Source organism: Bacillus sp. CZDM1, assembly GCF_055502545.1.
Genome location: NZ_JBUESO010000001.1, coordinates 1 through 56,804, shown reverse-complemented (window position 1 = coordinate 56,804; position 56,804 = coordinate 1). Strand labels below are relative to the sequence as shown.

61 protein-coding genes, 1 pseudogene and 1 riboswitch (1 of these 63 running past the window's edge) are annotated in these 56,804 nt (G+C 37.4%); of the genes and pseudogenes, 43 read left to right on the top strand and 19 right to left on the bottom strand.

The features are described from left to right. Positions 1–328 carry the 5' portion of a hypothetical protein gene (locus ACY3XC_RS00310; protein ID WP_464866811.1) on the bottom strand. 11 nt of this gene lie to the left of the window's left edge, so only the first 328 of its 339 coding nucleotides appear in the window; the start codon lies at positions 326–328; its stop codon lies off the left edge, out of view. A gap of 147 nt (positions 329–475) precedes the next feature. Between ACY3XC_RS00310 and ACY3XC_RS00305 the strand changes: the two genes are divergently transcribed. After that, positions 476–961, top strand: a complete 486-nt coding sequence (locus ACY3XC_RS00305; RefSeq protein ID WP_464866810.1) for a nitroreductase family protein — start codon at positions 476–478, stop codon at positions 959–961. 50 nt (positions 962–1,011) lie between these two features. On the opposite strand, the gene ACY3XC_RS00300 is transcribed toward ACY3XC_RS00305, so the two are convergent. Further along, positions 1,012–1,989: an NAD(P)H-dependent flavin oxidoreductase gene (locus ACY3XC_RS00300; protein WP_179159078.1), complete on the bottom strand. Its 978-nt coding sequence runs from the start codon at positions 1,987–1,989 to the stop codon at positions 1,012–1,014. Positions 1,990–2,262: 273 nt separating this feature from the next. Between ACY3XC_RS00300 and ACY3XC_RS00295 the strand changes: the two genes are divergently transcribed. After that, positions 2,263–3,237: an acyltransferase family protein gene (locus tag ACY3XC_RS00295; RefSeq protein WP_179159077.1), complete on the top strand. Its 975-nt coding sequence runs from the start codon at positions 2,263–2,265 to the stop codon at positions 3,235–3,237. An 80-nt stretch (positions 3,238–3,317) separates the two neighbouring features. On the opposite strand, the gene ACY3XC_RS00290 is transcribed toward ACY3XC_RS00295, so the two are convergent. The 3 genes from ACY3XC_RS00290 to ACY3XC_RS00280 form a co-directional block, all read right to left on the bottom strand. Further along, entirely contained in the window at positions 3,318–3,845 is a 528-nt protein-coding gene (locus tag ACY3XC_RS00290) for a MerR family transcriptional regulator (RefSeq protein WP_179159076.1), read from the bottom strand. A 54-nt stretch (positions 3,846–3,899) separates the two neighbouring features. Next, entirely contained in the window at positions 3,900–4,772 is an 873-nt protein-coding gene (locus tag ACY3XC_RS00285; protein WP_464866809.1) for a MerR family transcriptional regulator, read from the bottom strand. A gap of 170 nt (positions 4,773–4,942) precedes the next feature. Further along, positions 4,943–5,731: a Cof-type HAD-IIB family hydrolase gene (locus ACY3XC_RS00280; RefSeq protein ID WP_464866807.1), complete on the bottom strand. Its 789-nt coding sequence runs from the start codon at positions 5,729–5,731 to the stop codon at positions 4,943–4,945. 120 nt (positions 5,732–5,851) lie between these two features. Here ACY3XC_RS00280 and ACY3XC_RS00275 point away from each other — a divergent pair, with 120 nt between their 5' ends. The 5 genes from ACY3XC_RS00275 to ACY3XC_RS00255 all read left to right on the top strand — a co-directional run bounded on the left by ACY3XC_RS00275 (position 5,852) and on the right by ACY3XC_RS00255 (position 10,044). Further along, complete coding sequence (locus ACY3XC_RS00275; protein WP_179159073.1) at positions 5,852–6,577, top strand: polysaccharide deacetylase family protein; 726 nt, start codon at positions 5,852–5,854, stop codon at positions 6,575–6,577. Between the two features lie 161 nt (positions 6,578–6,738). Further along, a riboswitch (cyclic di-AMP (ydaO/yuaA leader) is annotated at positions 6,739–6,879 on the top strand. A 105-nt stretch (positions 6,880–6,984) separates the two neighbouring features. Next, positions 6,985–7,380 carry a sporulation protein gene (locus ACY3XC_RS00270; RefSeq protein ID WP_179159072.1) on the top strand — a complete coding sequence of 132 codons (396 nt, stop codon included), beginning with the start codon at positions 6,985–6,987 and terminating at the stop codon, positions 7,378–7,380. A 145-nt stretch (positions 7,381–7,525) separates the two neighbouring features. After that, positions 7,526–7,870, top strand: a complete 345-nt coding sequence (locus ACY3XC_RS00265) for a hypothetical protein (RefSeq protein ID WP_179159287.1) — start codon at positions 7,526–7,528, stop codon at positions 7,868–7,870. A gap of 109 nt (positions 7,871–7,979) precedes the next feature. Further along, positions 7,980–9,482: an aminotransferase class V-fold PLP-dependent enzyme gene (locus ACY3XC_RS00260; protein ID WP_464866805.1), complete on the top strand. Its 1,503-nt coding sequence runs from the start codon at positions 7,980–7,982 to the stop codon at positions 9,480–9,482. A 67-nt stretch (positions 9,483–9,549) separates the two neighbouring features. Beyond that, a complete protein-coding gene (locus ACY3XC_RS00255; RefSeq protein ID WP_179159070.1) occupies positions 9,550–10,044 on the top strand; it encodes a L,D-transpeptidase family protein in 495 nt (164 codons plus the stop codon). A 110-nt stretch (positions 10,045–10,154) separates the two neighbouring features. On the opposite strand, the gene ACY3XC_RS00250 is transcribed toward ACY3XC_RS00255, so the two are convergent. Continuing rightward, positions 10,155–11,195 (bottom strand): choice-of-anchor J domain-containing protein, encoded by a 1,041-nt coding sequence (locus ACY3XC_RS00250; RefSeq protein ID WP_464867442.1) that lies wholly within the window; start codon positions 11,193–11,195, stop codon positions 10,155–10,157. A gap of 134 nt (positions 11,196–11,329) precedes the next feature. Next, a complete protein-coding gene (locus ACY3XC_RS00245) occupies positions 11,330–12,556 on the bottom strand; it encodes an immune inhibitor A domain-containing protein (RefSeq protein ID WP_464866803.1) in 1,227 nt (408 codons plus the stop codon). A 600-nt stretch (positions 12,557–13,156) separates the two neighbouring features. Here ACY3XC_RS00245 and ACY3XC_RS00240 point away from each other — a divergent pair. Then, the gene (locus ACY3XC_RS00240) at positions 13,157–14,035 is read left to right on the top strand and encodes a hypothetical protein (RefSeq protein WP_464866802.1); all 879 of its coding nucleotides are present in this window, start codon (positions 13,157–13,159) and stop codon (positions 14,033–14,035) included. 185 nt (positions 14,036–14,220) lie between these two features. Continuing rightward, entirely contained in the window at positions 14,221–16,548 is a 2,328-nt protein-coding gene (gene helD, locus ACY3XC_RS00235) for an RNA polymerase recycling motor HelD (RefSeq protein WP_464866800.1), read from the top strand. Between the two features lie 37 nt (positions 16,549–16,585). Here the strand turns inward: helD and ACY3XC_RS00230 are convergent, their stop codons facing one another. Continuing rightward, positions 16,586–16,723, bottom strand: coding sequence for a BA3454 family stress response protein (locus tag ACY3XC_RS00230; protein WP_179159065.1), 138 nt, complete (start codon positions 16,721–16,723; stop codon positions 16,586–16,588). An 83-nt stretch (positions 16,724–16,806) separates the two neighbouring features. On the opposite strand from ACY3XC_RS00230, the gene ACY3XC_RS00225 reads away from it, so the two are divergent. Beyond that, a complete protein-coding gene (locus ACY3XC_RS00225) occupies positions 16,807–17,283 on the top strand; it encodes a GNAT family N-acetyltransferase (protein ID WP_464866798.1) in 477 nt (158 codons plus the stop codon). Here the strand turns inward: ACY3XC_RS00225 and ACY3XC_RS00220 are convergent. Further along, a complete protein-coding gene (locus ACY3XC_RS00220) occupies positions 17,280–17,510 on the bottom strand; it encodes a hypothetical protein (protein WP_179159064.1) in 231 nt (76 codons plus the stop codon). The genes ACY3XC_RS00225 and ACY3XC_RS00220 overlap by 4 nt on opposite strands. A gap of 248 nt (positions 17,511–17,758) precedes the next feature. Between ACY3XC_RS00220 and asnS the strand changes: the two genes are divergently transcribed. From asnS to ACY3XC_RS00205, 3 genes are all read left to right on the top strand, one after another. Further along, entirely contained in the window at positions 17,759–19,150 is a 1,392-nt protein-coding gene (gene asnS / locus ACY3XC_RS00215) for an asparagine--tRNA ligase (protein ID WP_464866797.1), read from the top strand. Positions 19,151–19,547: 397 nt separating this feature from the next. Then, positions 19,548–19,769: a helix-turn-helix domain-containing protein gene (locus tag ACY3XC_RS00210; protein WP_179159062.1), complete on the top strand. Its 222-nt coding sequence runs from the start codon at positions 19,548–19,550 to the stop codon at positions 19,767–19,769. Between the two features lie 255 nt (positions 19,770–20,024). Further along, positions 20,025–20,225: a cold-shock protein gene (locus ACY3XC_RS00205; protein WP_095251122.1), complete on the top strand. Its 201-nt coding sequence runs from the start codon at positions 20,025–20,027 to the stop codon at positions 20,223–20,225. Between the two features lie 48 nt (positions 20,226–20,273). Here the strand turns inward: ACY3XC_RS00205 and ACY3XC_RS00200 are convergent, their stop codons facing one another. Further along, the gene (locus ACY3XC_RS00200) at positions 20,274–20,888 is read right to left on the bottom strand and encodes a PH domain-containing protein (RefSeq protein WP_464866795.1); all 615 of its coding nucleotides are present in this window, start codon (positions 20,886–20,888) and stop codon (positions 20,274–20,276) included. Positions 20,889–21,115: 227 nt separating this feature from the next. On the opposite strand from ACY3XC_RS00200, the gene ACY3XC_RS00195 reads away from it, so the two are divergent. Next, positions 21,116–22,084: a DMT family transporter gene (locus ACY3XC_RS00195; RefSeq protein ID WP_464866793.1), complete on the top strand. Its 969-nt coding sequence runs from the start codon at positions 21,116–21,118 to the stop codon at positions 22,082–22,084. 46 nt (positions 22,085–22,130) lie between these two features. On the opposite strand, the gene ACY3XC_RS00190 is transcribed toward ACY3XC_RS00195, so the two are convergent. The 5 genes from ACY3XC_RS00190 to ACY3XC_RS00170 form a co-directional block, all read right to left on the bottom strand. After that, a complete protein-coding gene (locus ACY3XC_RS00190; protein ID WP_464866791.1) occupies positions 22,131–22,991 on the bottom strand; it encodes a DUF421 domain-containing protein in 861 nt (286 codons plus the stop codon). 20 nt (positions 22,992–23,011) lie between these two features. Then, positions 23,012–23,215 (bottom strand): DUF1657 domain-containing protein, encoded by a 204-nt coding sequence (locus ACY3XC_RS00185; protein WP_464866789.1) that lies wholly within the window; start codon positions 23,213–23,215, stop codon positions 23,012–23,014. A gap of 64 nt (positions 23,216–23,279) precedes the next feature. After that, positions 23,280–23,483 carry a DUF1657 domain-containing protein gene (locus ACY3XC_RS00180; protein WP_179159057.1) on the bottom strand — a complete coding sequence of 68 codons (204 nt, stop codon included), beginning with the start codon at positions 23,481–23,483 and terminating at the stop codon, positions 23,280–23,282. A gap of 94 nt (positions 23,484–23,577) precedes the next feature. Beyond that, on the bottom strand, positions 23,578–24,831 hold the full coding sequence (locus ACY3XC_RS00175) for an erythromycin esterase family protein (RefSeq protein ID WP_464866788.1): 1,254 nt from the start codon (positions 24,829–24,831) through the stop codon (positions 23,578–23,580). Positions 24,832–24,934: 103 nt separating this feature from the next. Beyond that, on the bottom strand, positions 24,935–25,717 hold the full coding sequence (locus ACY3XC_RS00170) for a GNAT family N-acetyltransferase (protein WP_464867441.1): 783 nt from the start codon (positions 25,715–25,717) through the stop codon (positions 24,935–24,937). A 1,137-nt stretch (positions 25,718–26,854) separates the two neighbouring features. On the opposite strand from ACY3XC_RS00170, the gene ACY3XC_RS00165 reads away from it, so the two are divergent. Continuing rightward, positions 26,855–27,724 carry a YitT family protein gene (locus ACY3XC_RS00165; protein WP_464867440.1) on the top strand — a complete coding sequence of 290 codons (870 nt, stop codon included), beginning with the start codon at positions 26,855–26,857 and terminating at the stop codon, positions 27,722–27,724. Positions 27,725–27,933: 209 nt separating this feature from the next. Here ACY3XC_RS00165 and ACY3XC_RS00160 read toward each other — a convergent pair whose 3' ends face one another. Continuing rightward, the gene (locus ACY3XC_RS00160; RefSeq protein WP_464866787.1) at positions 27,934–28,185 is read right to left on the bottom strand and encodes a sigma-G-dependent sporulation-specific acid-soluble spore protein CsgA; all 252 of its coding nucleotides are present in this window, start codon (positions 28,183–28,185) and stop codon (positions 27,934–27,936) included. A 148-nt stretch (positions 28,186–28,333) separates the two neighbouring features. Here ACY3XC_RS00160 and pssA point away from each other — a divergent pair, with 148 nt between their 5' ends. Next, on the top strand, positions 28,334–28,825 hold the full coding sequence (pssA, locus tag ACY3XC_RS00155; protein WP_464866785.1) for a CDP-diacylglycerol--serine O-phosphatidyltransferase: 492 nt from the start codon (positions 28,334–28,336) through the stop codon (positions 28,823–28,825). 149 nt (positions 28,826–28,974) lie between these two features. After that, positions 28,975–29,244 (top strand): hypothetical protein, encoded by a 270-nt coding sequence (locus tag ACY3XC_RS00150; protein ID WP_464866784.1) that lies wholly within the window; start codon positions 28,975–28,977, stop codon positions 29,242–29,244. A 28-nt stretch (positions 29,245–29,272) separates the two neighbouring features. Here the strand turns inward: ACY3XC_RS00150 and ACY3XC_RS00145 are convergent, their stop codons facing one another. Continuing rightward, positions 29,273–30,154: a VanW family protein gene (locus tag ACY3XC_RS00145; RefSeq protein WP_464866783.1), complete on the bottom strand. Its 882-nt coding sequence runs from the start codon at positions 30,152–30,154 to the stop codon at positions 29,273–29,275. Positions 30,155–30,370: 216 nt separating this feature from the next. On the opposite strand from ACY3XC_RS00145, the gene ACY3XC_RS00140 reads away from it, so the two are divergent. From ACY3XC_RS00140 to mug, 20 genes and pseudogenes are all read left to right on the top strand, one after another. Next, on the top strand, positions 30,371–30,565 hold the full coding sequence (locus ACY3XC_RS00140; RefSeq protein WP_464866782.1) for a hypothetical protein: 195 nt from the start codon (positions 30,371–30,373) through the stop codon (positions 30,563–30,565). 110 nt (positions 30,566–30,675) lie between these two features. Then, positions 30,676–31,884: an acyl-CoA dehydrogenase gene (locus ACY3XC_RS00135; RefSeq protein ID WP_464866781.1), complete on the top strand. Its 1,209-nt coding sequence runs from the start codon at positions 30,676–30,678 to the stop codon at positions 31,882–31,884. A 96-nt stretch (positions 31,885–31,980) separates the two neighbouring features. Then, positions 31,981–32,733 carry an SDR family NAD(P)-dependent oxidoreductase gene (locus tag ACY3XC_RS00130; protein WP_464866780.1) on the top strand — a complete coding sequence of 251 codons (753 nt, stop codon included), beginning with the start codon at positions 31,981–31,983 and terminating at the stop codon, positions 32,731–32,733. Positions 32,734–32,762: 29 nt separating this feature from the next. Continuing rightward, positions 32,763–34,376 carry a long-chain-fatty-acid--CoA ligase gene (locus tag ACY3XC_RS00125; protein ID WP_464866778.1) on the top strand — a complete coding sequence of 538 codons (1,614 nt, stop codon included), beginning with the start codon at positions 32,763–32,765 and terminating at the stop codon, positions 34,374–34,376. Between the two features lie 96 nt (positions 34,377–34,472). Then, positions 34,473–35,036: a TetR/AcrR family transcriptional regulator gene (locus ACY3XC_RS00120; RefSeq protein WP_464866777.1), complete on the top strand. Its 564-nt coding sequence runs from the start codon at positions 34,473–34,475 to the stop codon at positions 35,034–35,036. A 111-nt stretch (positions 35,037–35,147) separates the two neighbouring features. After that, entirely contained in the window at positions 35,148–36,221 is a 1,074-nt protein-coding gene (locus ACY3XC_RS00115) for a phosphotransferase family protein (RefSeq protein ID WP_464866776.1), read from the top strand. Between the two features lie 178 nt (positions 36,222–36,399). Further along, positions 36,400–37,179 (top strand): enoyl-CoA hydratase/isomerase family protein, encoded by a 780-nt coding sequence (locus ACY3XC_RS00110; RefSeq protein ID WP_464866775.1) that lies wholly within the window; start codon positions 36,400–36,402, stop codon positions 37,177–37,179. 15 nt (positions 37,180–37,194) lie between these two features. Then, on the top strand, positions 37,195–38,169 hold the full coding sequence (locus ACY3XC_RS00105) for a quinone oxidoreductase family protein (protein WP_464866774.1): 975 nt from the start codon (positions 37,195–37,197) through the stop codon (positions 38,167–38,169). A 178-nt stretch (positions 38,170–38,347) separates the two neighbouring features. Continuing rightward, positions 38,348–39,049, top strand: a complete 702-nt coding sequence (locus tag ACY3XC_RS00100) for a response regulator transcription factor (RefSeq protein WP_179159043.1) — start codon at positions 38,348–38,350, stop codon at positions 39,047–39,049. Further along, entirely contained in the window at positions 39,021–40,445 is a 1,425-nt protein-coding gene (locus ACY3XC_RS00095; RefSeq protein WP_179159042.1) for a sensor histidine kinase, read from the top strand. Before ACY3XC_RS00100 ends, ACY3XC_RS00095 begins: the two co-directional genes overlap by 29 nt. Before the next feature lie 166 nt (positions 40,446–40,611). Beyond that, positions 40,612–42,018, top strand: coding sequence for a S1C family serine protease (locus tag ACY3XC_RS00090; RefSeq protein WP_464866773.1), 1,407 nt, complete (start codon positions 40,612–40,614; stop codon positions 42,016–42,018). Between the two features lie 21 nt (positions 42,019–42,039). Further along, on the top strand, positions 42,040–42,933 hold the full coding sequence (locus tag ACY3XC_RS00085; protein WP_464866771.1) for a peptidylprolyl isomerase: 894 nt from the start codon (positions 42,040–42,042) through the stop codon (positions 42,931–42,933). Positions 42,934–42,953: 20 nt separating this feature from the next. Beyond that, the gene (locus tag ACY3XC_RS00080) at positions 42,954–43,370 is read left to right on the top strand and encodes a hypothetical protein (RefSeq protein WP_464866770.1); all 417 of its coding nucleotides are present in this window, start codon (positions 42,954–42,956) and stop codon (positions 43,368–43,370) included. Between the two features lie 73 nt (positions 43,371–43,443). Then, a complete protein-coding gene (locus ACY3XC_RS00075) occupies positions 43,444–43,602 on the top strand; it encodes an RAxF-45 family protein (RefSeq protein ID WP_464866769.1) in 159 nt (52 codons plus the stop codon). Between the two features lie 139 nt (positions 43,603–43,741). Next, positions 43,742–45,625, top strand: a complete 1,884-nt coding sequence (abc-f, locus tag ACY3XC_RS00070; RefSeq protein WP_464866768.1) for a ribosomal protection-like ABC-F family protein — start codon at positions 43,742–43,744, stop codon at positions 45,623–45,625. 90 nt (positions 45,626–45,715) lie between these two features. After that, positions 45,716–46,708, top strand: a complete 993-nt coding sequence (gene mgrA / locus ACY3XC_RS00065) for an L-glyceraldehyde 3-phosphate reductase (RefSeq protein ID WP_464866767.1) — start codon at positions 45,716–45,718, stop codon at positions 46,706–46,708. A gap of 22 nt (positions 46,709–46,730) precedes the next feature. Further along, a pseudogene (locus tag ACY3XC_RS00060) lies at positions 46,731–46,817 on the top strand (cell wall hydrolase); the annotation flags it as partial. A 104-nt stretch (positions 46,818–46,921) separates the two neighbouring features. Next, positions 46,922–48,235, top strand: coding sequence for a Na+/H+ antiporter NhaC family protein (locus ACY3XC_RS00055; protein ID WP_464866766.1), 1,314 nt, complete (start codon positions 46,922–46,924; stop codon positions 48,233–48,235). 85 nt (positions 48,236–48,320) lie between these two features. Further along, the gene (locus ACY3XC_RS00050; protein WP_464866765.1) at positions 48,321–48,896 is read left to right on the top strand and encodes a YitT family protein; all 576 of its coding nucleotides are present in this window, start codon (positions 48,321–48,323) and stop codon (positions 48,894–48,896) included. A 49-nt stretch (positions 48,897–48,945) separates the two neighbouring features. Further along, complete coding sequence (mug, locus tag ACY3XC_RS00045; protein ID WP_464867439.1) at positions 48,946–49,449, top strand: G/U mismatch-specific DNA glycosylase; 504 nt, start codon at positions 48,946–48,948, stop codon at positions 49,447–49,449. Positions 49,450–49,544: 95 nt separating this feature from the next. Here mug and shc read toward each other — a convergent pair whose 3' ends face one another. After that, positions 49,545–51,404 carry a squalene--hopene cyclase gene (gene shc, locus ACY3XC_RS00040; RefSeq protein WP_464867438.1) on the bottom strand — a complete coding sequence of 620 codons (1,860 nt, stop codon included), beginning with the start codon at positions 51,402–51,404 and terminating at the stop codon, positions 49,545–49,547. 82 nt (positions 51,405–51,486) lie between these two features. On the opposite strand from shc, the gene ACY3XC_RS00035 reads away from it, so the two are divergent. The 6 genes from ACY3XC_RS00035 to ACY3XC_RS00010 all read left to right on the top strand — a co-directional run bounded on the left by ACY3XC_RS00035 (position 51,487) and on the right by ACY3XC_RS00010 (position 56,264). Continuing rightward, positions 51,487–52,614, top strand: a complete 1,128-nt coding sequence (locus ACY3XC_RS00035; RefSeq protein WP_464866764.1) for a DUF2515 domain-containing protein — start codon at positions 51,487–51,489, stop codon at positions 52,612–52,614. Next, positions 52,541–52,990 carry a CBO0543 family protein gene (locus ACY3XC_RS00030; protein ID WP_464866763.1) on the top strand — a complete coding sequence of 150 codons (450 nt, stop codon included), beginning with the start codon at positions 52,541–52,543 and terminating at the stop codon, positions 52,988–52,990. Before ACY3XC_RS00035 ends, ACY3XC_RS00030 begins: the two co-directional genes overlap by 74 nt. 245 nt (positions 52,991–53,235) lie before the next feature. Continuing rightward, positions 53,236–53,652, top strand: a complete 417-nt coding sequence (locus tag ACY3XC_RS00025; protein WP_179159280.1) for a peptidylprolyl isomerase — start codon at positions 53,236–53,238, stop codon at positions 53,650–53,652. Between the two features lie 113 nt (positions 53,653–53,765). Next, positions 53,766–54,551: a divergent polysaccharide deacetylase family protein gene (locus tag ACY3XC_RS00020; RefSeq protein WP_464866762.1), complete on the top strand. Its 786-nt coding sequence runs from the start codon at positions 53,766–53,768 to the stop codon at positions 54,549–54,551. A 92-nt stretch (positions 54,552–54,643) separates the two neighbouring features. Further along, a complete protein-coding gene (locus tag ACY3XC_RS00015) occupies positions 54,644–55,399 on the top strand; it encodes an exodeoxyribonuclease III (protein ID WP_464866760.1) in 756 nt (251 codons plus the stop codon). Between the two features lie 94 nt (positions 55,400–55,493). Beyond that, complete coding sequence (locus ACY3XC_RS00010) at positions 55,494–56,264, top strand: class I SAM-dependent methyltransferase (RefSeq protein ID WP_179159030.1); 771 nt, start codon at positions 55,494–55,496, stop codon at positions 56,262–56,264. Positions 56,265–56,314: 50 nt separating this feature from the next. On the opposite strand, the gene ACY3XC_RS00005 is transcribed toward ACY3XC_RS00010, so the two are convergent. Further along, positions 56,315–56,461 carry a hypothetical protein gene (locus ACY3XC_RS00005; protein WP_179159029.1) on the bottom strand — a complete coding sequence of 49 codons (147 nt, stop codon included), beginning with the start codon at positions 56,459–56,461 and terminating at the stop codon, positions 56,315–56,317. Positions 56,462–56,804: the final 343 nt, after the last annotated feature.

Below are 56,804 nucleotides of genomic sequence, written 5' to 3'. Positions count from 1 at the left end.
AAGGGAATGGGAAGAAAAATGGGAATACAAAGACATTGTATGGAAAGCGGCGTCTTCTAAAACGGCGGAACCTGCGTCTTCCGTAACCACCGTACCCGCCATATCTCATGTCATCGGAGTCATCATCGACATCCTCAGGAACGAGCATTGTTACTCCTTCATCATCCATGTCTTGGAGTATACCATTCATTTGAGTGCCATCGTTCATTTGACCAACCACATGATAATTCATATAACGCTGGCATGTATTCATGATATTTCGATAATCGTTATATTCTTGACCCTGATAGCCTGGATTGCCAATAGGTCCATAGTGAAAATTATTCATTATATTCGCCTCCTCGCCCACATATTATTCAGGGCAAAGGAATTAGTGACGGATAAAAATCTGAATCCTTAGGGTGTATTAATATTTTTATAAAAGCAACATAGGATAGATTAATGTGGTTTTTCAACCGTTAGAGGAGGGGATACATTGGATATTCTTGAAGTTATTAAAAGCCGGCGAAATATCAAAAAATTTAAATCCGATTCTGTTCAGCTTGATTTGATATACTCATGGTTAGAGGCAGCGAAAATGGCTCCTAATCACAGAATGACAGAACCCTGGGAGGTATATTTTATCGGTCCTGATACGAGGGCAAAACTTAAACATAAGACGGATTTTGGAAATGCGCCTATACTTATTGCAGTAGTATCTAAACATGGTGCCTCGGCGGTTGAGAAAGAGGAAAACGCCTTGGCAACAGCTTGCTTTGTTCAAAACTTTAATTTAGCGGCATGGTCCGAAGGTGTAGGTACTTTCTGGTCATCTATCGGAATTACTGCAAAAAACCAGGAAATATTAGAAGTTCCTGAAAATTATGACCTAGTTGGTGTATTGGGAATTGGTTATCCTGAAATTATTCCAGAAGCTAAACCAAGAACATCCATCATGAATAAAATAAAAAATTTACCTTAATGAGAAGAGACAACCTCAAAAATGTGGTTGTCTCTTTTTATTTAGCTAATTTATTGTTGAATAGCGTTTTGATATTCTGTGGTTAGATTATCCATGATTTGCTGGACAGGGAGGATTTCCTTGATTTCATCTACCCGTGCACCAGCAAAGACAAGTCCATTTTCCACATCTCCGCCAACAGATACGAGTAAGGAATCGAGTGTACAGAAACGATAAGAGCAATTTTTTAAACAATCATGGCATTTGGCAATTTTTAATTTGTCTGGGCCACTGATTAATTTAGAAAAGTTATTAGAAATTACTCTCCCGTGTAAGCCGACAGTTGTTTTGACTAACAAAGTATCCTCTTTACGAGCATCAACATATTTCTGTTTAAATGCAAGCGGAGCGTCACATTCTTCACTTGCTACAAATCGTGTGCCCATCTGAACCCCAGAAGCCCCCATTGAAAGTGCTTTGGCGATATCTTCACCAGTCATGATACCACCAGCAGCAAGAACAGGAATCGATACAGCTTCGACTACTTCTGGAAGTATGTCAAACATCGGTCTGTCAGTTCCAAGATGTCCGCCAGCCTCAAAGCCTTCAACCACTACCGCTGCAGCACCGAGTCTTTCTGAAATTCTTGCTAATTTGGCTGAAGAAACAATCGAAATAACGGGTATGCCAGCCTGTCTGCCCCAAGCATACATATCTCTTGAAATTCCTGCCCCTGAAATAATAAAATCAACTTTTTCTTCTAGAGCGGCTTTCATTTTTTCTGCAAAATCATTCATTGCAAACAGGACATTTACGCCAATATAACCTGCGTCTTTTACAAGACTTTTTGCTTTTCTAATATGATCACGCATTTCATCCGTAGTAATACCAGTACCTGAGATAATTCCAACTCCTCCAGCATTTGCAACCGCAGAAGCCAGTTTACTTAATGAAATACCAACACCCATTCCTCCTTGAAAAACCGGAACCTTTGGCATGATATGTGCAATTTTTAATTGTGGAAAGTTCAATTTATAACCCCGTTTCATTGTTTAAGAATATAAAACTTACCCTGTATACTATCATGAATCTTTTTTTGTGTATGTGATTTTTATCATCAGGTCCTAAAAGTTGGTTGTAGAATTTATTACCAATAAATAGTTAATTAAGCATAGGACATTTCGATTATTATTTTGAAATTGTAAATTCACTGACATAGAAAGTAATTTATATTCAATCCTTCTGTAATATTACTGAGGTAAAATAGTGTAAATACAATCTGAGAATTTTATTACAATACCTTTTTGTTTTGGAGGGATAGGATGGCTTCGACTACAAGTAGAAGTAAGTATTTTGATAATGCAAAATTTATTTTAATTTTTCTTGTTGTTTTCGGACATATGATTAGCCCTTATAAGGATCAAGATAAGGTTTTATTTACTTTATATACCGTGATTTTTCTATTTCATATGCCAGCATTTATTTTGATTTCCGGATATTTTGCCAAAGGTTTTAAAAATAAAGGGTACTTGCTTAAATCTGTTCAAAAGATCTTGATTCCCTATTTTATTTTTCAGATTATCTATTCTGTGGTTTATTTTTTAGTCGGGAAGGAAAAAACGCTTGAATTTAATCTGTTCCAGCCTCATTGGTCATTGTGGTTTTTACTAAGTTTATTTTTCTGGAATTTACTGCTGTATGTATTTGCGAAATTAAAATGGGTGGGTTTGCTCATCTCGGTTTTATTAGGAATTGCAATTGGTTATTTTGAGGATGCAGGAAGTTTTATGAGTATATCTCGGACGTTTGTTTTCTTTCCATACTTTCTGTTAGGTTTCTTATTAAACGGGGACCATTTAAAACGAATCATTGGGGCAAAGTATGCTGTTCCAGCGGGAGTTATCATTATCATTTTTACGTTTTTATATTTTGGATCAAGTTTTCCTGAAAATGCTGTTCCATGGCTGTTAGGGGACACCTCTTATGAAAACATGGGAGGAATGCAGCTTACGGACGGACTGCTGCGTGCTTGGCAATATGTTTTAACTTTAATTGTAGTTTTTGGCTTCTTGCCATTAATCCCATCGAATCAGTACCGAATAACGAAAATAGGTGAAAGAACACTATATGTTTACTTGTTCCATGGGTTTATCATTAAGTCCATTCAATCTATTTTACCGGATGCCATTTCAGAAAATTATTTATTTTTAATTGTCTTTTCCTTTATGGTTTGTATTGTACTTGGCAGTTATATGATTAAAAAATATACACAGCCCCTTGTTGAATTAAAAATATAAGAGCGGAATGTGTTCTGAACACATTCCGCTCTTTTTTTGTCTAGCATAAGCCCCTATGCAAGGCGCTTATGTTTTTCTAGTTACCCTAAAAACCCAAATAACGAACTAACCAAATTCTTCTTTTTTCTATTTAGCTTTCCATGTTCTAATACTAGAGGTTTTTCAGGGAGGGTGGTTTTCATAATCTCAAAAAGCTGTGATTGTAGGGATTCCACTTTTTTTGTTAAGTCTATGACTTGACTCTGTAATTCTTCTATTTCCCTGCGGTGCTGCAGGAGCTGATAGGAGGCGACAGAATCTGCTTTTGAGTTTACCTTTGCTTCTAATTCGTTAACAATGGTATACAATCTTTCCAGTTCTGCGTTTGGCTCAGGAGCTGCTTTAACAGTTCCTTTCCTAGTTTTCTTTTCCTGAACAGGTGCAATTTCTTGAAGTAAGGTCCCATTTTGAATTTGTGTTTGAATGTTTCTTAGAAGATCAATATCCTCGTTATTAAAATGATAATGTCCCCGTTCATTACGCTCCATTGGCAGTTCAAGCTGTTTTACCCATCGTTGAATGGTACTTGCTGATACCCCTAATAATTTTGCTACTTCACTAGTGTTCATAATGATCCCCTCCACTTGAAAAATTTGACCATAGCAGCAAGTGTCGTGACGATTTTACTCCCAGAACTTCCACCATTTCTTTTCCCGTGCAGCGGCTACATCACGAAAACTTGTTAATAAATCCTGAAAAGCAGCTTCTCTTTGCGTGATTTCATTTCGGAATTGGTCACGTTCTTTCCCGCGATCTTCACGGTCCTTTTCGATAACTTCCGATAAACTCATGATTTCTGTATTTGTAATATCTACGTAGTGAGCAAGTTCCTCCGTAGATTCAGACAATTGCTTTGATAACGTATAAATCTCTTCAGAAGTTTCGTGTGAGGCATTGACAATACTTTTTGATAAATAATGAAGTCTTTCTGTCGTCTGTTCTGCTGATTTTTCAATGTGTTCCGAAAGTCCCTCAATTTCTGCTTTTGTCGAAGCTGACGATTTATAGATGGAATCAGAAATGGACTTCACTGTATAGAATGTACCTTTAGAGATTTCCTTTTTTACTTCTTCTACTACCTCTTTACGGAGAACACTTCGAATTTCATCTTTTACCTCACTTAAGAAGGTTTGCTTATAAGTATCCATGGCATCGAAAAATTGATCGGCATTCTTAATAGCATTTTCCTCATTCGTTATTTCGGGCATGGTTTCTGAAACAATTGGCAAAGAGGAGGAAGGGGGTTCAGAAATCTCGTTTTCTACTGGTTCATCCTTCGTTTGTAAGTTTTGTAGGATCATCTCTGTGCTTAATTTGTTTTCGTACATTTGTTTAATATCCAAGAGTAAATCTAATTCTACCTCCGAATATATTCTAGCGCCTTGTCTGGTCCTGGGTATATCAAGATATTCCTCAAGTTCCTTTTCCCATTTTTTTAATGTAGCTGGCTTAACATTTATTTTTTTGGAAACTTCCTTTAACGTGAAAGTTCTCATAATATTCAAATCCCTTCTATCCAATTTACGGTAAAACATCTATGGATAGTAATTTCTATAAGGTGCACCCCATTTTCCTGCAGGGTGACAAAAGCTATCAAAACAAGACGGATAACACGAAATACCAACAAATTCATGCAAAAAAAGCTGTGCATATGCACAGCTTTCGCTTACTCGATAATCCCTAATGCTTTTAATCCATTATAGATACCTGATTCTGTTACGGAAGTGGTTCTATGTTTAGCATATTGAAAGAGGTCCGGATGGCCATTTCCCATTGCAAATCCTTCACCAACACTCAGAAGCATTTCTTTGTCATTCATTCCATCACCGAATGCAATAGCATTTTCCTTCTTAAATCCAAGGTGCTTCAGGACATATTGAACACCAATGCCTTTATTGACTTGATCTCTAATCACGTCATAACAATGAAGCATACCTTCAAGATTTACTTGTGATAAGTGGATTTGATCTTCATGTTTATATAATGCAGTATCCTTTGTTTTTAAATTGATCAAGGTCATTCCGAGAACTTCATAATCGTTTGATGGTGAATAGGAGTCATTTTTATGTAAGTGAAACTTTTCTATAAATTCTTTTACACCATCTGCTTCTATATCAGAAAATATATTTTGGTCTTTCGTATACAAAACAAGTTCATGTTGATTTTTTTTCGCAATATCAATAAATTGTTTGACACTTTCCTTGTTCATTGGCTCTTGAAATAGGTCTTTACCTTGATAAATGGCAAATGCACCGTTATACCCAATGAGGGAATGGACATTTAACTCTTTCGCAAGTTCCCTGATTTCATGTAAAGGTCTGCCAGTGGCTAAAAAAACCTCAATTCCTTTTTCTTGAACCTGACGAATTGCATTGATCGCAGTATCCTCGATGGTATCATCCGGCTTAATGATGGTTCCATCAATATCTAAAAATAAAACCTTATAATCAGACATTAAACCTCTCCTTAAATTAGGTATATTCTTTCAGTTTATCATGTTTATTTAAGAGATAAAACATACGGACTGAGGAATACTAGGTAAAACTGGCTTGGAAAAAAAGGGAGGCTTTACTGCATGTTAAAACTAGTAGTTCTTCTTCTTCTTCTCATTTGCTTGCCTGACCAAGTTTTTTCACAGCAAAAGGTACCTATCTTAGTTTATCATTCCATTGATAATTATTCCGGTCTAGGGTCCAAAGAGTTATTTGTAACTCCCGAGAATTTCGAAAAGCAAATGATCTATTTGAAAAATCAGGGATATACGTTAGTAACATTCGAACAGTGGAATCAACTTGGTAAAATAAAGAAACCTATTTTTCTAACCTTTGATGATGGGTATAAAAATAATCGTAACGCTTTTGAGATTCTCCAGAGGTTAAAGGATGAAACTTTTAAGCCAAAAGCAACTTTTTTTGTAATATCGGATTTTGTCGGTAATGTAAATCGGTTAAATATTTCAGAATTAAGAATGATGTCGGACTCTGGTGTTATTTCTGTTCAGTCGCATACAGCTACACATCCAGATTTGACAAAGTCAGAAAATCTCCACTATGAATTAAAAGGATCGAAGGAGAAAATAGAAAAGATAACAGGGAAACCTGTCATTGCCCTAGCCTATCCATATGGAAGTTATAATGAACGTACAGCTTCAGAAACGAAAAAGTTTTATTCATTTGGATTGACGACAACACCAGAAATTTATTCGAAAAAGGATATCAAAAACGAGGATTTTTACCTGCCGCGACTGTATGTTAAGTATTCAACCAATTTAAAAGAATTCGCAAAATTAATTACAAAATAAAAAAGGGACAAAGTTGTCAAATATCGATGAAACATGAGCAAACACTAGAGAAATCATTGTTTTTATTTAAAATTGGAGATTAGGCAGTTAATTTAGGCGAATATCACTCTTTACAAGTAATCAGGTTGAGGATAAAATTATCGTCATAATCAATATTAAATTAAATATTTCGGCCAAAACCCATCAAAATGGGTACGGAGGAACCAATTTATTGGGGCTAATTCTACTATTGTAGAAGGGATGAGAATTTCTTTCGCCATCCTACCCGTCAGCTAACTTCGTCGGCTAAAGCGAAGGAGGTCATGGACCGCCAAGTACAGGGGCTTTTTTGTTTTGATTAACACTTTAAGCAGCTTGATTTACTGTTGGTCTTTTATTATGCCTATTTTAGGGAACAGGTGAAGAAAATGACATTAAAAGATTATTTAACAAAGCTAAAGATAGGTTTGCCAAAAACAATGGTCCATTTGGATAAGAAGGTATACGAAGCCGGAAGTGTTATTAACGGTACCATTGAGATAACAGGCGGCCTGTTAAAAAATAAAATAAAAAGATATGATATCGATCTAGTAGGGATTGATTCCCAGGCATTTGTAGAAGAAATAGTAAATAGTCATTCCGTTTTCTGTTCTTTTGAGTGTAGTCCAAACCAGACTGGAAAAATTTCGTTCTTAATCAATGTTCCTGACGATATTAAAAAAAATCAAGAAACTTTTAACTATTCTTTAATCATTAATATTGATTTAGGAAATGCAAACAATATTACGCAAAATGTCCCAATTATGATAGATGCCGTTTCTTAGTATGTATCTATTAAACTAGTTATTTAATGTAAATCGGAACATTATCCTATTTATTGATATAGCATTGTAAACTACTAGAAATTAGGCTGTAAACAATCACCGTTATAATGAAGGTAACATTAGACTTTATTAGGCGGGTGCAATGATGGAAGACACAATGGTTAAATCCTATTTACAGAAATCACTAGAAGAGTGGAAGGATGATATTTCATCAGTCCTTATCGAAATTGATAAAGAATATGAAGAAGTGGCACAAGAGTTAAAGGTATATTCTTACAAATACGGGATTACCAAGCAAGTCATTCAATCAACGGTGAACGAAGAAATTATTGAAAGTATACGACAGAGGTATCATAAACCGTTTGAGGAAAGTTATAACCAATTAAAAGAGTATATAAAAGACCTAGAAGAGAAGCAGCGAGTTTTTCACATGTTTGTTCAAAAAATTGATGAAGTGAATCGTAAGGAATCTGCAAAGAATCCTATTTAATTATAAAGGATAACAGTCTGGTCCAAATGGATCAGGCTTTTTTTGTCGGCAAGTGAAAAAGCTTTGCATATAGTAATTAACACAGATTCTCACAGAGAGGTGTTGAAGCATGATTACTGCAAGGATCGGAAGTAAGTGGTATACACTGCCGGACAATCTTGAGGAATATTTTCAAAAATTTCGGTCTCAGGTTATCGGCAATCATCAGGAATTTGACTCGCCGTACGGAAGAAAACCTATAATATATGCTGATTGGACGGCAAGCGGAAGATTATTTCGACCAATTGAACAAAAGGTTTCAGAGGTATTGGGTCCTTTTATGGCCAATACTCATACGGAATCAAATATTACGAGTTTAATGATGACGGGTATCTATAATCAATCAAAAAAAATCATCAAGGAACATGTAAATGCCAATGATTTCGACGCTGTCATTCTTGATGGATTTGGAATGACATCTGTAATGAACAAATTACAGAGAATAATGGGGGTTCGAGTCCCGGAACAATGGAAAGACAGTATTAAGCTTTCAGAGAAGGATAGGCCAGTTGTTTTCCTCACACATATGGAGCACCATTCTAACCAAACTTCATGGCTTGAGACATTAGCGGATGTTGAGATTATTAGACCTGACTCAGAAGGTCTAGTAGATGTTAATCATTTGGAACAACTTTTGTTACAGTACCGTGACCGAGCGGTTAAGATTGGCTCATTTACAGCATGCTCGAACGTAACGGGAATCCAGACTCCTTATCATAGGATGGCCAAAATCATGCATAAGCACGGAGGTCTTTGCTTTGTGGATTTTGCTGCCTCAGCTCCCTATGTGAAGATGAATATGCACCCAGATGACCCTATGGAAAAACTCGATGCCATTTTCTTTTCTCCGCATAAATTTTTAGGTGGACCCGGTACGAGCGGTGTCTTAATTTTTGATAAAAGAATTTATACAAATAAGGTGCCAGATCATCCAGGAGGGGGGACGGTGACATGGACAAATCCATGGGGTGGACACCAATACATTAACGAAATTGAGCATCGTGAGGATGGAGGAACACCAGGGATCCTTCAGGCAATCCGTACAGCGTTATGTATCAGATTAAAGGAACAAATGGGAATAGAACAAATTTTAGCGAGAGAAAAAGAACAGCTCGAGCTGCTTTTATCTGGATTAGGGAATATTCCTAATCTGCATGTATTAGAGAGTCATCAACGCAATCGAATCGGAATTGTTTCATTTACTATTACGGATATTCATTACAATCTTATTGTACGTTTACTAAATGATCGATATGGATTTCAGGTTCGCGGTGGCTGCTCGTGTGCAGGAACATATGGTCATTATTTATTGGAAATTGACAAACATAAATCGAAGCAAATCGCTGAACAAATTGATCAGGGAGATCTATCTACTAAACCAGGGTGGGTCCGGTTTTCACTGCATCCAATTATGACCAATGCGGAAATTTTATTGTTTGTTGAGGCCATGAAAGAGATAACTAGGAACATTGCTGATTGGAAAAAGGATTATATGTATGACCCAGTCAGTAATGATTATTTCTATAATCAACACATCCGAAAGGATATGGCACCTTTTTTTGATCTAACTTGATATCTTTTATGGTAGGCAACGGTTCAGATATTCCAACATATGTTATAAGAAAAAAAGGTGGGATATCATGATTCATATTGTGAAGCGGGGCGATACCCTTTATCAAATTTCTTTGGATTATCGGGTAAGCCTCGCTAGTCTTTATGCAGCAAATCCCGGGGTCAACTACCAGCAATTATATGTAGGACAAAAAATTCAAATCCCTGGTCTGCCAGACCCCAATACAATTCCCTTTTCGATTCAAATTTCGATTGGAAAAAGAAGACTTTCATTATACCGGAGTGGCAAGCTGGAGAAAATCTATCCGATTGCCGTTGGAAAAATGCTGAGTGCTACCCCAACAGGTGATTTTGTAATTGTTAACCGACAAATGAATCCGGGTGGACCATATGGTGTTTTATGGCTTTCATTATCCAAACAAGGCTATGGTATTCACGGCACCAATAATCCGAGTTCGATAGGTAAAGCTGTATCAGCAGGTTGTGTTAGAATGCATAACCGGGATGTTCTTCAGCTTGCCGAAAAGGTTCCCAACGGCACAAGAGTAATCATCCGGCCTTGATAATCGCTACATTTATTTTATCAAGTATTATGAAAGGTTTCATGAGTGACCACTTATATAAAATCAATAAAAAATCTCACCTCCATAAAAGGGGAGGTGAGATTTTTTGGTTATTTGTAGATAACAATCGAACCAACTGATTTGTCTTTTGCTTGTCCATTTACACGAACCTTAAGTCCGAAGTTACCAATATTACGGCCAGCATCTGGCATGAATGTATTCATAAATGAGTTGGTGTCATTAAATAGAGAAACCGCTGGTTGACTTGGTCCAAACAATGTTTGAAGACCAGGATAGTCAAGATTTAATCCAGATGTAGGATTTAAACCAAAAGCTGCATCTGCGATGTGGTAACGAGTAGATGCTTGGGCTGGTGCTGAACCGTTGTCAAAGCTCCATAGTAAGTCTGTATTTGTATGAGCATCTACAACGCCTACAAAGCCTTCCCCAGGGTGAATACCTGTCCAGTTGTCAGTAAAAGTTGGGTCCACATACCAGACAACAAGACCGCCATCATAGCTCATTAATGATTGTCCACGTTTGATATTGGCTAGACCTTGGTCAACCCCTGCATGGTTACGCCATTCTAATAGGTAGTAGTGATCAGAGTACTTATTTCCGTCTGATTTTTCAAAACCATTTAAAGTAAATGCTGATGTTGTTTCTGCACCATCAGTCACAACAGAAGTGCCATCTGCTGTAACATTAATGTTATCTACGTAGAAACCCTTTTCCGAAGTTCCCCAATCAGTAATATAACGGAAGCGAAGTTGTACATTTTTACCTGCATAACCAGACAAATCAAATGCTTGTTTCGTCCAGCCATTACTATCACCTGTAAAACCAGGCAGGGCAGGAGCGATTGTTGGATATGCTTCAGGCACTGCACTTGAAACCGTGTTGCTATTGCTTAGAGATTTCCAAGTTGTACCGCTATCCTCAGAGACTTGTACAAAAGCAAAATCCCAATCCTGTTCTATTTGATACCATGCATCAAATTCTAAAGTTGCAGAGGTCTTTCCTGTTAAGTCCACAGTTGTAACCATGTTTGTATCTATTTCATCTTGCTGTCCGCCCCAGTACTCGAAGGAGCCAGTGGCAGGAGTATTAATATTTGTAGCCTTTTGCGGCAAGTTTACTTTTGCAGCAATTGCGTTTTTGCCATTTGGAGAGTTTGCTTGATCAAGTAATACTTGTGTTCCTTTTGTAGATACTTCATTCCAGTCTAATTCAACAGTATCATTTGTCCAGTTTCCACCTAGGTAGGATTGGAAATATGATTTTGCTAATGGGAGAATCCAGTTGGCTCGGTACCGCCAATTTTACCTGCCCATGAACCACCTGCCATAATCGACCAGTACGCTACTGCTTCACCAGTACCAGAATAAATTGTGTCATATTCATCTGGGTAGCCTAAATCATGACCATACTCATGTGCGAACACTCCAGTTGCACCGTCTTCAGGCATCATTGTGTAATCGTAAAAACCTGGTAAACCTTTACCTAATCCATCAGTGTCAATAAATTTCGCTGAACGATGTGACCAGATGGCATCATTTCCTAATGAACCTCCACCAGCTTCTTGACCAACACCAGAGTGGATAATCATTAAGTGGTCGACTAAACCATCAGGCTCTTTAATATTTCCATCTCCATCTAAATCGTGAACATCCTCATTGTCATATTGATCTACTGGAACCCCAGCAGCTAATGCAGCTTTATAAGCATCAATTACTAACTGCTTAGATCCACCTGGAGTAACATTATCATGACCACCCGTAGCTTTATCTCCGCCATAATAAGCGGCAGTTCCTGGAACCTTTAACCAGCCAAATGCCTTACCATCAACTGAGTAAGTTCCGCCTGACTGCTCTTCATAAAATTGTTTCATGGAAACAAAATCTTCACCTTTCGGACCTTCTACACCATTTTCCCCAAAAATCATATCTTCAAAGTGTTCTAATGGATAATCTGAATAATAGTTATCCGTTTCATTAGGCTTAATGTTATTATGGGCAAAGTCAGAGTATTCGACAGCTAGGACAAGTACTTTGTCTTCTCTTTTTTCACCATTGTAAGCGGTTTCTTTTACGGGATCGGGATTCCCTTTTAAGTGTCCGTTTTTATTTCCATCTCCATTTAATAAACCATTGTTAAACTCTTTAAACTTACTTTGCTTTTCTGCTTCAGCAGCTTTTACTTTTGCTGCCAATGGGTCTGATTCCTTAACTTTTGATTGCTTCCCTTTTAACTCAAGGTAGTTCTTTAGGAAATTTTGCTTTACTTCTTCTGAAGCATTTTTTGAGAGGAGCCCTTGTTTAATAAAAGATTCTATTAATCTCTCTTCATTCACAATCGCTAGGTCAAGTGAGCTGTTTGAAGAAAAAGAAGAGGCTTCCGCTTTATGTATGAGTCCCACATCCTTAGATGAAGCATCAATACTCGGGAATCCTGCAAATAAAGTACCTGCAAGCATAACTGAAGAAAGGCTGGTTTTTATAAACTTATTCAAATTCATTCCCCATTTCAATTGTAGTACGGTCGTATTAATATAATATTTCGAAAATTAGGACAAAACAATAGGAATATTTACCCGAATTATTAGCACTGTTCATCAGAAAGTAGGTCTAATATCATGGTGTTTCGACAAAAAACTTGACTCTTTTGTAGTAATCTATCAAATTATAGAGAAAAATAAATGTGTTATGAAAATAATAATAAAGCATTTACATTTGAAATTAGATGTGCTTTTGTTAATAAGTATTTGAGTACAAAGGTGGAGTAATAACGGGACTAAAATTAAAATAAGGAACGAATTTAATAATTTTTTCTCAAGGAAGAAGACCATTCAATAAAATCTTTTTCATTATATGAAAATATCAAGGTGCATTTACAATTATTTCAATATATTAAAAATTAACTGCTTACAATCCCAAAAAATGCCACAATCGACTAAAAAGTAGAAATACTTCAACAGGTTAATGGGTAAAGCTTTTGCATCTTGAACAGGATTTTTTGAACCAGAAATGGAATTGTAAACAAAATGTTGGAATGAAACGGGTTGTAATTCAAATACTACCATTAATACTGCTTAATGAAATGGGATATGTGTATGAAGAATTCAAAACGAAATAAAACACCCTTTATTATCTTGTTCCTTATCCATACAACTCTTCTTGGGGTTTCTTTTTATAAATCTAAAAATAAAAAGCATTTATTTACTCTCTTAATGTCAAATATCGGTTTTGCCTATTTACTGGAGTTTTTTGTATTTAATCTTTTTAAAGCTTATAAATATAAACCAAAAGTGATGAAATATGACTTTTTTGATAATATTTTTGGTGCTATATTATCACAAGCCATTTTTGTCCCATTTACGGCCCTATTCTTAACTGCTTCGAAATTAGGATGGGTATGGAAATTACTTGGCGGCATATATTTTACACTGGTGGAACTCTTATTTTTAAGGTTAAAAGTATATAAACATTATTGGTGGAAAACCGGATACACCTTAATTTTGATTCCTATCTACTTTAACATCAGTGATTTGTGGAATTTATTTTTAAGAAAGAAAAATCCGGTCATTCGCTTTATTTCGCTATTCTTAATGATTATGGTAACAGAAGCAAATTTGTTATTTCTCTTTGCGTCAACCCGTAAGATTCGTTTCGGGTTTGGAAAATATCATACATGGACAGAGCATTTTATTATCGTCCCTTTATATGCAATTTCCCTAGCTCTATTTTCAACCATGTCCTTCTTGAAAGAGAATAATTGGAGTGCGAAACTAAGGGTTATGGTCATGAGCGTTGGTTTAGATATGTTTTTTAAAAAATTTAAACTCTCAAAGGAAAAATTTCATGGTGTAGACTATTTTTCTATACGTATTTTAGTGATATTGCTTTATGGGCAATTTAGAGATTGGGTTTATGGAGAAAGAAAAACGGTTGAAGTTGAAAGGGTAAGTGAAATAGTAAGTAATCGAGAGTAGACATAAAAAAAACGCCTTCAGGGCGCGGGATATCTATTGAAATCAATAAGTAATCATGATAATATTAATTTTGGTCTTGAAATATAATTATATAGATAATAAAAATTCCCTAATAGTATATTACCACATCAAGAGATTGGTTGTCAAATATATAAGGGAAGAAAATTTGTCTGGAGAGTGGTCAAATGAGTGAAACCCTAAATAGGGACTTACAATTGGAGCAGGAACGAGTAAGTACAGTTATTAAGGAAATTGATAAGAAAAAGCAAAAACTCCAGCAAAATACTGGAGGTGTTGGTGCGGATGTACTCGAGCTTCGAAAGACTTTTTGGGAAGATGTAACGGTCAACATGGATGAGCCAGATGATGTGATCGAAACGGCAGCCAGCATAAAACAACAGGCAGAACTGCTATCAGAGCGGGAACGGACGTTTAAACAAATGGATAAACAGCTCCGTATCCTGGAACGCTTAAGTTATTCCCCTTATTTTGGACGGATTGATTTTTTGGAAACGGGGGAGAACAACGTTGACCATGTATATCTCGGAATTGCTTCTCTTATGGATGAGAATGATGAGAATTTTTTAATTTATGATTGGCGTGCCCCTATTTCCAGCCTTTATTATGATTTTGCCCCGGGCCCAGCTTCTTATCATACGATGGACGGTAAGATCGAAGGGGAGATGAAATTAAAAAGACAATATATGATTCGAGCTGCCAATATAAAAGCCATGTTTGATACAGGAGTAACCATTGGAGATGAAATGCTTCAAGAGGTTCTTGGAAATAACGCTAATGCACAAATGAAAAGTATTGTAGCTACTATTCAACGAGAGCAAAATTTAATTATTCGGAATGAAAGAAGCAAACTCCTCATTGTTCAAGGGGTAGCAGGCAGTGGTAAAACATCTGCTGCTCTTCAACGTGTTGCTTATTTGCTCTACCGGTATCGTGAAACGTTGAAGTCTGAGAATATCATGCTGTTCTCACCGAATCCATTGTTTAACTCTTACGTTTCGACAGTACTCCCTGAATTAGGGGAAGAGAACATGGAGCAGGCTACCTTTATGGAATATTTAAATAATCGAATCGGGAATCAATTCGAAGTCGAGGACCCTTTTGACCAGATGGAATTTTTACTTAACAACAAGGAAGGGAATTCTGATTATCACGCAAGGGTTAAAGGGATTCGGTATAAATCAAGCTTAGCGTTTAAACAAATTATTGATCAATATGTAATTGATTTATCTAGAGAAGGTTTGCTTTTTAAGGACTTAATTTTCCGAGGCGAGATTGTTATTTCCAAGGAAGCGATCTATGATTACTTTTATTCGTTAGATAGTAGTTTTACCATCCCTAATCGACTGGAGATGGTAAAGGATTGGCTATTAAGAGAGTTAAAGAGAAGAGTCAAGCAGGAACGTTCAAAAAGCTGGGTCGAGGAAGAAATTCAATTTCTTGAAAAAGAGGACTATCTAGAGGTATACCAGGAACTGCAGGAGAAAGAACGTTTTACCGATAAGAGTTTTGATGATTTTGAACTGGAACAAAAGTTTCTTGCTGAAAAGGTCGTGAAGCAAAAATTTAGATCGTTATTTGCTCGAGTGAAAAGGTTGAATTTTATCGATATACAGGGATTGTATAGTCAGTTATTTAAAAGGGGGGCTGATAATAAAGAAGTCCTTCTTGATGACTGGACACAGATATGTTTGCAGACGGTTGACCAATTAACAAATTTTAAAATTGCCTATGAGGATGCAACTCCTTTTGTCTACTTACAGGATTTACTGAAAGGCAGGAAATCAACAACTGGGATACGTCATATTTTTATTGACGAAGCACAGGATTATTCACCATTTCAGTTTGCGTTAATAGAAAGGCTTTTTCCTTATAGTAAAATGACACTACTTGGCGACTTCAATCAAGCTATCTTCTCAGGTGCGACAGGGTCACCTACGGTTATATCGGATTATGAAGAAGAGGGCGAAGACGTTGAGAAGATTATTTTGACAAAAACCTATCGTTCCACTAAGGAAATTGTAGAGTTCACCAGTTCCTTGATTGAAGGTGGAGAAAGTATCGAACCCTTTAATCGACATGGTAAAAAGCCAACAATAAAAAAAACTGAGCCACGCTTACTAAATGGTTTAATTCGCGATAAAATAAATGAGTTTTTTAAAGAAGGGCATAGGACAATAGCGGTTATTTGCAGGACGGCTGCAGAGAGTAAAAGAGTATATAATGCACTTAAGAATGAGGTTCCACTACATTTAATTGAGAAGGCTACCATCGCTTATGAAAAAGGCATCTTAGTAATACCTTCGTATTTAGCGAAAGGAATCGAATTTGACGCCGTAATTCTATATGACAGTTCTCAATATAGAAATGAAAGTGAACGAAAATTATTTTATACCGTCAGTACCCGTGCGATGCACAGGCTTCATATGTTCATAACAAATGATCTGAGCCCATTAATGAAGGATGTAGCGGAAACATTATACACGGTAGAATAAAGAACAAAAAAACAGCGTCCAAGATTAGGACGCTGTTTTAGTTATCCTGCCATTGCTTTTGAACCTGTTCATAGGCAAGACGGTAAATTTCTTCTTCAGAAGTGTTTGGGTTGGCTAAAACATTTGTTAAATAGCTTTTTCCTTCAAATGTTACTTTTACATTTACTTGGAGCATAATATCACCTTTCTCATTTAAATTTGTATTCCGTTTGAGGTCATTAGTATAATAGTTTTATCGCTTAGAATAGGAGGGCAATCATGTCAGTGCACTTTGAAGAGATAACAAAAGAAACGCTATATGTCGCGCTTGAAATCATAAATTCAAATTCAGAATATAATATTGTTGAAAATGGGCGTGCCCAAAGGGAACTTCCAGAAATGGAAGAAGAGTTTTTGAACCCTGCCACGTCTAGTGTTTTTATTAAACTGGATGATACTTATATAGGGGTTATGGATTACTTAATGGAAAATCCAAAGGATCAATGCCCATGGCTGGGACTTCTAGTAATTCATGGTGATTATCAAGGATTTGGATTTGGTACACAGGCATATGCTCTTTATGAAAATGATATGCGTAAAAGAGGTTTAGTCCGGACTCGAATTGGAGTCATTAGAGAAAATGTAAAGTCGAAACAGTTTTGGGAATCATTAGGGTTTCTTTATATTAAAACAGCTTTAAGTGAAAATGGCAAGGAAATTTTCGTTTATGAAAAAAACTTCCCGAAGGAAGCCTAGACCTCAAGTAACAAAAATTCCTCGGCAAATCTTTGAACCTTCATTTTGTCGAGATGATTTTTTTTTAATGTAGATTCTGCGATTACCAAATGGGCTTGGATGGAAGCCATTTTTTTTAATTCTCTAATGGATACATCGCCATTCAGTAATTGAATGGCTTTTTCTCGGATGTCTTGACTCTTAGAAGAATGATACAGGAGAAAAGCAATACAAGTAACTTTATCCACAATCAGCACTCCTTATAACAAGAATCGAACATTTCTTAATATATTCGACTGTTGTTCTTAAAAATCCTGCAAATATTCTGAAAAAATAGTTGAGAAATTGTAGGAAAATTTGTTGAATATTGCTTATTTGTTGTGAGTTTTATATAATATTGAAGGGATTAAAGATACAAGATTCTATGGAAAATAACCTTACGTCCCATTGGCGTGAGGATTTTTATTTTTACATAAAAGTTGGAGGTTGCATTTAAATGAAACAAGCCCTAGTTAAGGATTTGTACAGAAATACTGAAAGTTACATAGAACAAAAGATTCAATTATCAGGCTGGATTCGCACAATTCGCGATTCAAAAACCTTTGGTTTCATTGAATTGAATGATGGCAGCTTCTTTAAAGGTGTTCAAATCGTATTTGACGAACAATTGGAGAATTTCAAAGAAATCGCTAAATTGCCAATTAGTTCATCTATTAAAGTCGAGGGAGATTTCGTCCATACACCACAAGCTAAACAGCCGTTTGAAATCAAAGCGACAAATATTTCTATCGAAGGACTTTCAAATAGCGATTATCCTTTACAAAAGAAAAAACATTCCTTTGAATACCTAAGAACCATTTCACATTTAAGGCCCCGCACCAATACTTTTTCAGCTGTATTTCGTGTTAGGTCGTTAGCTTCATATGCCATTCACAAGTTCTTCCAAGAAAAAGGATTTGTGTATGTGCATTCACCAATCATCACAGGAAGTGATACAGAGGGTGCAGGTGAAATGTTCCGAGTTACTACTCTAGACATCGATAACCCTCCTAAAAATGAAGAGGGTAAAACTGATTTATCAAAGGATTTCTTTAATAAAGAAACAAACCTAACTGTAAGCGGCCAATTATCTGCAGAGGCTTTTGCCTTGGCATTCCGCAATGTATATACATTTGGTCCCACCTTTAGAGCGGAGAACTCCAATACGGCAAGGCACGCAGCTGAATTCTGGATGATTGAACCGGAATTGGCTTTTGGAGAGCTTCCAGATATCATGGACCTTGCTGAAGAAATGGTTAAATACGTAATCGGCTATGTCCTTGAACAAGCACCGGAGGAAATGAACTTCTTTAACAGCTTTATTGAAAAAGGCTTATTAGATCGTCTTAACAATGCTCATACTTCAAGTTTTGGACGTGTGACTTATACGGAAGCAATTAATATTTTAATGGAGTCAGGCGAAACTTTTGCCTATCCAGTTGAATGGGGACTCGACTTGCAAACAGAGCATGAGCGCTATTTATGCGAAAAAGTCTTCAAAAAACCGGTTTTTGTTACGGATTATCCGAAGGAAATCAAAGCGTTCTATATGAGATTGAATGAAGATAATAAGACAGTCGCGGCAACTGATTTACTTGTACCAGGAATTGGGGAATTAATCGGAGGCAGCCAGCGTGAAGAGCGCGAGGATATTCTTGCAGGAAAAATTAATGACCTTGGTATGAGTGAAGAAGATTATTGGTGGTACCTAGAATTAAGGAAATATGGAGGTACAAAACACTCAGGCTACGGTCTAGGCTTTGAACGCTTAATTATGTACCTTACTGGTATGTCAAATATTAGAGACGTCATCCCGTTCCCAAGAACAACAGGAAATGCGGAATTTTAAAAATAGCAATAAAAGAAGACCAATCCTATGGATTTGGTCTTTTTTCAATTATTGAGTTTGAAATTCTTCTTCAAAAAAAAATGTGCCGGGATGCTCCTTAACAATGTAAGAATATCTTTTCATGTTTTTTACATATTGCCATTTTACAATGGTAACTTCCTCGCCAGTGTCCTTTAGTTTCACAGTTTGCCCGCTATTGAATCTGTTATTTGAGTTTCTCAAATCAACACCCCTTTTTTCATCAAATTTAATTATATCATACTTTTTATTTCATCGCCTGTTACTGTCTAATGAAGCTTTTTAAGTGATTTTAACCTGTTGGAAATAGTGGCTGAGGTGTGATTCCTTTCATTTAAATTTTCATTGTGTTACACTATTTAAAAAGTGAGGTGTCATTTTGTCAACTTATAAAGCGAAAAAGAGTAACCTCAAAGCCCTATTATCAAAAAACAGTATGAATCTTGAAGGTTTGGAAAAGAACACACACATTCCTTTAGAACAGCTTAACGGCTATATGTCAAAGAAAGTGATGAATTTAAGTACTGCCATGACGATTTCTAAAGAATTAAATTGCAAAATTGAAGATTTATATGACTGGGAATTAGAAAAGAAAGCGTAAGTTCTTATTTGTGTCACTAGGGGAATTCTCCTAGTGACATTTTTAATAACTTGACCATTCTATAAGGTGTTTATTCAATTTAAAATTGGAAGTATTGGACGAGAACTTGCTTAATTTTTCTTTCTCTGGTATGATTATGTAGAATTATTTTTGTTCGGTAGTAAAGGGAAGAATAAGTAACAGCTTTTCGCCTGGATCTTTAAAGAGCAAGAATAGTAATACAATGTGTGGATTACACACTAGGAGGCAACAAATATGGAAAACGGTAAAGTAAAATGGTTTAATGCAGAAAAAGGTTTCGGATTCATCGAGCGCGAAGGTGGAGAAGATGTATTCGTTCACTTTTCAGCAATCCAAGGCGAAGGCTTTAAAACTCTAGAAGAAGGTCAATCAGTAACTTTTGATGTTGAAAAAGGCGCTCGTGGACCTCAAGCAGCTAACGTAAACAAAGCTTAATCACATAGCATGTGAAAAAACAGACCTAGATGGTCTGTTTTTTTCTGCCTAGTTATTAATATATTTTTCAAATACAAAGCCAAAGTCTTTTACGCTATATTGCTTTTTGCTTTCCTCTAGCCATTGGAATGCAGCTTGATTTAGCATTTTGAATTGGACGACTAAGTTGTTATCTGTACTATTAACACGTCCTAATGTAGTTGAGGCAATATCAAGGCTTTCCTTGGCAAAACGAAGAGAAATCTCATTATCATGAGTCAGTTCTGATATCTTTATGAGCGCCTTGTATAAGTCTTTGACTTCTTCAATGTGTTTTTTATGAATATCAATCGAAAATGGCTGTGAGCCGATTTTAAATTTAATTTCGATATCCAGGTCGACAGTGCCAGCTGTCTCAAGCTTCACATCGGATATTTTATTTGTAGCGTAACTATAACGATGAAGCATCCTTTTTTTACTCGTAGCACTAGTCCCATCAAGATGAATAAGGGCATTATTGGTGAAGCAATATTCATCCGATTTAGATTTGATTAAGAAGTAAATCCTTTCGTTATCCTCGTGCATAACATAATCATCGGAATCAACCTTATCATAATTTTCTGGTTTAATGACAGAACCAACATCACTTAAACCTAATATATCCGCTGCTACTTTTCCAAACATACTATCAACCTCACTTACCCAAATTTTAGTTGCCATTCAACTTATACGTTTAGGTTCTCAAGAAGTTTCGTGTTTTTTGAACGACAAAACAATTTATGCACCATTTTTTTGTCTTATGCTCTCTTTTGAAAGTACAAATAATTCAGTATTTGGTATAATAAAAAATGCATCCATTGGAGTGAACATTTTCATTGGAAGGAAATGAATTTTAAAGGGGAATATAGGTAATGCGACCGATTTTACTAGGCATTTTAGCTGCCTTCTTTTTTGCCTTTACGTTTATTATTAACCGTTCAATGGAGTTAGATGGAGGGAGCTGGATATGGAGTGCTTCACTTCGATATTTCTTTATGATTCCTCCGCTATTGCTTCTTGTATATGGGAGAAAAAATCTAAAGCCATTATTAGTGGAGATGAAAAATAATCCCCGTGCCTGGCTCTTATGGAGTTTTGTAGGCTTTGGTCTATTTTATGGACCAATTTGTTTTTCCGCTGCCTATGCACCTGGCTGGTTAATCGCTTCTACATGGCAAATAACCATTATCTCTGGATCGTTATTAGCCCCGCTTTTTTTTGAAACGGTTATGACAAAAAAGGGCCCAATCCAGGTAAAAGGCAGAATACCTTTCAAAGGCATGGCTATGTCATTCATTATCTTGCTCGGTATTATATTAATGCAATTGGAACAAGCAAGTTCTCTTAAGCCAATCGAAGTTTTATTAGGAGTGTTACCTGTCATTATCGCGTCATTTGCTTACCCTTTAGGTAATAGAAAAATGATGGATGTGTGTGAGGGAAGACTCGATGTTTTTCAACGCGTATTAGGTATGACACTTGCCAGCATGCCGTTATGGATTATACTTGCAATTTATGGATTGTTTACGGTTGGTCCGCCAAGTATTGGTCAATCGGTCCAATCGGGGCTCGTAGCGATTACCTCCGGTGTAATTGCAACCATTTTATTCTTCCGGGCAACGGATCTCGTAAGAGGGAATATGCAGAAACTAGGAAATGTGGAAGCTACACAATCGATGGAGGTTTTATTTGCCTTAATCGGAGAGTTAATTTTATTGAAAGCGGCATTTCCATCCGTGATCTCCTGGACAGGAATGATACTGGTGATGGCGGGAATGATGCTTCACAGCTATGTGTCTCACAAAGGCAATATCCCTGATGGGAAAAAAGTGAGTGCATAATCGATTAGAGCCTAATCAGTTCGGTTGATTAGGCTCTAAGCAGTTATTAACTAGTAAGATAGGGTGTTAGTTTATCAATTGTATCCTGTACGAGTTTTGCATTTTTCTTATACATAGCTTTTGATGCCTCGTCTTCTGTTCCAAGAGAAAATATTTCTAAATCAGCCTGTACTTTTTTTAGTGTTGCCATTAGAAGAGGTCTTTGAGTAGGAGATGGGGTTTGCATTTTGTCGTCATAGATATCTACTGTTAATTCTCCGTATGAATCCACTTGCCCGATAAATACATTGTCGAGCGTAAGTTCGAGTTTTTCTAATTCTGTGCTTAGCCATCCTCTACTCTTCCCAGCAGACCTCAATGCTTCATCCAAAATACTACCGTCCATAATCACTGTTTGTGGTTCTTTTTCATTGGGCATCGTCATATTCAAATCTTTAGGAGTTAATGGGCGATTCTCTTTTTTTAATAAAGTACTTAAATTACCTCTAGGTTCGAGGACAGCAAATTCAACATCAGCCACCCGAAAGATATCTTTTTGACGAAGCAATGCAGATAATTCATCTATAGTATATTTTTCCTTTTTTAAATTTTCTTCTAATACCTTCCCATCCTTGATAAAGACAGTTCCTCTTCCTTCAACGATGTCTCGGAAAGATTTACTTTTTAATGCTAAAATATCGGCCAAAAGAGTAACAAGACCGAAAATAAGGACTGCAAGTATTCCATGGTAAATATTTTTTTCGAGACCGGTAATTGCTTCTCCGGCTATACTTCCAATCGTTATCCCTGAAACATACTCAAAGAAAGAAAGCTCAGAAATTTGTTTTTTTCCAAGTATTTTTGTTATAAAAAATAATAGTGCTAAGAAGACAAAGGAACGCATGAAGATATCAATCCAGCCCGGCATTTTCAGTCACCTCAATAGTATTAACCTTTGTATTGTGGTTCAAGTCGTTCTAGTTCCAAAACACGTGTTTGTAAATCTTTTTTTACAGAAGCTATTGTTATCATGGTGTCATGGAAGACTTCTTGAGCATTTTTATCATTAGAATTTAAGGCAAGGGATGATAATTGTGCTTCAATTCCTTTCATATTCGCTAGACATTGTTTAACACTGGAAGCGATGGTCATGATTATACTTCCTTTCTAATCGGTTAACGAAAAGAGTTGGCAGGGATGCCAACCCTTTTCGTTTTTATTGGTTATATTGAGGCTCTTCAGCTAAAATTTCTTGAAGCCGTGGTTCGAGACTATCTAGGACGGTTTGAGTTTGCTGCGCTGCATCTTGATAGAGTTTTTTTGCGTTTTGATTATCCGTTGCCAAAGCAAAGGTTTCAAAGCTGGCTTGAGCACTTTTTAATCCTGCTAATGCTTGTTTAACTTGGGTGCCGACTGTCATGGTGTAAGGCCCTCTTTCCTTTTCAAAAATATATTACAAGCAGTAGTATGTGGATTTGCTTAGAATTTATGTGATGTAAAAAATATTACGATTTTTAATAAATAAGACTTTCCATTTCTAGTGGATGGAGAGCATGTGTTTTATCTACAAAGATAAATCCATCGTAGCGGCTGCTCATGACTGAAGGCACATAGTTTCCATATTGCTCATGTTCAGGTCGATAAACAACACCGATAGCACGGTGACCAATCTTTTTACTGAATTCTTCCCGATTTTTATCGTTAAATAGGAGGTATTGGTTATATGCACCAGCTTTATGCATAAGGTTTTCCCAGCTCCCAATTTGAGCAGAGGGGATATTTGTAACACGAAAATCTACTCCCCATTCCGTTGAAGCGATTACTGTACCGCTGTTAGTCCCAAAGCCAACTATGTATACATCTTCAGGGGAATTCTGTTCCCGTATCAACTGACCGACATTTACCATACCTGCATCTTTCATATCGGTTGCCCGAGCATCACCAACATGCGTATTATGTTCCCAGATGATTACTTTTGCTTCGTCACCATAATACTTCATAACCGCATTCAAAGATTCGACCATATGTATGTCTCTCACGTTCCAAGACTTCGAATCACTGGTAACCATCGTCCGGTAATACTCTTCAGCATTAACCGTAACTAGTGCATTAACCTCCATATTTAAGCTGCTTTCTTCATCATCATCATATTTCCATTTGTTCTTTTGAATAGTAGTAAGAAGCGAAAGGGCTTCCTTCATGCAGTCCTCTGATAAGTAACCTGCAGATACGGCATAGGATTCATTATTACGATTAAATGGTTCAAAGCAGTTAAACACATTTCTAGCTTGTTTAAGTCCTGTGTTACCGGTGCGTTCTAAGTATTTTATAATTTCGTCCATACTCTCCCAGAGACTATATACATCCAATCCGTAAAAACCAACTTTGTTTTTTCGCTTTGCTTGTTGATTAAAGCTTTTTAACCACTCCATTAATTCAATGATTTCTTGATTAGCCCACATCCACGTTGGCCAACGATTAAAACTCTCAAGTGCCTCTCTAACATCACTCTTGGGTGAACCGATGTCTTTTATATAGCGATTAATGCTTTGGCAGGAAGGCCAGTCTCCTTCTACAGCGATGACAGAGAAACCTTTTTCTTGGATTAATCTTTTAGTAAGCTCAGCGCGGAGCGTATAAAACTCTGACGTTCCATGAGATGATTCGCCGAGAAGGACATACTTGGCGTCACCGATAGCTGCTAACAGAGGATTAAGATCATTAATGGAGTCGAAGGGTTTAGCATATTTTTTTATGGATTCGAACATTAGAAGACATCCTTTCATAAATAGTGATAGTGCTAATCTTCCCTAAAGGCATCCTCAAATAACAAAAAAACTCCCAAATAAATTAGGGAGTTTTGAAATACCATTAACGGTACATCGTCCATTTACCAATGTCATTAAATCCAAGTCGTTTATAGATACGTCCAGCTTCAGGATTATCATAGAACAGGCAAAGTATTTTGCCTTCGTCCAATATATCTTTAAAAAGCTTCTGCATAATGCCTGTGGCGAACCCTTTACGGCGATATTCTTTTCTTGTACATACACCAACAATCATCGCAGACATTGAATTTTCTGCTGTAGTAGATACACAAGATGTCATTTGTCCATTTTCTTCTGTGTAATAAGTTCTCGCCATATTTGATTCCATAGATGTTCGTAACATTTCAGCAGCATTATGACTGAGATGGAATTCATCAATTGTTTTACGAAGAGATAGGATTTGGTCAATTTCATTTATACTCGCCTTTTTTATGTACACATTTGTTTCACCGAGATATTCAGTACTCTTACATTCGGCAAAGAAGGTTTCTTGTTTCTTTCCAAGTTGAAGGACATTATAGGATTCAAATTTCTCGACAATATCAGTTTTCCCGGATAAGAGAACTGGCTGAGAGTGAGAAATAATAATCGAGACAAACTCAGCAACATTAAATTCTCCTTTGGCATAAGGGATAAATGATTGATAGTATCTGAGAAGAACGGCGATGATTTCTCCTTGTTGATTGAATTCTGCCCAGATTTCTTGGAAATCTGATTCGTATCCAAAAACCTCTATGTCACCAATGATAAATAAATTAATAGACGGTTCTTCACTTAAGAAAGAAATTACTTGGTCATGATCATTTTTGGTTAATTTCCTAATGATAAAAATCGCCTCCTTGGATGCTAATATTTTATCCAAAAAGTGGGTAATGTTCAATAATAATAATCTAATAGTTTGGCTTAATATGGGTATTTTTAATAGTCTGGTAATTTAGAAAAGTTCACCAATTCGTCACAACACTGTGTTTTAGGAGGGCATTAGAAGTGATATACTAAAAGTGTAAAGAAGATATAAAAAGTTAACTTCTTAGGAGACTCAACCATCCGTGTTCGTTCCGTTTGTGAACGAGTAGTAAAGGTTTTCCCTTGCAATGTTTGGTAGGTGGAGCGATGTAAATAGAATTGGAAAGGTGCAAGACTAACTAAACTTCTTTTTAGTGAAAGAGGAAATCGTCTTTTCAAATGTAGGTACACAAGTTATTGTAATTTGGGAGTAAAGAAAAGTTATCTACCTATGTAAACGGTACGTAGATAAAAATCTCAAACCAAAAAAGATCTTTCTTAAAATTATGATGGAAGCTTCCTTCGCGAAGAAACCTAAAGTAATGAAGTATAGAAAGAATCTAAAAAACAATAACTAAAACAAATAGGAGCTGTCAACTGTTTGGTCCTTATATTTGATAAAGAAGCTCACCTAAAAGGTAAGGAGTAGTAAGGAGATAATGATATTTAATAAATGAAGAATCTTTATTTATATTATTATCTAAACCTTCAACCAAATCAAATCTTACATTGCCAAGAAACTAAACCAAATAAAAGGATAATGAGTCAATCGGTAGTACCGGTAAATTTGTTTCTTTTAAGGAATTTGAATTCCATTAAATCCCATGTGAATTAATTCCTTCAACGGAACAACACCCATCGGCTAATTCTCCAATCTTCCATTAGATCGTAAAATGACTAAAAGGAAGAGTAAAGAACACTTTGGCTGATGTCATGGTTGGGTCCCCTAAGAGGTTAATATTCCCAAGTAGCTGTCTCAATGGAGGTGGCTTCTTTATTTTGTGCTTTTAATAAAAAATAACCTTAGAATTTTACCTAGAAAATTGGGAAATAAAGTGTATAAAAATTCAAAAAACTATCAGTTTACTGATATAATGGAATTATAAGTCTATACGAAAGGGGCAGGATAATGACAGGAATTCCAAATGTAAATCTTAACGAACAACAGAAAGTACTTATGGAGAAAGTTCAACACAAAGGATTAACCACCAGAAAAATCATTCAAAGAATTATGCTCATTACAATCGGGGCAGCTTTAATGGCCGTCGGATTGGAAATTTTTCTCGTTCCCAATCATGTTATTGATGGAGGCATCGTAGGCATTTCGATTATGCTTTCTTATCTGACTGGTTGGAAACTCGGTATTTTTATCTTTATTCTTAACATCCCTTTTTTCTTTATCGGTTATAAACAAATTGGAAAAACCTTCGCATTATCCACTCTTTATGGAATTATCATTCTTTCTATCGGCACCACATTACTTCATCCAGTTCCTGCCTTTACCCAGGATATCTTACTTGCAACCGTTTTTGGGGGAATCGTCCTCGGGATTGGAGTAGGGATGGTCATCCGCTATGGAGGTTCCTTGGATGGTACTGAGATTCTCGCCATTCTATTTAATAAAAAACTTCCATTTTCTGTTGGTGAAATTATCATGTTTTTTAATTTATTTATTCTGGGAAGCGCTGGCTTTGTCTTTTCGTGGGATCGGGCTATGTATTCTCTAATAGCCTATTTTGTTGCCTATAAAACCATCGATATTACCATTACCGGCTTAGATGAATCCAAATCGGTTTGGATTATTAGTGACAATTCAAAAGAAATTGGTGAGGCCATTATGAATCGCCTTGGTCGTGGCGTGACCTATATTAATGGAGAGGGTGCCTACTCAGGAGATCACAAGAAGGTAATTTTCTGTGTCATTAACCGACTTGAGGAAGCAAAGTTGAAGGAAATTGTTACTGAAAGTGATGAAAACGCATTCCTCGCCGTAGCTGATATCGCTGAAGTGCGCGGAGGCAGGTTTAAGAAACGAAATATTCACTAGAAAATGTGTCTTGGTTTGACGTAATCCCAGATGGGTAGAATCTTATAAAAACTCACTTCTTGTCGCTTAATGACAAAAAATGCCCACTAAAAATCGTCTTTTGTCGTTGTATGCGCTTACCTAGGAAATAATTAATAGTTATTTTGGTTTATTTCCCAAAGGAGAGATGTTAGTTTCATAACTAACATCTCTTTTTATGTAGCCAAAGTCTAAAATAGCAGTTCGAATACTTCGTTTAATTCATGAGCCCTTTTTTCATCTTGCTCTTCCTTTGCATAATTAATTTCTTGAGGAAGCATTTCATTTAAAAAGTCAATCTCCTTCTGGCTTAACTGTTTCACAAAATCTCCTTCAGAAGTAAATTTTCCTTCAGTTAATTTGCGATATAATTGTTTCCCTTCAGAATGTTGATCACTGTAATTTGATAAGATTTCACGTAAATAGCCCAATGTTTTATCCATTTAAGTCAACCATCCTTTCACTTTTTATCTTTTGACGAAAAGGGATTTATAATACCTTTCCTTAATTAGATTCACATTATAATAAATGGTACAGACTATAGAAGAACCGTATTCAATGGAAGGATTGGTCTAAAAAGGGGGGACCTGCTTGTTAAACCATTTGGTTAAAGCAATACCAAATTTATTTACTATTGGGAACTTATTATCTGGTGTCTTTTCGATTACCTTTAATTTGAATGGATATTTACAAATGGCAGCAATGTTTATTTTCTTATCGGCAATATTTGATTTTTTTGATGGACGCTTAGCAAGAAGATTGAAGTTGAATAGTGAATTTGGAGTTGAACTTGATTCATTAGCCGATATTGTTAGTCTTGGAGTGGCACCAGCGCTATTATTTTACTCATTAGAACCATCATCAATTTTCACGACAATTGCATTTATGCTATTTCCAACGATGGGCGCATTACGCTTAGCAAAATTTAATGTAAAGCCAACCAGAGGCTACTTTATGGGTCTGCCAATTACGGCTGCTGGGCTGTTAATGGCTTGCATGGGAATATTTCTATACAGTAGTGCATTCATAACCATTTTACTATCCATTCTTATGGTGAGCCCTATAAGAATAAAGAAGCTATAACAACATTTTGCTAACCAAAATATATTCTGTAAACAAATAACATTTCACCAGTAGTTTTCCAATCATATTCTAACCTTAAATGTAAAGATTAAGCTAATGGAAGGGTCATTTTACTTTCCATTCTCACGTAAGATAAAGGAGTGCTTTGGATGAGAAATATGATAAAGCCGTTTTTCAATATGTTTGGTAAGAAACGAAAGAGCAGGGGGGCCATGTGGGCATCTCTGCTTGGAGTCGGAATAAGTGCTGCCGTTTTTGGATTAACAAGAGGAAAACGAAATAATATTGCAGTGCCTCTTCAAAATGTAGTCCAAAGCTTTACGCCCAAAACTAACTTCAATAATATGAGTAACACTGCGCTAGCTGAATTCTCAGAAGAGTTATTAGCTAGTGCACTAAGAAATGATAAAAATCGATAAAAAAAGTCCGCATTCAATGCGGGCTTTTTCAAAGTGTCGGGAAGGGAACTTTCTTGGGCTTATATTCAATGACCTCAGAGGAATAAAGCTTAATGACTAAAAGTTTCCCAATTGTTCTAGCTTGGATTAAAATGGGTTGATTGTACATATTCTTAAATTCAAAATCAGGACCGTACCAGCTGACGGTTGCATCCCGTCCTGGTGGAATATAGGGGACTTGTCTGCTGTGAGAAAAACGCTGAACGATTTTCAGTCCTGCGCTATCGACTGCATTAAATAATGTGGAAGATACCTGACATATTCCTCCGCCGATGTCTTCGGCATATTCACCTTTCACAATCACTTTAGCCTTTTCATACCCCTTCTCAGTTGTCCGTTTGCCTACTACAGAATTAAATGAAAATGTGTCACCAGGAAACACAACATGATTATTAATGGCTTCGACTGCCAATTGAATATTGGTTGACCGCTTTTTATTCCTGGGATTAAAAGAAGTAATGTACCGGCCAATTCGAATACTGCGAATATCTGAAAGTAATTCACTATCCACCTTTGGATAAACAGGATACATAGGTATTTCTAATGTTGATTTGTTCTGTTCGAAAAAAAAGGAATAGAAGCTTTCTGTAAAAGCTTGTCGATTGATGCTTAGACCAGCCTGCTCAGGAATAATATTTTCATGCTGATCCAGCCTTGCATCTTTGGGTATCACTGACAACTGCTTTTCTAATTGATTTAACAGTTTATTATATTTTTTCGTATCCAAAATAAAGAAACTTGGATCCCCTATAGCGTAATCTTCTCTATTAATAGTAGAAATTGGTTTTCCATCTTTAGTTATGTCCACACCAGCTTGAGGTGTTACCTGCTGAATTATAAATAAAAAGGTAAATAACCATGTAACACTCATATAGCACAAACCTCCCTCATGTTAATGTGAGGCAAAGTTTGTATTTTTATGTAAGAAACTAACCTGAATCATTTTGGAAAGGGATACTAAAAATAAGTGTTATTCTTTTTTTAGATTTGATTGAAAAAAGTGTAGAATAATAGTATATAATCAAGTAATAACACGAATTTCGCAAAGTGCTAGCAGTTTGCTATATAAATGATAGGAGTGTCTCCATTGGCTGAAAACGGAAGAATACAATTAAATGTAAGGATTTCAAAAGAAACCTCTGACAAACTTGACGAAATTGTTGAATACTATCAAGAAAACCTTAAATTAGGCAGAGTATATAAAGGTGATGTACTAACTGATATCATAGAAAAATCATATGAATTAATGAAAAAACAAAAAATGGGTATAAAGAGATATTAAATAATTATTTTGTTAGAATATTTAGAAATAAATTTGAATATTTAATGTTTGGAGGTATAATAGTAATTGTGGCATACCAACTGGTTAGTATGTATGAAAGGGTGAAGTGAATGGAATTTTTATATTCTGCTAAAGTGAAAGAGTTACAGACAAAGCTGACAAACTTCATGGAAGAACACGTATATCCTAATGAAAAAGTGTATGAGCAGCAAATAAACGAGCAGGAAAATCGCTGGAGTGCTGTCCCTCAGGTAATGGAGGACTTAAAGGAAAAAGCAAAGGCTGCTGGTCTCTGGAACCTATTTCTCCCAGAAAGTGAATATGGAGCAGGTTTAACGAATTTAGAATATGCTCCGCTTTGCGAGATTATGGGGCGCTCAATGATTGGTCCTGAAGTGTTTAACTGCAGTGCACCGGATACTGGGAATATGGAAGTAATTGTTCGCTATGGTAAAGTGGAACACAAGGAAAAGTGGCTTAAACCATTACTAGCAGGGGAAATTCGTTCTTGCTTTTCCATGACTGAACCGGCGGTAGCTTCTTCTGATGCAACTAATATTGAAGCAAGCATAGTAAGAGATGGTGATGAGTATATCATTAACGGACGTAAATGGTGGTCATCTGGCGCAGGCGATCCTAGATGTAAGATAGCGATTGTCATGGGAAAAACAGACTTTAATGCCAACCGTCATGAACAGCAGTCGATGATTCTCGTTCCTCTTGATACACCAGGAGTGACAATTGAAAGGATGCTGCCTGTTTTCGGTTACGATCATGCCCCGCATGGACACGCTGAAATTTCTTATAAAAATGTTAGAGTTCCGGCAGAAAATATTCTTTGGGGAGAAGGAAAAGGTTTTGCGATAGCCCAGGGAAGATTAGGACCAGGAAGAATTCATCACTGTATGAGATTGATTGGTGCAGCAGAGCGTGCTCTTGAACTTTTATGTAAGCGTGTTCAAGATCGTGAAGCCTTTGGAAGACCGCTTTCAAGCCAAGGGGTTATTAAGGAATGGATTGCAGATTCAAGGATCGAAATTGAACAAGCCAGGTTATTGACTCTAAAGGCAGCTTATATGATGGATACTGTTGGAAACAAAGAGGCGAAAACAGAGATTGCTATGATTAAAGTAGTGGCACCTAACATGGCTTTACGTGTTATTGACAGAGCGATACAAGCATTTGGCGGAGCAGGAGTTTCTGATGATTTTCCGCTTGCAGCGATGTGGGCAAATTCGAGAACATTACGACTTGCAGACGGACCAGATGAGGTACACCGCGCTCAGATAGCAAAGCTTGAATTAAGAAAATATCAATAATAAAAAGTTCGATATGCAAATGAAGGTATCTCAAGACAGCTGTCGAAAGAAATGGTAGTAAAGATAGAGAGATTAGAAGAAAGGCAGTGAAGTACCTTGAAATTGAATGGAAAAATTGCCATTGTAACCGGCGGGGGTTCCGGGATTGGTCGCTCTACTGCGATTCGTTTTGCGAAAGAAGGGGCAAAGGTGGCTGTTGCTGACCTGGATTCCCTAAGCAGTGAAGAAACCGTCAGTCTGATTCGAGAATCTGGTGGTGAGGCTATTTTTATCAAAACAGATGTGAAATACTCCAACCAGGTAAAGGATCTTATTAACACCACAACAACTACTTTTGGCGGCCTGCATATATTAGTCAACAATGCAGGAGTTGGTCATTCAGAGGTTAGAAGTGTAGATCTCCAAGAAGAAGAGTGGGATCATGTGATTGATATCAATTTAAAAGGTGTATTCCTAGGAATTAAATATGCTATTCCTGAAATGAAAAAATCAGGCGGCGGTGCGATTATTAATACTTCTAGTTTACTAGGATTAAAGGGTAAAAAATATCAAGCTGCTTATAATGCCTCAAAAGCAGGTGTAGTAATTCTAACACAAAATGCTGCACTTGAGTATGGCAAGTACAATATCCGTGTGAATGCCATTGCTCCTGGGGTTATTGATACGAAAATCATCGATGTCTGGAAGCAGGATGAGAGAAGATGGCCATTTATATCAAAGGCTAATGCTCTTGGTAGAATTGGATCTCCAGATGAAGTAGCAAATGCTATTTTCTTCTTAGCTTCAGACGAAGCATCGTTTATTACAGGTGCAACTCTATCCGTTGATGGGGGAGGACTTACTTTTTAACCTAAATTGATAATTTTGGAGGGAAACGAATGGCTGAAAAGAAAATAGGAATGGCACAATACCCAGACACGATTTCATCAACAATCTCAAATCCTGAAAAAAATCTAGTAGAAATACTTCAAGAGACAACCGCAAAATATCCTACAAATAATGCACTATCCTTCTTTGGAAGAAAAATTACCTATCTGCAATTACTAGGACTTTCTCAAGGCTTTACCTCTGCTCTTCAGCAAAATCAAGTTCAAAAGGGAGACCGTGTGGCACTTATGCTTCCGAACTGCCCACAATATGTCATTTCTTATTATGGCACGTTAGGTGCAGGGGCAATTGTGACTCAAGTAAATCCTATGAGTGTCGAGCGAGAGCTTGAATATATCCTGAATGACTCTGGAGCTGAAACCATTGTAGTCATGGATGCGTTTTATCCTAGAGTAAAAAGTGTTCAGCCACGAACCAGTTTGAAGAATATCATTGTCGTCAGCCTGCAGCCATCAGGAAGAGATTTCACTATAGATCGCAGCTTTGAACAATTCTTAGCAACTGGCAATGGACAGGTAACTCCTGTAAATATTGAATTGGAGCATGATATTGCTGTTCTTCAATATACAGGCGGCACAACAGGAAGGTCTAAGGGAGCGATGTTAACACACCGAAATATCGTGGCAAACGTCCTACAATCCTATGAATTCTTCAAGCACGAATTTGAACTTGGAAAAGAACGCTGTTTAACGGTTATACCGCTCTTCCATGTCTTTGGTATGACTGCTTGTATGAACCTAACTATTTTTACTGGCGGGGAATCGATTATGCTTCCACGTTTTGATTTAGAGGAAGTGTTAAATACAATCAAAAATGAACAACCTACCACTTTCCCAGGGGTTCCAACCATGTATGTGGCCATTACTAATCATCCACGTGCTGAGGAGTACGGTTTGAATTGTATAAAAACCTGCAATAGCGGCAGTGCACCTATGCCGGTAGAACTTCTCCGTGAATTTGAAAGAAAAACAGGGGCAAAGATTTTGGAAGGTTATGGACTATCCGAAGCGTCTCCAACCACACATTGCAACCCACCATTTGCAGCCCGTAAGCCAGGAAGTGTAGGCATTGGGATGCCATCTACGGAATACAAGATTGTAGATGTGGGCAGTGGGTTAGAAGAAGTTTCAGTTGGGGAATTAGGTGAAGTGATTATTAAAGGACCGCAAATTATGAAAGGTTACTGGAATATGCCGGAAGAAACAGCCAATACATTAAGAGATGGCTGGCTCTATACGGGGGATATAGCCAAAGTGGATGAAGATGGTTATCTATATATCGTTGACCGTAAAAAGGATTTAATTATTGCAAGCGGTTTCAATATTTATCCTCGAGATATTGAAGAAGTGCTTTATGAGCACCCAGCAGTTCAAGAAGCCGTTGTGATTGGAGTTCCTGATGTATATCGTGGAGAAGATGTAAAGGCTTTTGTCGTTTTAAAGGCTGGCCAAACACTTACAGAAGAGGAAGTTATTCAATATTGTAAGCAAAATATGGCAGCTTATAAGGTTCCGAGAAGTGTTGAATTCCGTGAGCAATTGCCAAAAACACAAGTCGGTAAAATTCTCCGTCGAGCCTTACGAGAGGAATCAGTTACAAACTAAAAAGACTAACAATTTTCTGCAGATTGTCCGATAGGAAGCGAAAAAGAATATGATATAATTTCACTAGACCTATTACAGATTGCGAGGACATAAGCGGTGAAAGATAAATTAACAGAGCACAGTATCCGGTTGTTTGAGAAAAAGGGCTTTAAGGAAACGTCCATACAGGACATCGTGGATTCTATAGGTGTAACAAAAGGGACCTTTTATTATTATTTTTCTAGTAAAGAAGAACTCTTAATGGACATTAATCTTGGATACATTAATTACTTACTAGAAAAACAAAAAGAAATTTTAGCGGATACCAGTAGCTGTAAAGAGAAGCTGTTCGAGATTGTTTACTTGCTTATAGGTAATATTAAAACACAAGGATATGCTGCTAAAATCTTCTTTAGAGAAATGAAAAATTTAAATGAAGAAAGACTTGCCTTAATAGTGCCTAAACGGGATGAATTCCGTTTGAATGTTGAGAGAATACTGAACGATGGAATTGAAAAGGGTGAGTTCCGAGCAGACTTAAATGCTCATATCGTTACCTTTGGAATTCTAGGTGCTTCCAATTGGAGTTATCAATGGTTTAATCCAAATGGAGTTTCTACTGATCGCGAAGTAGCAGAGATTTTTGTTGAAATGATATTAGAGGGAATTCAAGCAAATTAATAAAAATATATGGAGGGTTTTGTTAACAGCTAAACTCTCCTTTCGTTATTGCCTACTATCCGGTCAGAATGTGCAGAAGAGACTGAATTTTTTAATAAAAGGAGGGTTTCTATGCCTCACCAAATGAGTAAAGATACAATTCCAGTCCGAAAAGGGGAGGAATTAGATTTAGCTGTGTTGGAACAATTTTTACGCAGTAATATTGAAAACCTGCCAAATAGCCCCCTTGAACTTCTGCAATTTTCTGCAGGTCATTCAAATTTAACGTATCAAATAAAAATAGGGGAATGGGAAGCTGTTTTGCGACGTCCGCCATTAGGACCTGTTGCACCTAAAGCACATGATATGGAAAGAGAATTTAAAATTATCTCTGAGCTTCATCCAGTTTTTTCAGTCACCCCGAAACCAATTCTGTTTTCCAAGCAGGAGGAGATTGTTGGAAGTCCATTTTTTATCATGGAACGGAAAAACGGTTTGGTCATTGACACTTCCTTTCCAGAGGAAATAATGATAACGAAAGAGCTTTGTCTACAATTGTCAGAGGTAATGGTAAATAAATTAGTGGAGCTTCACGGGATTAATTATAAAGAGACTGGACTAGGAGCGATTAGTAAGCCAGAGGGATTCATAGAAAGACAGGTTCATAGCTGGTTAGGTCGCTATGAAAGAGCGAAAACGGATGAAATTGCTGCGGTTGAATCCTTGAAAAATTGGCTGTCCGGTAATATTCCGGTTCAACATACAGCTGCCGTCATTCACTATGACTTTAAATTTAATAATGCGATGTTTAATGAAAGCTTATCGGAAATGGTGGGGCTATTTGATTGGGAAATGACAACAGTAGGTGATCCGCTTGCAGATCTTGGAGTGGCCATGAGTTATTGGAATCAAGCTGATGATCCAGAGGATTTAAAAAAGGGGCTAGGAAAAGCGCCTGTAACCGTAAGTGATGGATTCTTTACGAGAAAGCAATTTATTGAGCTTTATGCGAAGAAAAGCGGCCGGGACGTAACCAATATGAACTTTTATTTAACCTTTGCCTACTTTAAACTGGCTGTCATTTGTCAACAGATTTACTATCGATATATAAAAGGTCAAACCCATGATCTTCGGTTTGCTCATTTCAATGATAAAGCAAAAATGCTAATAGAGCATGCCGCTAGGGTTGCTGCTGGAGAGTTGTAGGAGGTAAGGAAACGAGATTTACTGGCGGATAGCGGGAATTACTTGCGGATAACGAGATTTATTGGCGGATAACAGGATTTACTGGCGGAAAGCGAGATTTACTGGCGGAAAGCAGGATTTACTGGCGGATAACGGAATTTACTTGCGGATAGAAAATAGATAAGGGAGGAAGATTTTATTGAAAAATAATGATTTATTAATTGAAAAGCTAGGTCCAGTTTTGTCTTTAACATTGAACCGCCCAGAAAGTTTGAATGCATTTAGCCCGGATATGATACTAGGATTGAAAGCCGCACTTCAGGAAGCAAAGAATGATCTTGATGTACAGGTAATTGTTTTGTTCGGGGCTGGCCGCTCCTTTAGTGCTGGCGGTGATGTAAAAACAATGGGGCAGGCAGATGGGAATCAAACCTATGAACATATAGGTAAACTAAATGAGCTCATTCTATTGATGAAGGATTTAGAAAAACCGATTATCGCTTCTGTGCACGGCTTCGCGGCAGGTGCTGGTTTCAATTTAGCGTTAGCGTGTGACATGATTGTTGCGGCTGAGGATAGTAAATTTGCCCTTAGCTTCTCGAAGGTTGGTCTCGTTTCTGATGGTGGGGGATCTTATTTCCTTCCGAAACTAATCGGACCACACTTAGCCAAGCAGTTCTTCTTCAGTGCAGAACCGATCCCTGCAAAGCGTCTCTACCAATTAGGCGTGATTAATGCTTTGTTCTCATTAGAGAGACTACAAGAAGAAACAACGAAAATAGCACTTAATTTAGCACAGGGTCCTGGAAAAGCATTTGGTAAACAAAAGAAATTAATTGACCATTCCTTAAACGCAACACTCGAAGAAATCCTAGAAGAGGAGCGGCTTACTCAAGTATTAATGGTTCAAACAGAGGATCACAAGGAAGGCGTCGCTGCCTTTAAGGAAAAAAGAAATCCAGTATATAAAGGCAGGTAGAAAGGGAGTTTTTACATGAAAGCAATTCAATTAGAAAAATTTGGCGGACCAGAAGTATTAGAGATTGTTGAGATTGATAGACCCGTTCCAACAGGGCGTGAGGTACTAATTGAAATAAAGGCAATAGGCGTTAATTATGCAGATACAGCGAGAAGAGAGGGACAATATGTCGTTAAAACCCCTCTCCCATTTATTCCAGGAGCAGAAATTGCTGGAGTGGTTACAGCTGTTGGTGAAAAGGTGGAGAGTGTTAAGCCGGGGATGAGGGTCGTAACGTTAATCGAATCAGGAGGATATTCAGAATTTGCGCTTGCTGATGAGCGCTCATTGATTCCGATTCCTGAGCAGTTAGACTTTCAGAATGCAGCAGCTTTACCGCTCCAAGGGTTAAGTGCCTATCATGTGTTAAAAACGATGGGACGTTTGGAGAAAGGGGAAACTGTTCTCGTTCACGCTGCCGCTGGTGGTGTTGGAACTCTTTCTGTACAATTAGCTAAGCTGTTTGGTGCAGGGAAAATCATTGCAACCGCTAGCTCTCCTGAAAAATTAGAACTAGCCCGCAAAATGGGTGCAGATGTCCTGATTAACTACAGTGAATCAAACTGGGTAGAACAGGTTCTTGAAGCAACTGGCGGCAAAGGAGTAGATGTTGCACTTGAGATGGTAGGCGGAGAGGTTTTCAATAACACATTAAAATGTCTAGCTACCTTTGGACGTCTTGTTGTATTTGGTGCAGCAAGCGGAGAGCAGAGCAGAATGTATCCGTCTTCCCTGATGGCTCGAAATCAGTCTGTTATCGGCTTTTTCCTGCCGCAGATAATGAGAAAACCTGAGTTGCTTCAGTCTAGTTTAGTAGAATTACTAACCTATCTTGGGGAAGGAAAACTGAAGCTTACAATTGGCGGTGTGTTCCCGTTAGAGGAAGCAGCAAATGTACATGTGTTATTACAATCAAGAAAAACGACAGGTAAGTTAATATTAGAACCATAAATCTTTCACAAGTAAGTGTTTGAGGTCTGGAGATTTCCGGGCCTCTTTTTTCGTGGGTATATTAACAAACTATGAACAAATTATTAAATAGCAGGGAAGTTTTTGCGATATAGTTGATATGAGATAAAAATCATATAAACTGAAGAAAAGAAGAGATTTTGCTGGGAGTTGACGGATATTGAAAATACTCGTAATTGAAGATAATACAAGTGTGTGTTCGATGATAGAAATGTTTTTTGCAAAGGAAGGACTTGAAGGTACCTTTGTCAATGATGGTCTTGAAGGATACAACACGTTCAAAACAGGAACATGGGATGCTTTGATTGTCGATTGGATGCTGCCTGGCATGGATGGAGTAACCATTTGCCGGAAAATTAGAGAGGAAAAATATACGGTGCCCATTATTATGTTGACTGCGAAGGATACAGAGTCTGATCAAGTGCTCGGTCTTGAAATGGGAGCAGATGACTATGTAACCAAGCCTTTTAGCCCACTTACTCTAATGGCAAGAATTAAGGCGGTTACACGCAGATATCAAACGCAAGTGACGTCTCAAACAGAGGATTTCCTACAGACAGAACATTTTAAAATAAGCAAAAATACCCGTGAAGTGCTTGTTGATGGGGTGCCAATTACAAATCTTACGCCAAAAGAGTTTGATCTCTTATATTATATGGTGGAACATCCGCGGCAGGTTTTTTCAAGAGAACAACTGCTTGAACGGGTTTGGGGATATCAATTTTACGGTGATGAACGGACGGTAGATGTTCATATTAAACGACTGCGAAAAAAAGTTGAAACTGCATCCCAGCCATTCTTCCACACTGTATGGGGAGTAGGTTATAAGTTTGATGAGTCGATTCAAACAGATAAGAATTAAATATTTTTCTCAACAGTTTATCAGCCACATTAGTATCATTATTGTCGCATTTCTTGTCTTAAGTCTTTTGTTTGCTCATTATGTTGGAAATTTGGTTTATGAGGAAAAAGCGGATGAATTAATCTCTTATGGAGAAGCCATCATTTCTGATATTGAACGGAATCCGATTGCTATGGATCAAATTATCACTCAATATAGTAATTCTTTACGTTCAAGAAAGATTAGCTTTAGCATGTTTGACCAAGAAGCAAATCTTTATGCTGTCGGACGTAGTGGACCTGCAATTGAGTTGAAACCTTCAGAGTGGGAAAAAATTACAAATGGTAAAACCATTATTGTCCAAAGTGATTATAAACGATTTGATCAAGACGGTGTGACATTTGTTGTTTTACCCTATATTGATAATCGTGACAGGTTTGTGGGTGGGATATTGTTAACCTCACCAATCAGTGGGTCCAGTGCTATGATTCGCCAGGTGAATCAATTTTTACTTTATACAATCCTAATTGCGTTAGGGGTTTCGTTTTTACTCAGCTGGCTGCTATCAAAAATCCATGTGAATCGGATAAAACGGCTCCGTGAAGCAACATCGCTTGTCTCAGCTGGGGATTATCATGTCCATGTACCATCCTCTAATTTTGATGAAATTGGTGAATTAGCGAATGATTTCAACCACATGGTAAAAAAATTAAACTATTCTATGGAGGAAATTGATGCACTGGAGAATCGCAGACGTCAATTCATGGCGGATGTTTCTCATGAAATGAGGACACCGTTAACCACCATAAGCGGGGTTATTGAGGGCTTGAAAAATGACATGATTCCTGAAGAGGATCGAGAACGTGGGATCAATTTAGTGAGTCAGGAAGCAAAACGGCTTATGCGTCTTGTTAATGAAAACCTTGATTATGAAAAAATCCGCTCCAATCAAATTCAGTTATTTAGGGAAGACATTCAGCTATTAGAACTATTAGAAATTATCCAAGAGCAATTATTCGTACAGGCTGAAGAGAAAAATGTAGAAATTATTGTTGAGGCCGACGAAGAGGTGATGGTCAATGCTGACTATGATCGACTTGTCCAAATTTTAATTAATATAACCAAAAATAGCATCCAATTTACCTCCGATGGAACAATTTGGCTTAGAGCTAGAAAAGATATTCTAGGAACGATTATTGAAGTTGAGGATACAGGTATTGGTATTGATCCGAGTGAAGTCGAAAACATTTGGAGACGTTTTTATAAAGCAGATATTTCTAGAACAAGTAATCCATATGGGGCATTTGGTCTAGGTCTATCGATTGTAAAGCAACTGGTACTTCTTCATAATGGAGAGATTGATGTGCAAAGCGAAAAAGGTAAAGGTACAAAATTTACCATAACCTTCAAACAGTAAGCAGCAGGGAGATTCCTGCTGTTTTTATTTTTCTAAATATCCGACTTTTTTCTTAATAATTTCCAAATCCCGTTATAGTTTGTTAACAATTTTTTCATAATTATGGGCTAAATTATAAGTAAGATAATAAATTACACAAAATTTAGTATAAAGGAGAAGATAGAATATGAATTACAAAGATGAATTCGAAAGTGAGAATGAAAATAATCTACAAAATACATCAGACCAAATTCCAGATATTTATGATAGAAAGCCAGAAGAAAAAGAACTAGAGACACAATCATTACTTATAGCGAACGAGCCAGCAGGGAAAACGGAGGAATTGGAAGTAGAGAAAAATGAAGAAGAAATAGGGACTGAACAACCTGTGAACCGTGTGGAGTTTAAAAACAGTACAAAGAAAAAAGGAAAAAAGGTAAAAGGTTTTGCCTCAATGGTAGCAGCAGGTGTGGTGGGATCTGTGTTGACATTGACCGTTCTCCCATACACCAATTACTTGGATAATTTCCAACAAGCAGATGAAAAACAACCCCTTGGTATTACTCAGCAAAACGCAAATTCTGACGTAAATACCGTAACAGCACAGCCAACTTCTGCAAAGTCTTCCTCTTCAATTGCAGATACTGTTGAGCAGCTGTCAAAAACGATAGTTGGAATTGTCAATTACCAACAGCGTCAAAGCCTAGGATTTAATGGAAGCAGTTCCTCTCAAAATGTTGAGAGTGGTACAGGCTCAGGGGTTATTTTTCAAAAGAATAATGATACTGCCTACATTGTAACCAATAACCATGTGGTGGAGGGGGCTACTAAACTAGAAGTATCTCTATATAACGGAGAAAAAGTAAGTGCTGAAATTGTTGGAACAGATGCCTTAACGGATTTAGCTGTTTTGAAAATCGATAGCAAATACGTTGAAGCCATTGCGAAGTTTGGTGATTCTTCCACTTTAAGGCCAGGTGACCAGGTTTATGCAATCGGAAACCCGCTTGGACTTGATTTTGCTAGAACGGTAACGGAAGGAATTGTTAGTGCAATCAATAGAAGTATTGCGGTTTCTACCTCTGCAGGAAATTGGGAAACAAATGTCATCCAAACAGATGCAGCGATTAATCCCGGAAATAGTGGTGGTGCGTTAATAAACCCGGAAGGATTAGTGATTGGAATCAACAGTTTGAAAATTTCTGAAAGCGGCGTCGAAGGGTTGGGCTTTGCAATACCAAGTAATGACCTTCTTCCAATTGTGAATGAATTAATTGACAACGGAAAGGTGGAGAGACCATATCTTGGTGTAGGACTTGCTGATTTAACAGAAGTGCCACAATTATATTGGGAGAACCTTCCTGAAAGTGTCAAGGAAGGAGTTATGATTACAGCGGTTGAACCAAACTCTGCAGCAGCCAATGGTGGTATAAAAGCACAGGATGTAATTGTTAGCATGAATGGTACAAAAATTGCCAACTCTTCAGAATTAAGAAAATTTTTGTATTCCGATGTGAAAATTGGCGATGAGATTAAATTTGAAGTATATCGTGACGGAAAGCTTACCACTGTAAACGTTAAGCTAGCGAAATAATCTAAGGGAGCAAACAATAGAATGGTTTTTATTAAGCAAAATAAAAAATTAGTTTTCGTTATAGGAGTACTTATTCTCGCAATAGGTGTTTTTCTAAGCTTTGCGCTATCAAAGGATAAAGCTATTGCAAAAATAAATGGTGATTCCATCAGTAAGGATGAATTGTACGATGTGATGGTGGAGCAATACGGAGCAGCTACAGTGGAACAATTAATAGCTGATAAAATTGTTGCCTCAGAAGCTAAAAAACAAAAAGTAACAATTTCAGATGAAGAATTGAATAAAGAAGTGGACAAATTAAAGGAGTCTTATGGCGGCGAGGAAGTTTTTAATCAGGTATTGGCTTCGAATAATACCACAGTCGACGTACTAAAAGAGGATCTTAAAAACTATTTCACCATGCGTAAATTAATAGAACCACAAATTGAAATTACGGATGAAGAGTTAAAGACTTATTTTGATGCAAATAAAGATTCTCTTGGTGAAGCAGAACAAGTAAAAGCAAGCCATATTCTAGTTGAAGATGAAGCAACTGCTAAAGAAATTAAACAAAAGCTTGCAGATGGAGCTGATTTTGCAGAGTTAGCAAAGGAATATTCTACAGATGAAGGTTCCAAGGAAAATGGCGGAGAGCTTGGATTTTTCCCTAGAGGTACAATGGTAACAGAATTTGAAGATGTAGCTTTTTCACTTCCAATAAATGAAATTAGCGAGACAGTAAAATCTGATTATGGGTATCATATAATTAAGGTTGAAGAGAAAAAGGAAGCAAAAGAGGCAAATTTTGATGATAGTAAGGCTGCAATAAAAGAAACATTGATAGATCAAAAAATGGAAACAGAATACTCTACTTGGCTTGAAGAAAAGAAAAAAGATTATGATATTGAGAATAGCCTTGAAAGTGTTGTCGGATAACTCTTCATTAAGAGGTGATAATGATGAATCAGGTCGGAAGATATGCAGCTGGTGAAGAAGTAGATGGCCTCGAACTGATGAAAATGGTCATGGAACTACCTGAAAAAGACAAAATGCTCATGTGGTCTCAAGGGTATATCGAACTCGTAGTTGAAAAAATGCCGGAATACGCTCGTGATATTTTGGACAATCGAAAGAAAAAATGGGAGGATACGAAGGCATTTTATCTGGATCAGATTGAAGAAATACTTAATGATGAGGAATTTAAAAAAGAGGCAAAGGGCGAACGGAAGGAGTTTGCCCTTTTTGTCATGGAGCGCTATCGAGAGCTCCAGTCCCTATTGTTTGCTGCTTATGATGGAAAAATAACCGAAGAAGATGTAAGGAAATTTGTCTATAGGAGAAAATTTGGCGGAAGGAAAAAGTATCTTCATTAGTTAAAACCTTTCTAATTGTCGGAATAAATAGGCTTGCAATGATGGCTAGAAATATTTACAATAGAATTAACTTATGATGAAACGGAGGTGTAAAGAGATGGTTCGTTCTATTTTTGTACGTGTACAGTGGCTTGAAGCGCTATATTTGTGCCGTGCAATTTTTCATGAAGTAGTTTTCAAAGGGGGTAGTCTGTCCTTTTTTCAAAATTACAAAATGAATATAGAACGATAAACACATCTCTTTACCCATTATTAAAATAAGTGAAAAGAGGGTGCCTTTTAAGCACTCTTTTTTCATGCCAATTTTTCGGTGCGGGTATCTATGGATGCCTGCATTTTTTTATGTAAAGAGAGTGTTCAATAAAAGGAGAATGAACATGATCGTATGCAGTGTTAATCATATAGCAAAATCATTTGGCGGAAATATTATTTTTGAAGATTTATCCTTTGAAGTCCACGAAGGTAATCGAGTGGGCTTGGTTGGACGAAACGGCAGCGGGAAAACCACATTGTTAAAGATGCTTGCTAATCAAGAATCAGTTGATGGTGGAGCGATTCATTGGAAAAAGGGTTTGAAAATCGGCTACCTCGCCCAAATTCCTGATTATAAGGACTTAACCGTGAAAGAAGTATTAAAAACTGCATTTGTGCAATTAGTAGAAACAGAAACAAAACTTCAGCAATTAGAGTTTGAAATGGGGCAAGAGCTGACTCCTGTCCATTTACAAAGGCTTATGGATCATTACGGAAAGCTCCAGGATGATTTCATTCTAAACGGCGGCTATGAAATGGATGCACAAATGGACATGGTTTCCCATGGGTTAAATATTATTGAGCTTTTAGCTAAACCTTTTTCACTCTTAAGCGGCGGTGAAAAGACGAAGGTTGGACTCGCGTTAAGTTTATTAAAGAAACCTGAGCTGCTGTTATTAGATGAACCGACAAACCATTTAGACTTAATGGCAATTGAGTGGCTTGGGACATTCCTTAAGGAATATTTAGGGACAATTATCCTCATTTCTCATGACCGCTACTTTTTAGATGAGGTCGTAACCAAAGTTCTCGACATGGAGGATGGCGAAATTGTGCTTTACCATACAAACTTTAGCGGGTTTGTAAAAGAGAAGGAAGAGCGAATGCTAAGGGAGTTCCAGGAATATCAGGAGCAGCAGCGAAAAATCAAAAAAATGAAGGAGGCAATTAAGCGTCTTCGTGAATGGGCAAATCGTGCCAATCCACCTAGCGCAGCACTTCATAAACGGGCTACGAATATGCAGAGGGCACTGGATCGGATCGAGAAACTTGACCGTCCGAAGCTTGATGTGAAGAAAATGGCGATTGATTTTGAAGCCAATGACCGGAGCGGAAAGGATGTTATCCAATTAGAGGGTGTCTCAAAAAGCTTTGGCAGCCGGACTTTGTTTGAGAAAGTAAATATGCTTGTTCAGTACAAGGATCGGACCGCGATTGTTGGTGAAAACGGAACAGGGAAATCGACGCTGTTAAAGATGATTCTAGGTGAATGTGAAAGTGACATGGGAATTGTTAAGATTGGTAGTAATGTGAAAATCGGCTATTTATCACAGCATGTCTTCCATACCATTGGAGAGGAACGGGTAATTGATGTATTTCGGTCTGAAGTAACCGTTAATGAGGGGGAAGCAAGACATATTCTAGCGCGATTTTTATTTTACGGACCAGCGGTATTTCGAAAGGTCAATCAATTGAGCGGCGGCGAAAGAATGCGATTGCGCCTTGCTCAGCTGATGTATCAGGATATTAATCTTCTCGTGCTGGATGAACCGACTAACCACTTGGATATTGATTCGTGTGAGGTTTTAGAAGAGGCATTAGAACAATTTAACGGCACCATTTTGGCAGTATCTCATGACCGTTATTTTCTCAATAAATTGTTTACTAAAATTTATTGGCTTCAGGACGGAACTGTTTATTTCTTTGACGGAAACTATGACTGGGCAAAAGGAAAGCTAAATGCAGGAAAGGTTTCACAGCCAACACCACCTAAAAAAATAACACCAATAAAGAATGAAAAGCCTTTTAAAGCAACGGCAGTCACCAACAAAGCTGTAGAGATTGAACAAAAGCTTGAGGAGTTAGAAGGCCTCATTTACACATTGAAGCAGAGGATGGAATCAGGGATAGATTTGGAAATGCTTCAAAAACAATACACCGAATTAGAGCAGCTGGAAATAGAAAGGGAACATTTATATAAACAACTGGATGATGTCGTTTAAGTTCACAGTGAATCCTCAAGAGAAGTTCTCTCTTGGGGAATATTTTGTTAGCGTTTATAATGGAAATGAAAGCAAAAGAGGAGGAATAAAATGGTTTATCTAGCGGATGAGTCTCGTTATGGAACAATGAAATACAATAGAAGCGGTCGATCTGGCTTACAATTGCCAGCAATATCATTAGGGCTATGGCATAATTTTGGCGGAGTGGATACATATGAGAATGGCGCTTCAATGCTTAGAAGAGCATTTGATTTAGGAATTACTCACTTTGACCTTGCAAACAATTATGGGCCGCCGCCTGGGTCCGCAGAAGAAATGTTTGGCAAAATGATAAAAAGTGATTTTGCACCTTACCGAGATGAGATGATTATTTCCACGAAGGCTGGTTATACAATGTGGCCAGGACCGTACGGGGACTGGGGTTCAAGAAAATACCTTATTTCTAGTCTAGATCAAAGTTTAAATCGAATGGGACTAGACTATGTTGATATATTTTATTCTCATCGTCCAGACCCTAATACTCCACTTGAAGAAACGATGGGCGCACTAGATTCAATTGTCCGCCAAGGTAAAGCATTGTATGTTGGTATTTCAAACTATAGTGCGGAGCAAACACAGGAAGCGGTAAAAATCTTAAATAGATTAGGAACTCCACTTGTTATCCATCAACCAAGCTATTCAATGTTAAATCGCTGGATAGAAAATGGATTGCAGGATGTACTACAAGAAAATGGAGTAGGCTCGATTGCATTTTGTCCGCTGGCGCAGGGCTTGTTAACGAATAAATATATAAATGGAATCCCAACTGATTCCCGAGCGGCAAAAACACAAAGCTTTTTAAGTAAAGATCAAGTGACAGAAGATATAGTAAATGTTGTGAAAAAGCTGAATGAGGTTGCGGTTGACCGCGGACAAAACCTAGCACAGATGGCTCTTGCGTGGGTTCTTAGGGAAGGCAGGGTAACATCCGCTTTAATCGGTGCCAGCAGGGTAAGTCAGATAGAAGAGAATGTAGCTGCTTTGAAAAACCTTTCCTTCTCTGATGAAGAATTGAATAGGATTGAGGATATCTTAAAAAGTTAAATCTGCGAATTTCTTTCCCTGCAATCAGCCTCATGTTGGACGATTCAAACTGCATTGTTTCTATCAGCCAACAGGTGAAGAATGCGAGAATATTTATAACACCTATTAATTCGAATGGAGCCGTATTTCTCGGCTCTAATTTTTTTGCTTTTCGAAAGATACAGCAATCATTATAATTAGATTTATTAAAATGTTAAGGTTGGTCCGTCCAAAATGAAAAGATTTTCTTTGAAACAATTAATTCTTCTCCTTACCGTTACACTTACAGGTGTAATATGGTCCGTTATATTTCATCGGCCTCTAGTAATTGGGTTTCTTCCAGGTTTTCTTATTCTAGTCTATCTTTCAAAACAGAATAAGCAGGGTGTTAAACAAATTCTCCTGATAAGTATCAGAGGGGTTTATAAGACTAGGATTGTAATATTAATTCTATTCCTAGTTAGTTTTTTACTCCCGTCCTGGTATCTTTCAGGAACGATAGATCAAATGGTCAAAATCGCTCTAAATTTTATTAATCCGCATTATTTTTATGTTTTAACATTTGTCGCTGCGTTGGTTTTTTCTATGCTACTTGGAACAACGGTTGGAACACTTAGTGCGATTGGTATTCCTATATTGGGGACAGCTGTAGTTTTAAATCTGCAGGCTGAGATTGTAGCAGGAGCATTGGTTTCTGGGGCGTTTGTCGGTGATCGAACCTCTCCATTTTCGAGTGCTCATCAGCTGCTAGCACATACAATTGAATTACCAGTAAAAAAACAATGGAATGCGATGTTATTTACTACATTCATCGCTGTGGCAGTGTCTTTTCTTTTTTACGGAAGTTTCGATTTCTTTTCTGAAGTAAAAGTACATCATTTAGAGCCATTACGATGGAGTGAACTATCGTTGTTAAAGTTTCTACCACCCATCATTTTACTACTCTTAGTTCTGTTTCGAGTTAGTATTATTTATGCCTTTCTAACAAGTATCATTTCTGCAGCTATCATTTCGTTGATTGAAGGTGTTGCTCTAGTAGAAATAGCTCTCGCTTTTTGGAATGGAATTGAAGGTGTAGGCGGGGGCTTTCTTCATATGTACGAACTATTGCTTTTTCTTGCCTTAGCGGGTGCCTATAATGGTCTATTGGAGGAACTGAACGTCATTCAGCCATATCTTGATAAATGGCTGCAACGTTCAACTTCTTTAACAGGAGACACGTTTAAAACCTTGCTAGCCACTCTGTTAATCAGTTTTATTGCCGCCAATCAAACGCTGCCAATTATCCTGACGGGAAGGTCCTTTTTACCTCATTGGTCAAGTAAATATGGGAAAGAGGAATTGGCAAGAGTGATGGGTGATACCACCATGCTTTTTCCGGGGATGGTGCCTTGGAGTGTATTGGCAATTATGTGCAGTACCATAGTCGGAATCCCGATCTTGGAGTATTTGCCCTATGCATTATTTTTATGGATTTTACCTTTTTTAACGCTAGCGGTTTCCTTGTTCAAACATGTCCGAAAATCAAAACGTATAGCAACTGCTTAAAGTAATGTGCCTTTTTGTTAAGAATGAACTCCCTTGTAGCCACATATAAGTGGTTATATAGATCTTTGGACAAGGGATGGGGATCATGCTTAAAAAATTGGCGGTTATCGGATTTGGAAGTACGATGATTGGGGTTGGGGTGAACGGATTTATTTTACCCTTCCATCTTATTAATGGCGGAATGTTTGGGATTAGTATTTTATTTAACTATCTATGGCATTTTAGTATTGGGTTGACGTTTATTTTTTTGAATATTCCTGTTTACTTACTAGCGTATAAGTCTGATATAAACTACTTTACTTACGGATTAATCGGGGCTTTTTTCTCAGGCTTCATGATTGAAATCTTAATGCCTTTAAAAAATGTATTTCATTTACCCATTATCAGTTCTGTGATTATTGGTGGTACTATCGTTGGAATTGGGGTAGGGACGATGTTAAGGAATCAGATAAGTCCAGGCGGAATGGATTTACTGGCTCTACTGATTGCAAAATGGACAAAGGTTAACGTAGGGATCATTGCTTATGCAATTGATACTGTGATTATTATCTCGAGTCTGTTGCTGCTTCGGGAGCCTAGATTACTATATTCGTTATTAATTGTTTCGATTGTTGGATTACTAGCGACAGCCATCACCTCGGTCGGACATTATGAAAAATGAAGAGGTTTTAGTAAAATAGGGTCATTAATATTGAATAGAGGTTACTATGTTGAAGTTAGTAAATGATCATATAAAAGAGAATTTAAAGATTCTATTCGTGGGATTTAATCCGAGTATTCGTTCAAGTGAAACGGGGCATCATTTTGCCAATCCCAATAATCGGTTTTGGCGCATTTTACATGATGCAGGTTTGACTCCTCGGAAATTCGAGGCTGCTGAAGATGCTAGGCTATTAGATTTAGGGATGGGGATTACCAATATTGTAGCTAGACCTACGAAAGCTGCAGATGAGATTACAAAGGAAGAATATAAAGAGGGCAAAGAAATACTTAGGAATAAAATTGAGCTGCTAAAGCCGAGGGTAGTCTGTTTCGTTGGTAAGGGAGTTTATCAGGAATACAGCGGTATGAAAAATGTTCCGTGGGGGAGGCAGGAGAAAGCAGTCGTCCCCGGAACAATTGATTTTGTCGCACCATCATCCAGCGGCTTAGTAAGAATGAAAGTGGAAGAAATCGTAGAAATCTATATCGGACTAAAGGAAATAATAGAGTAATTTTAAAAAATTTATATATATTTCGATTTATCAGCGTTAAATCAAATATTTCAGCGATGAACAAAAACTCGACGGACCATACGAGTCCCGTCGAGTTATTTTTCGAACTTTTTACGATAATGTGCCAAGGCAAGCAAAGGAAAAATATAGCGGTAGCTGTGATAATGTAAATAAAAAGCCCCGGCCATTCCTTGTCCTTTTGGATACGCAGTAGTCCAATCTTCTTTGTCTAGGTTCTTCATCAAATAAGAAATACCTTTGCGGATTTCAGCAGTGGGTTTTTCTGAAACGCTTATTAATGTGTCTAGTGCCCAGGAGGTATGAGTTAAGGTGCTGGTTCCAAGTGGTTTATAGGATTGGTTACCGTCACTATAACAGGATTCACCCCAGCCGCCATCAGCGTTCTGAATACGATGCAGCCATTGTATTGCTTTTTGAATCGAAGCATCACGAGCAGGAACCCCAACACCTGCTAAACCAGTTACCGCGCCCCAGGTACCGTAAATATAACAAATACCCCATCTTCCATACCAAGAACCATCCCATTCTTGATGATCTAGCAGCCATTTAACTCCCTTTTTAATACTTTGATGGTCTCTTGATAAATTGGTATAGTTACCAAAAAACTCTAGAGTACGGCCTGTTATATCTGGGCATGATGGATCAGTTAGGATAAACTGAGCCTTCTCAATAGGTAGAAATTCAAAAATCTTGGTATCGGTATTTTTCTCAAAAGCAGCCCAGCCACCGTCGTCGTTTTGCATGGAAAGTAACCAGTTAATCCCCCGATTCCACGTATCGGAAGAATTTATTCTAGAAATTGACCTCAAAGATGCAGTTGTATCATCGACATCTGGATTGATCGTATTAATATCTGAAAAGCCCCACCCTCCTGGCAAACTGTTAGGATTATGAATCACCCAATCTCCGAATTTGTCGTGCTGCCGTGATAGTAAATATTGATTAGCTTTCAAAACCATTGAATCCTCTGGTGAAATTCCTGCTTCTTGCAGTGCGTAGCCAATTAACGAGGTATTCCACACATTTGCCGTCGTGTATTGCATATGCGGAAGTCCGTTAATGGTCGTTCTCATTGCTTTTATACCATCAATAGCCGCTGTAATAACAGGGGCGTTTTTCTTATATCCAGATGCGAGGAGGGCGAAAATCATTAAGAAGGTGGAGCTGTAGTAGCTGTAAAACGTCCCATCTGTTTCTATGTGGTCGAGCATATATTTTTTAGCCCGCTGCAGTGCCAGCTTATGAAGCTGTGGGGGCAACCCTATTAAATCCTTAACCCCTTTTTCAATAAAAGAGAAAAGGGAACGCATTTCCTCCGAACGAACCCAGGTATCAGAATTATCCCGGCCTACACGGATATCGGAAAGGTCAGGACTCTTTTTCGTTGTTGTCGTAAATTTCTTATCAGTGAGAATAAGCAAGGGGGTCAGATTTGCCCTGCCGTAAAGAGAAAAGGAATAGAAATTGATTGGAAAATTGAGTGGTAAAAGGATTATCTCTATCGGAAGGGGGGAGAAGGATGGCCATTTCATTTGCCCTGTTATGGATAACATCACTTTTGTAAACATACTAACTTCATCCAAACCGCCCTTGGATAAAATAAATTTTTTTGCAGCACTAAGCCGTTTATCCTGCTTTTCAAAGTATCCAGAATATAGGAGTGCATAATAGGATTCTACGGTGGCAGTGAGATTACCAGACACTTCATCATAAAAAAGCTTCCATGCACCATTCTTTTCTTGACTCTGTAATATCCTCTCAGCCAGCCCTTTAATTAATTCTTCATCATTTATTTCCATTGTCCGTAATAAAATGATCATATAGGCATCTGTCGATAATCCAGTTTCAAATGGATAATTCCAGGAGCCATCGGGAGACTGATCCCTTCTAAGCATTTCAACAAGCCAGTCAATGCCTTTACTTGTATTGATCATCGCTAACCGTTCATCCTCTCCCAATTGAATATTCTCATCTATACATATTCAGTAAGTAGACAGAGAATTCTCGAGGGAGGTTATGATTATTTTTTTTATCAGAAGCAGAGAAAAAACTCCGATTGAAACCATTAAGGACGAATTAAAGGTAAAAATGAAAAAGGGTACAGTAATTGACTCCAATACATTAACAAAAGAGGAACAATGCCTTTTAGAAAAAATCAGAAAGTACACAAGTGAACTGAACCTGAATAATGTGACAAGGACTAAGGCCTATTTTGATGTTTATCAAAAACATCCCGAAATCCATTGGGCATTTTTAGGACATATGGTATCTAGAAATGGCGGCTGGAACATGACCGATTTAAAGGGTGATTTCCTCACACGCCTGCTTACGAATAAAGAAAGGAATGACTTTTTCACCTTTTTGGAACGCGGAAATTGGCTGATTTTTCAAGACGCTTATCCACAATTTTTACTATACAGTGAAAGCATAAAAAGAAAGAAACCTTTATTTTATTTGTTGTCTTATTTGAACATATCTACCTTTATGGAGACGATTTGGAATCACTTTTGGAGGGTACCTGACACCTATATTCTCACAATGGCTCTTATCATTAATGAACAAAATTATTTGGAAAAAAGGGTGATCCAAAACCCCATCTACCAGAAGGCTGTACTAACAACGATGGAGTTTAAGCTTCAGGATGTGCTCTCATTTAATCATATTTTGTTTCCCTATCGAAAAAAGAGCCTTGCCGGGCAAACACTCCATCAGTTTCAATCCTTACATGAGCGTATTCTTTTAGGAAAAAGATTATATAATGTACTTTTTCAGAAAAAGGAATTATTTGTACAATGGGCAAAAGTACACCGCCATACAGGGTCTAGAAAAGATTATTGGCCGCATATTTTTAATAATGTTAATGAGGGAATTCCTGGAATTCCCTATCAGCTTCGCTTAAATGCCTGCAAGCTTAGATGGGGAGCAAGAAAAATATATAGTCCAAATTTAACGAATGCGTGGAAAAATGTTCTTCACCAAGATGCGGAAAAGGGAGATTGGTTTAATGATTGGCAGATAGCTGACTATCTCTCGGAGCTTAATGAAACACAAATTAATGGGGAGATTGAATATGAATACTGTAAAACGCTTGAAAGGCTTGAACTTGCCGCCTTGGCAAAAAAAGTCATTACCATTTTTAATTAAAGAATATGGCCCTGTAGTCATATTGGCAATTTTGCTGGGTACTTCCTTAGATCTTTACTTTGTTGGCAAGAAAATGTACATGTTCCCAATTCGGCCATTTCCTGAGGTGTTGTCGTTTAATGTTGCCTTCACCTTTGTAGGACTGCCAATTCTTGTTCTGATTTACTTAATGATGATGAAAAAGGTTACTAAATGGGGGAAGGTTGGAATTATTTTATTTCTAAGCTTACTGATGCCGATATTTGAAAGGTTTTCTGAACTTTTTGGTCTGTTCGAGCATTCTGTTGAGTGGAAGCATATCTATAGCTTTTATGGCTATCTGGTTTTCTTTTCATTTATTTTTTTGTTTTATCAATTAACAAATAAAGAACATTAAAAAAGCCAAGACCTTAGGTCTTGGCTTCTTGTAATGCCGCTACCAACGACACTACGTACCCCTTCCGTCCGTACAGTGGTTAAGTGTCCCGCAACAAGCGAATGTTCGGAAGGGGTACTGTTATAATACCACAATATTGAGGATTTAATCCATGAAACTTTCTTTTCTGTTAGGAAAAGTGTATGATAAAAATGATTTTTTACATAAAGGAGATGTTCATAGTGACTAAAAAAGGACACATTCAAATGCAAAACGGAGAAAAAATTGAATTCGAATTATATCCAAACGAAGCACCTGGTACTGTTGCAAACTTTGAAAAGTTAGCAAAAGAAGGTTTTTACAATGGGTTGAATTTTCACCGCGTTATACCTGGATTTGTAAGCCAAGGTGGTTGCCCAACTGGAACTGGAACAGGTGGCCCTGGTTACACAATTAAATGTGAAACACAAGGAAATCCACACACACACGTACCAGGTTCTCTTTCTATGGCGCATGCTGGTAAAGATACAGGCGGAAGCCAATTCTTTATCGTTCATGAGTCACAGCCGCATTTAAATGGTGTTCACACTGTTTTCGGTAAAGTAACTTCTGGACTTGAAGCGGCAAAAGCAATGCGTAATGGTGATGTTATGGAAAAAGTGGAAGTATACGACGAAGAATAGAATGTACGAAACGGAGCCGAGCAATTGGGCTCTTTTTTCGTATATTCAAAACGCAAGAATGAATCCAATCTCTCAGGGCAAATTAACTTAAAAACATCAATATGGGGGTTTTTATGAAAAGATTTGCACTGTTTATTATCCCTTTTCTGTTGCTATCCTTACTTAGTCCAGCATCAGCTGAAAAAAATGACCAAAGGCAGTTTAAGGCAGCGATTGTAATTGATGATTTTGGCGGCGGTATAGGTGGAGTGAGAGATTTTCTTGAAGGAGACATCCCCATCACAGCCGCAGTAATGCCTTTTACAGAGCATTCAGCGAAACATGCAAAATGGGCTCATAAAAACGGCTTTGAGGTCATCGTTCACTTACCGATGCAGCCAAAAAGAGGAAAGCGTTCGTGGCTCGGTCCGAAACCCATTACGGTAGATCTTTCACCGAAAGAAGTGAAGCAAAGGGTGGAGGATGCATTAAAGTCCGTTCCCTATGCAGTTGGGCTGAACAACCATATGGGTTCACTAGCTGTTGAGGATGAGGAAATCGTAAGAGCGATCGTAGAAGTTGCAAAGGAAAAGAAGTTGTATATTATCGACAGTGGTACAAGCTCTAAATCAAAGTTTCCAAAGGTTACAGAGGAAATGAATGTGCCACTTTTAAAAAGAGATGTCTTCCTAGATGATATATCCTCCTTAAGCCATGTGAGAAAACAGATGAAAAGATTGGCTAAAATAACTGAATTTACTGGAAGTGGAATTGCCATTGGACATGTTGGGGTAACAGGAAAGGTATGTTCAGTAGGTATTTATCAATCAATGGAAGAATTTAAACAACGTAACATCGAAATTGTGCCTGCCTCTCAGTTATTTTCCACACAATTAACAAAACAATATTTAATACCATAAAACAAGGCAACTGCGGGTTGCCTTGTTTTATGTTAAAATACGTGACAGACAAAACTAATAGAAAAAAGGCTGTAAGGGAGAAGAAATTCACTATGAAACTAGTATCTTGGAACGTCAATGGGCTTCGAGCCTGTGTAAATAAAGGCTTTTTAGATTATTTTAATAATGTTAATGCAGATATTTTTTGTGTCCAGGAGACAAAATTACAAGAAGGTCAAATTACTCTTGAACTAGAGGGGTATCATCAATATTGGAATTACGCAGTTAAAAAGGGATATTCAGGAACGGCGGTTTTTACAAAGAAAGAACCAATTTCAGTCACTTATGGTTTAGGAAATGAAGATTCACAGGATGAAGGTCGAATTCTTACATTAGAGTTTGAGGATTTTTATCTTGTAAATGTTTATACACCGAACTCTCAAAGAGATTTAGCTAGACTAGGCTTTCGATTAGATTGGGAAGACAGAATCATCAAACATTTAAAAGATTTAGACCAGGTTAAGCCTGTAGTTTTATGTGGAGATCTAAACGTGGCTCATAAGGAAATTGACTTGAGAAATCCAAAATCTAATTTAGGTAATTCTGGTTTTACAGTGGAGGAACGCGGAAAAATGACTTCCCTGCTGGAGTCAGGATTTGTAGATAGCTACCGCCATTTTTATCCGGAAAAAGAAGGCGCTTATTCGTGGTGGAGTTACATGGCCAAGGTTCGTGAGCGGAATATTGGCTGGCGGATTGATTATTTTATTGTCTCCGAAAAACTTCGTGACTCTTTAATTTCTGCAGATATTCATTGTGAAATAATGGGCAGTGATCATTGCCCTGTTGTTCTAGAATGTGAATTGTAAAGTCTTATAAGTTTTTCTTATGATGAATCATAAAAACCTTGTAATTTTAATTATCGATTGATTAGAATAAATTAGAATTAAGAGGTGATTCAGTATGGATATTAAAAAAGACGTTCAGCAGCAATTTGGGAAAAATGCAAACTCTTACGTTTCCAGTCCCATTCATAAGGATGGAAAAGACTTAGCAAAAATGGTGGAAATGGCCAAACTAAATGGTCAGGAAGTTCTGCTTGATATTGCAACTGGCGGCGGACATACAGCCAATGCATTTGCACCATTGGTTAAAAAGGTAACAGCAGTCGATCTTACTGCAGAAATGCTGGCAGCGGCTGAGAATTTCATTAAAGATAATGGGCATCAAAATGTTGAATTTATCCAAGGTGATGCCGAGCAACTGCCATTTACGGATGAATCATTTGATATTGTTACCTGTAGAATTGCGCCACATCATTTCCCTCATGTGGATTCATTCATAAAGGAAGTACATCGAGTATTAAAGCCGAAAGGACAATTCTTACTTGATGATAATGTAGTTCCAGAGAATAAAGAATACGATCAATTCTATAATTCGATTGAAAAGTTACGGGATTATAGCCATTATCGTGCTTGGAAAAAATCCGAATGGATCCAAAAGCTTGAGGAAAGTGGTTTGGAAATATTTGAATGGCACCGATTTGAGAAGACTTTTCGTTTTGAACCATGGTGTGCGAACATGAAGCTGCCGGAACCTGAAAAGAGTCATTTAACGCAATTGATTCTTAAATCATCAAAAGAAATCAAACATAAATTTAGAATTCTGATTGAGGATGATAAAGTTGATTCTTTTGTTGGAGAAGCCATTGTTTTAAAGGCGATAAAAAGGTAAGTAAAAACCCATAGTATAAAAGAGGATGATCTCTTTTATACTATGGGTTTTTAAAATTCAAAAGGACTGTGCAGGTTATTAAGTGCTGTTCCAAAAACATCAAATTCAGGTGATTTTTCACCGTTACTTGAGTTTTCATCCTGGTTTTCCTGATTTGTAAGAATTTTGTCAGCATCTTTTTTCTGGATATAACTCAAGGTACATCATCTCCTTTTTTTGGGAATGAATCATATTGTATTTTTTCCCATTAAAAAGGTTCTAAACCATTTTATTTTTTATTTGGTACAAATTCTTTGAAGGATTTACTGCTGGGATTGGCTAATTTATTAGTATTTTTCACTTCTAAAAAAATCATTAAAAATTAGTGTTGATTTTTGTCGTAATTCGTTGTAAGATTATCAATGTCGCCGCTACGACGTGGCGAAATTAGCAACTTAGTTTTCTATTTTAGTTTTAAATACATGCGGGTGTGGCGGAATTGGCAGACGCACCAGACTTAGGATCTGGCGCCGCAAGGCGTGGGGGTTCGACTCCCTTCAC

Excerpts from the sequence above, each read along its gene's own strand:
- ACY3XC_RS00175 (WP_464866788.1), bottom strand. The coding sequence starts at position 24,831 with ATGTTCGAATCCATAAAAAAATATGCTAAACCCTTCGACTCCATTAAT.
- ACY3XC_RS00290 (WP_179159076.1), bottom strand. The coding sequence starts at position 3,845 with ATGAACACTAGTGAAGTAGCAAAATTATTAGGGGTATCAGCAAGTACC.
- ACY3XC_RS00190 (WP_464866791.1), bottom strand. The coding sequence starts at position 22,991 with ATGCCGGGCTGGATTGATATCTTCATGCGTTCCTTTGTCTTCTTAGCA.
- abc-f (WP_464866768.1), top strand. The coding sequence starts at position 43,742 with ATGAACATGATCGTATGCAGTGTTAATCATATAGCAAAATCATTTGGC.
- ACY3XC_RS00230 (WP_179159065.1), bottom strand. The coding sequence starts at position 16,723 with ATGCTCCAAGTAAATGTAAAAGTAACATTTGAAGGAAAAAGCTATTTA.
- ACY3XC_RS00125 (WP_464866778.1), top strand. The coding sequence starts at position 32,763 with ATGGCTGAAAAGAAAATAGGAATGGCACAATACCCAGACACGATTTCA.
- ACY3XC_RS00115 (WP_464866776.1), top strand. The coding sequence starts at position 35,148 with ATGCCTCACCAAATGAGTAAAGATACAATTCCAGTCCGAAAAGGGGAG.
- ACY3XC_RS00200 (WP_464866795.1), bottom strand. The coding sequence starts at position 20,888 with ATGTTTGGAAAAGTAGCAGCGGATATATTAGGTTTAAGTGATGTTGGT.
- ACY3XC_RS00080 (WP_464866770.1), top strand. The coding sequence starts at position 42,954 with ATGATGAATCAGGTCGGAAGATATGCAGCTGGTGAAGAAGTAGATGGC.
- ACY3XC_RS00185 (WP_464866789.1), bottom strand. The coding sequence starts at position 23,215 with ATGACCATCGCTTCCAGTGTTAAACAATGTCTAGCGAATATGAAAGGA.
- ACY3XC_RS00090 (WP_464866773.1), top strand. The coding sequence starts at position 40,612 with ATGAATTACAAAGATGAATTCGAAAGTGAGAATGAAAATAATCTACAA.
- ACY3XC_RS00105 (WP_464866774.1), top strand. The coding sequence starts at position 37,195 with ATGAAAGCAATTCAATTAGAAAAATTTGGCGGACCAGAAGTATTAGAG.
- ACY3XC_RS00085 (WP_464866771.1), top strand. The coding sequence starts at position 42,040 with ATGGTTTTTATTAAGCAAAATAAAAAATTAGTTTTCGTTATAGGAGTA.
- shc (WP_464867438.1), bottom strand. The coding sequence starts at position 51,404 with ATGATCAATACAAGTAAAGGCATTGACTGGCTTGTTGAAATGCTTAGA.
- ACY3XC_RS00050 (WP_464866765.1), top strand. The coding sequence starts at position 48,321 with ATGCTTAAAAAATTGGCGGTTATCGGATTTGGAAGTACGATGATTGGG.
- asnS (WP_464866797.1), top strand. The coding sequence starts at position 17,759 with ATGAAACAAGCCCTAGTTAAGGATTTGTACAGAAATACTGAAAGTTAC.
- ACY3XC_RS00160 (WP_464866787.1), bottom strand. The coding sequence starts at position 28,185 with ATGGATAAAACATTGGGCTATTTACGTGAAATCTTATCAAATTACAGT.
- ACY3XC_RS00150 (WP_464866784.1), top strand. The coding sequence starts at position 28,975 with ATGAGAAATATGATAAAGCCGTTTTTCAATATGTTTGGTAAGAAACGA.
- ACY3XC_RS00135 (WP_464866781.1), top strand. The coding sequence starts at position 30,676 with ATGGAATTTTTATATTCTGCTAAAGTGAAAGAGTTACAGACAAAGCTG.
- ACY3XC_RS00265 (WP_179159287.1), top strand. The coding sequence starts at position 7,526 with ATGGAAGACACAATGGTTAAATCCTATTTACAGAAATCACTAGAAGAG.
- ACY3XC_RS00295 (WP_179159077.1), top strand. The coding sequence starts at position 2,263 with ATGGCTTCGACTACAAGTAGAAGTAAGTATTTTGATAATGCAAAATTT.
- ACY3XC_RS00300 (WP_179159078.1), bottom strand. The coding sequence starts at position 1,989 with ATGAAACGGGGTTATAAATTGAACTTTCCACAATTAAAAATTGCACAT.
- mgrA (WP_464866767.1), top strand. The coding sequence starts at position 45,716 with ATGGTTTATCTAGCGGATGAGTCTCGTTATGGAACAATGAAATACAAT.
- ACY3XC_RS00195 (WP_464866793.1), top strand. The coding sequence starts at position 21,116 with ATGCGACCGATTTTACTAGGCATTTTAGCTGCCTTCTTTTTTGCCTTT.
- ACY3XC_RS00205 (WP_095251122.1), top strand. The coding sequence starts at position 20,025 with ATGGAAAACGGTAAAGTAAAATGGTTTAATGCAGAAAAAGGTTTCGGA.
- ACY3XC_RS00145 (WP_464866783.1), bottom strand. The coding sequence starts at position 30,154 with ATGAGTGTTACATGGTTATTTACCTTTTTATTTATAATTCAGCAGGTA.
- ACY3XC_RS00095 (WP_179159042.1), top strand. The coding sequence starts at position 39,021 with ATGAGTCGATTCAAACAGATAAGAATTAAATATTTTTCTCAACAGTTT.
- ACY3XC_RS00165 (WP_464867440.1), top strand. The coding sequence starts at position 26,855 with ATGGAGAAAGTTCAACACAAAGGATTAACCACCAGAAAAATCATTCAA.
- ACY3XC_RS00180 (WP_179159057.1), bottom strand. The coding sequence starts at position 23,483 with ATGACAGTCGGCACCCAAGTTAAACAAGCATTAGCAGGATTAAAAAGT.
- ACY3XC_RS00015 (WP_464866760.1), top strand. The coding sequence starts at position 54,644 with ATGAAACTAGTATCTTGGAACGTCAATGGGCTTCGAGCCTGTGTAAAT.
- ACY3XC_RS00025 (WP_179159280.1), top strand. The coding sequence starts at position 53,236 with ATGCAAAACGGAGAAAAAATTGAATTCGAATTATATCCAAACGAAGCA.
- ACY3XC_RS00030 (WP_464866763.1), top strand. The coding sequence starts at position 52,541 with ATGAATACTGTAAAACGCTTGAAAGGCTTGAACTTGCCGCCTTGGCAA.
- ACY3XC_RS00055 (WP_464866766.1), top strand. The coding sequence starts at position 46,922 with ATGAAAAGATTTTCTTTGAAACAATTAATTCTTCTCCTTACCGTTACA.
- ACY3XC_RS00285 (WP_464866809.1), bottom strand. The coding sequence starts at position 4,772 with ATGAGAACTTTCACGTTAAAGGAAGTTTCCAAAAAAATAAATGTTAAG.
- ACY3XC_RS00255 (WP_179159070.1), top strand. The coding sequence starts at position 9,550 with ATGATTCATATTGTGAAGCGGGGCGATACCCTTTATCAAATTTCTTTG.
- ACY3XC_RS00240 (WP_464866802.1), top strand. The coding sequence starts at position 13,157 with ATGAAGAATTCAAAACGAAATAAAACACCCTTTATTATCTTGTTCCTT.
- ACY3XC_RS00260 (WP_464866805.1), top strand. The coding sequence starts at position 7,980 with ATGATTACTGCAAGGATCGGAAGTAAGTGGTATACACTGCCGGACAAT.
- ACY3XC_RS00280 (WP_464866807.1), bottom strand. The coding sequence starts at position 5,731 with ATGTCTGATTATAAGGTTTTATTTTTAGATATTGATGGAACCATCATT.
- ACY3XC_RS00075 (WP_464866769.1), top strand. The coding sequence starts at position 43,444 with ATGATGAAACGGAGGTGTAAAGAGATGGTTCGTTCTATTTTTGTACGT.
- ACY3XC_RS00010 (WP_179159030.1), top strand. The coding sequence starts at position 55,494 with ATGGATATTAAAAAAGACGTTCAGCAGCAATTTGGGAAAAATGCAAAC.
- ACY3XC_RS00225 (WP_464866798.1), top strand. The coding sequence starts at position 16,807 with ATGTCAGTGCACTTTGAAGAGATAACAAAAGAAACGCTATATGTCGCG.
- ACY3XC_RS00020 (WP_464866762.1), top strand. The coding sequence starts at position 53,766 with ATGAAAAGATTTGCACTGTTTATTATCCCTTTTCTGTTGCTATCCTTA.
- ACY3XC_RS00035 (WP_464866764.1), top strand. The coding sequence starts at position 51,487 with ATGATTATTTTTTTTATCAGAAGCAGAGAAAAAACTCCGATTGAAACC.
- ACY3XC_RS00275 (WP_179159073.1), top strand. The coding sequence starts at position 5,852 with ATGTTAAAACTAGTAGTTCTTCTTCTTCTTCTCATTTGCTTGCCTGAC.
- helD (WP_464866800.1), top strand. The coding sequence starts at position 14,221 with ATGAGTGAAACCCTAAATAGGGACTTACAATTGGAGCAGGAACGAGTA.
- ACY3XC_RS00270 (WP_179159072.1), top strand. The coding sequence starts at position 6,985 with ATGACATTAAAAGATTATTTAACAAAGCTAAAGATAGGTTTGCCAAAA.